The organism is Okeania sp. SIO2C9, assembly GCF_010672455.1.
GTDB lineage: Bacteria > Cyanobacteriota > Cyanobacteriia > Cyanobacteriales > Microcoleaceae > Okeania.
This window is the reverse complement of record NZ_JAAHGO010000003.1, coordinates 119,688-177,358: the sequence shown is the minus strand read 5'-3', so window position 1 is coordinate 177,358 and position 57,671 is coordinate 119,688. Positions and strand designations below refer to the sequence as shown.

33 protein-coding genes and 2 pseudogenes are annotated in these 57,671 nt (G+C 36.8%); 16 read left to right on the top strand and 19 right to left on the bottom strand.

What is annotated here, in order from left to right:
* Nucleotides 1-287: 287 nt before the first annotated feature.
* Entirely contained in the window at nt 288-2,888 is a 2,601-nt protein-coding gene (locus F6K23_RS03080) for a M1 family metallopeptidase (protein WP_293150411.1), read from the bottom strand.
* 179 nt (nt 2,889-3,067) lie between these two features.
* On the opposite strand from F6K23_RS03080, the gene F6K23_RS03075 reads away from it, so the two are divergent.
* A complete protein-coding gene (locus tag F6K23_RS03075) occupies nt 3,068-3,229 on the top strand; it encodes a hypothetical protein (protein WP_293150408.1) in 162 nt (53 codons plus the stop codon).
* Between the two features lie 17 nt (nt 3,230-3,246).
* On the top strand, nt 3,247-3,369 hold the full coding sequence (locus F6K23_RS03070; protein ID WP_293150405.1) for a zinc ribbon domain-containing protein: 123 nt from the start codon (nt 3,247-3,249) through the stop codon (nt 3,367-3,369).
* 294 nt (nt 3,370-3,663) lie between these two features.
* Here the strand turns inward: F6K23_RS03070 and F6K23_RS03065 are convergent, their stop codons facing one another.
* Nucleotides 3,664-3,816: a hypothetical protein gene (locus tag F6K23_RS03065; protein ID WP_293150403.1), complete on the bottom strand. Its 153-nt coding sequence runs from the start codon at nt 3,814-3,816 to the stop codon at nt 3,664-3,666.
* A 283-nt stretch (nt 3,817-4,099) separates the two neighbouring features.
* Between F6K23_RS03065 and F6K23_RS03060 the strand changes: the two genes are divergently transcribed.
* Nucleotides 4,100-4,600, top strand: a complete 501-nt coding sequence (locus F6K23_RS03060; RefSeq protein WP_293150401.1) for a hypothetical protein — start codon at nt 4,100-4,102, stop codon at nt 4,598-4,600.
* 43 nt (nt 4,601-4,643) lie between these two features.
* On the top strand, nt 4,644-5,174 hold the full coding sequence (locus tag F6K23_RS03055) for a hypothetical protein (protein ID WP_293150399.1): 531 nt from the start codon (nt 4,644-4,646) through the stop codon (nt 5,172-5,174).
* A 586-nt stretch (nt 5,175-5,760) separates the two neighbouring features.
* Here F6K23_RS03055 and hpsO read toward each other — a convergent pair.
* From hpsO to glmM, 5 genes are all read right to left on the bottom strand, one after another.
* Nucleotides 5,761-6,927 (bottom strand): hormogonium polysaccharide biosynthesis glycosyltransferase HpsO, encoded by a 1,167-nt coding sequence (gene hpsO / locus F6K23_RS03050; protein ID WP_293150397.1) that lies wholly within the window; start codon nt 6,925-6,927, stop codon nt 5,761-5,763.
* Nucleotides 6,928-7,245: 318 nt separating this feature from the next.
* Nucleotides 7,246-8,175 carry an Rpn family recombination-promoting nuclease/putative transposase gene (locus F6K23_RS03045; protein WP_293150395.1) on the bottom strand — a complete coding sequence of 310 codons (930 nt, stop codon included), beginning with the start codon at nt 8,173-8,175 and terminating at the stop codon, nt 7,246-7,248.
* Nucleotides 8,176-8,244: 69 nt separating this feature from the next.
* Nucleotides 8,245-9,279 carry a hormogonium polysaccharide biosynthesis glycosyltransferase HpsN gene (hpsN, locus tag F6K23_RS03040; protein ID WP_293150393.1) on the bottom strand — a complete coding sequence of 345 codons (1,035 nt, stop codon included), beginning with the start codon at nt 9,277-9,279 and terminating at the stop codon, nt 8,245-8,247.
* Between the two features lie 11 nt (nt 9,280-9,290).
* The gene (gene hpsL / locus F6K23_RS03035; RefSeq protein ID WP_293150391.1) at nt 9,291-10,901 is read right to left on the bottom strand and encodes a hormogonium polysaccharide biosynthesis protein HpsL; all 1,611 of its coding nucleotides are present in this window, start codon (nt 10,899-10,901) and stop codon (nt 9,291-9,293) included.
* A gap of 299 nt (nt 10,902-11,200) precedes the next feature.
* A complete protein-coding gene (glmM, locus tag F6K23_RS03030) occupies nt 11,201-12,658 on the bottom strand; it encodes a phosphoglucosamine mutase (protein WP_293150389.1) in 1,458 nt (485 codons plus the stop codon).
* 647 nt (nt 12,659-13,305) lie between these two features.
* Between glmM and F6K23_RS03025 the strand changes: the two genes are divergently transcribed.
* A complete protein-coding gene (locus F6K23_RS03025) occupies nt 13,306-14,439 on the top strand; it encodes a hypothetical protein (RefSeq protein ID WP_293150387.1) in 1,134 nt (377 codons plus the stop codon).
* A gap of 327 nt (nt 14,440-14,766) precedes the next feature.
* Here F6K23_RS03025 and F6K23_RS03020 read toward each other — a convergent pair whose 3' ends face one another.
* The 4 genes from F6K23_RS03020 to F6K23_RS03005 form a co-directional block, all read right to left on the bottom strand.
* On the bottom strand, nt 14,767-20,544 hold the full coding sequence (locus tag F6K23_RS03020; RefSeq protein WP_293150385.1) for an AAA family ATPase: 5,778 nt from the start codon (nt 20,542-20,544) through the stop codon (nt 14,767-14,769).
* A 284-nt stretch (nt 20,545-20,828) separates the two neighbouring features.
* Nucleotides 20,829-21,896, bottom strand: coding sequence for a hypothetical protein (locus F6K23_RS03015; protein ID WP_293150383.1), 1,068 nt, complete (start codon nt 21,894-21,896; stop codon nt 20,829-20,831).
* A 405-nt stretch (nt 21,897-22,301) separates the two neighbouring features.
* Complete coding sequence (locus F6K23_RS03010) at nt 22,302-22,523, bottom strand: hypothetical protein (RefSeq protein ID WP_293150381.1); 222 nt, start codon at nt 22,521-22,523, stop codon at nt 22,302-22,304.
* A 412-nt stretch (nt 22,524-22,935) separates the two neighbouring features.
* Entirely contained in the window at nt 22,936-24,312 is a 1,377-nt protein-coding gene (locus F6K23_RS03005; protein ID WP_293150379.1) for an AAA-like domain-containing protein, read from the bottom strand.
* A gap of 418 nt (nt 24,313-24,730) precedes the next feature.
* Here F6K23_RS03005 and F6K23_RS03000 point away from each other — a divergent pair, with 418 nt between their 5' ends.
* The gene (locus tag F6K23_RS03000) at nt 24,731-26,329 is read left to right on the top strand and encodes an RNA polymerase sigma factor (protein WP_293150378.1); all 1,599 of its coding nucleotides are present in this window, start codon (nt 24,731-24,733) and stop codon (nt 26,327-26,329) included.
* 159 nt (nt 26,330-26,488) lie between these two features.
* Here the strand turns inward: F6K23_RS03000 and F6K23_RS02995 are convergent, their stop codons facing one another.
* Entirely contained in the window at nt 26,489-26,902 is a 414-nt protein-coding gene (locus tag F6K23_RS02995; RefSeq protein ID WP_293150377.1) for a hypothetical protein, read from the bottom strand.
* Between the two features lie 276 nt (nt 26,903-27,178).
* On the opposite strand from F6K23_RS02995, the gene F6K23_RS02990 reads away from it, so the two are divergent.
* Complete coding sequence (locus F6K23_RS02990) at nt 27,179-27,640, top strand: hypothetical protein (protein ID WP_293150375.1); 462 nt, start codon at nt 27,179-27,181, stop codon at nt 27,638-27,640.
* Nucleotides 27,641-27,786: 146 nt separating this feature from the next.
* Here the strand turns inward: F6K23_RS02990 and F6K23_RS02985 are convergent.
* Nucleotides 27,787-28,140, bottom strand: a pseudogene (locus tag F6K23_RS02985) (glycosyltransferase); the annotation flags it as partial.
* Between the two features lie 296 nt (nt 28,141-28,436).
* Here F6K23_RS02985 and F6K23_RS02980 point away from each other — a divergent pair.
* Complete coding sequence (locus F6K23_RS02980; RefSeq protein WP_293150373.1) at nt 28,437-29,336, top strand: putative Ig domain-containing protein; 900 nt, start codon at nt 28,437-28,439, stop codon at nt 29,334-29,336.
* A 175-nt stretch (nt 29,337-29,511) separates the two neighbouring features.
* Here the strand turns inward: F6K23_RS02980 and F6K23_RS02975 are convergent.
* Nucleotides 29,512-29,823, bottom strand: a pseudogene (locus F6K23_RS02975) (glycosyltransferase); the annotation flags it as partial.
* Nucleotides 29,824-30,006: 183 nt separating this feature from the next.
* Nucleotides 30,007-30,198: a hypothetical protein gene (locus tag F6K23_RS02970; RefSeq protein WP_293150371.1), complete on the bottom strand. Its 192-nt coding sequence runs from the start codon at nt 30,196-30,198 to the stop codon at nt 30,007-30,009.
* A gap of 37 nt (nt 30,199-30,235) precedes the next feature.
* Between F6K23_RS02970 and F6K23_RS02965 the strand changes: the two genes are divergently transcribed.
* Together F6K23_RS02965 and F6K23_RS02960 are read left to right on the top strand one after the other, a co-directional pair.
* Nucleotides 30,236-33,925, top strand: coding sequence for a hypothetical protein (locus F6K23_RS02965; protein WP_293150369.1), 3,690 nt, complete (start codon nt 30,236-30,238; stop codon nt 33,923-33,925).
* Between the two features lie 241 nt (nt 33,926-34,166).
* Nucleotides 34,167-36,653, top strand: a complete 2,487-nt coding sequence (locus F6K23_RS02960) for a LamG-like jellyroll fold domain-containing protein (RefSeq protein ID WP_293150367.1) — start codon at nt 34,167-34,169, stop codon at nt 36,651-36,653.
* A gap of 192 nt (nt 36,654-36,845) precedes the next feature.
* Here F6K23_RS02960 and F6K23_RS02955 read toward each other — a convergent pair whose 3' ends face one another.
* Nucleotides 36,846-37,085 carry a hypothetical protein gene (locus F6K23_RS02955; protein WP_293150365.1) on the bottom strand — a complete coding sequence of 80 codons (240 nt, stop codon included), beginning with the start codon at nt 37,083-37,085 and terminating at the stop codon, nt 36,846-36,848.
* Between the two features lie 595 nt (nt 37,086-37,680).
* Between F6K23_RS02955 and F6K23_RS02950 the strand changes: the two genes are divergently transcribed.
* The 3 genes from F6K23_RS02950 to F6K23_RS02940 all read left to right on the top strand — a co-directional run bounded on the left by F6K23_RS02950 (nt 37,681) and on the right by F6K23_RS02940 (nt 45,859).
* Nucleotides 37,681-39,120 carry a hypothetical protein gene (locus tag F6K23_RS02950; RefSeq protein ID WP_293150363.1) on the top strand — a complete coding sequence of 480 codons (1,440 nt, stop codon included), beginning with the start codon at nt 37,681-37,683 and terminating at the stop codon, nt 39,118-39,120.
* A 199-nt stretch (nt 39,121-39,319) separates the two neighbouring features.
* Nucleotides 39,320-43,006 (top strand): DUF6603 domain-containing protein, encoded by a 3,687-nt coding sequence (locus tag F6K23_RS02945; protein WP_367267609.1) that lies wholly within the window; start codon nt 39,320-39,322, stop codon nt 43,004-43,006.
* Nucleotides 43,007-43,672: 666 nt separating this feature from the next.
* Nucleotides 43,673-45,859 carry a hypothetical protein gene (locus tag F6K23_RS02940; protein ID WP_293150359.1) on the top strand — a complete coding sequence of 729 codons (2,187 nt, stop codon included), beginning with the start codon at nt 43,673-43,675 and terminating at the stop codon, nt 45,857-45,859.
* A gap of 346 nt (nt 45,860-46,205) precedes the next feature.
* Here the strand turns inward: F6K23_RS02940 and F6K23_RS02935 are convergent, their stop codons facing one another.
* From F6K23_RS02935 to F6K23_RS02925, 3 genes are all read right to left on the bottom strand, one after another.
* Nucleotides 46,206-47,288: a glycosyltransferase family 1 protein gene (locus F6K23_RS02935; protein ID WP_293150357.1), complete on the bottom strand. Its 1,083-nt coding sequence runs from the start codon at nt 47,286-47,288 to the stop codon at nt 46,206-46,208.
* A 547-nt stretch (nt 47,289-47,835) separates the two neighbouring features.
* Nucleotides 47,836-48,675, bottom strand: coding sequence for a glycosyltransferase family 2 protein (locus F6K23_RS02930; RefSeq protein ID WP_293151014.1), 840 nt, complete (start codon nt 48,673-48,675; stop codon nt 47,836-47,838).
* Nucleotides 48,676-49,435: 760 nt separating this feature from the next.
* Nucleotides 49,436-50,530, bottom strand: coding sequence for a glucose-1-phosphate thymidylyltransferase (locus F6K23_RS02925; RefSeq protein WP_293150355.1), 1,095 nt, complete (start codon nt 50,528-50,530; stop codon nt 49,436-49,438).
* A gap of 255 nt (nt 50,531-50,785) precedes the next feature.
* Here F6K23_RS02925 and F6K23_RS02920 point away from each other — a divergent pair, with 255 nt between their 5' ends.
* The 3 genes from F6K23_RS02920 (at nt 50,786) to F6K23_RS02910 (ending at nt 57,589) form a co-directional block, all read left to right on the top strand.
* Entirely contained in the window at nt 50,786-51,100 is a 315-nt protein-coding gene (locus F6K23_RS02920) for a hypothetical protein (protein ID WP_293150353.1), read from the top strand.
* Between the two features lie 3,589 nt (nt 51,101-54,689).
* Nucleotides 54,690-54,941, top strand: a complete 252-nt coding sequence (locus F6K23_RS02915; protein WP_293150351.1) for a hypothetical protein — start codon at nt 54,690-54,692, stop codon at nt 54,939-54,941.
* Nucleotides 54,942-55,426: 485 nt separating this feature from the next.
* On the top strand, nt 55,427-57,589 hold the full coding sequence (locus F6K23_RS02910) for a hypothetical protein (protein ID WP_293150349.1): 2,163 nt from the start codon (nt 55,427-55,429) through the stop codon (nt 57,587-57,589).
* Nucleotides 57,590-57,671 lie beyond the last annotated feature (82 nt).

Sequence of the window (57,671 nt, the reverse complement as noted above, 5' to 3'; positions counted from 1 at the left end):
TTGTAGTAGGGCTTTAGCCCTTACAATACTTACTATTAGGGCTAAAGCCCTACTACGAGCCTAATTATAACTGTTCTACCGTTAGCGTAGCTCCCCCGGAGGGGGAACATGATATAATTCTGGGGGGAACAAGAATTTATTAGCTGGTAAAAGTCCCCCAATTTTGGGGGATGCGCGGGGGCGAGTGATGTAGCATAAGGGACTTCTCAGACAACCTCTCTGTTCCCTGTTCCCTGTTCCCTATTCCCTTACTCCAGACTAAATCACTACATCTACAAGACTACCTTTTACTCTTTAGCCTTCGCCTCCAAATTTTCCAAACGACTTTTCAATTCCTGATTTTCTTTTTTAATTTTATCAAATTCCTGACGTAACTGTTTCAAAGCCTTATCAGAACCAATATTTTTCTGCACTCTCTGTACCGCTTCCTCAGCTCGACGACGTACTCGACCATCAGTAGTTTGATCGACTATACTCTGCAAAATTGCAATTGCTTTAGTAGTTTCCATTTGCGACAATGCAGCTACTACAGACATCTGAGTTAAGAAAAATGTTTCCCGTGATAATTCCGTTAGTTGTTGCAAAATACGTTCCAAATTAACAGGAGACTGAGCAGTAGAAATTGCTCCTAGAGAACGAATAGCACTTAAACGTAACGTCTGCGATACACCAGAAACAGTATATTTCAAAATCAGATTGAGAGCAGTTTCAGAAGTCTTCATCTTACTCAACGCTGATATCGCACCAGAACGCACTACCTCATTCCAACCCTGTTTTTCTGCCAATACCCACTTCAACAATTTAATTACCTTTTGCTCAGTTGGCTTTTTATCGGAGTTAGCATTGGCAGCACCAATATCTCCAATTCCAGACACAGCAGCAGCTTCTACATAATAGCTAGCATCGCCATTTTTCACTATAGATTTTAGTTGCTGATAACTCTTATTGGTTTTTATCTGTGTTAGTGCTTCCACCACAGCACGACGCACCCGAGCATCTTCGTCGTTTAAACCTGTAACCAAACTATCAAAAACCTGGTCTAGTTGAATTTTTGCTAGTTGCTTCACCACTTCAAGGCGCACACCCCAAAAAGGTTCCTCTATCAGCGCCTTTGATAATACTTTCACAACTTCTAAACCACCCTTTTTCACCAACGCCTCGGCAGCATAAATACGAGATGTAGGGTCTGGGTCAAATTGTAATTGTGCTTTTAGCTCCGCCATTGGATATGCCAATTTCACTGTTTTGAGATAGTTATTACCAACATCAAAGCTGATAAATTTCGGTTTTTCTGCCAGGGGAAAATAAAAGGTTTGTTCCTGCTCATGTATTCGTACAGTAAATGTTGTCAATTCTGGTTTTTCTTCTTTGAGATAACCGAAAGCAATAGGAATTTTCAAGTCAAATAATTCTTTGCTTGAATCCCCATTTTTATCATTTTTAACTAGGGTTTGTTTGACTGTTACTTTAGCTAATTTACTATCACCATCCCAAGCATAACTAACCTGATAATCAGGATGACCACCCCGAAAAACATATTGGTCAAATAAGAATAGTAAATTCCGTCCTGTAGCCTGTTCAATTGCTCTTAATAAATCGATAGTTTCCACCGTTTTATGAGCATTATTTTTCACAAAAGTATGAATAGCTTTTGTAAATAATTCATCTCCTAACTCGGTTTTAATCATATGATAAACACAAGCACCTTTTTCATAAAGATGACGGTCATAAAGCTCTATCGCTTCCCGATAAATATTAGTAACAATCGGACGACGATAGCGAGATTTATCCTCAGCAATATAACTTCGAGCTTCTTTCAATAGATAATAAGCAGCATCATCTTGACCATATTCATGCTCTGTCCATAATACTTCTGAGTAGGTAGCCATTCCTTCTTTAATCCAGGCATGAGACCAATGTTTAATGACAATTAAATCGCCAAACCATTGATGTGCAAGCTCGTGAGCAACTAAACTTTCAGAATTTCGGTTATCTAAAGCTGCTCTTTCATCTAGTAAACATCTATCTGTTAGTAAAGTTGTAGAGGTATTTTCCATCCCTCCAAAAATAAATTCATTAACGCAAACTTGAGCATATTTAGGATAAGGATATTTATAGCCAAATTCTTGACTAAAAAAATCTATCATTTGGGGAGTTTTTCCCATAGTTCGTCGAGCATCATCTTGACGTTTTTTTTCTACATAATAAGTGACAGGAATACCATTCCATTCATCTTGAATTTCGACAAATTTACCCACTGCTAAGGTCATTAAATATGTAGGATGAACTTGTTTTTGCATCCAATGATAAATTTTGCTATCTTCATTTTCTTCAGTACTTATAAGTTCGCCGTTGGAGATAGCAATAAATTTATGGGGTACTTTGACACGAATTTCTGATGTCGATAGTTGACCAGGGTAGTCGAAACAGGGGAACCAGTAACGAGAGTCTTCGTCTTCACCTTGAGTCCAGACTTGAGTGGGTTTGTTTGGATAATGTTTGTCGGGAGTAATGAAATATATGCCTCTTTGAGGGTTGTTGACAGCGTAGGCGATCGCTACTTTTATTTGTTTACCTGCTTCAGTCGTTGGTTGTAGATAAATCTGTAATTCTTCGCCGTCGTAGTCAAAAGTTTGTTCAGTGTCGTTAACTTTAATAGATTGAATTTCTAATTCAACTGCATCAAGAGTTAATTTATCAATCCCACTCCGTACAGGGTTTAAACTAATGATACAATTGCCATGAAAACTATGATTAGGAATGTCGAGTTCTAGATCGAGGAAAATATGTTCTACTTTGCCTGGACGATCAGGGTTATAATGGGGTTTGGCACCTGGTAACTCAAAAGATTTGGAATTATTTTCAGAATCAAAGTAAATATTGGACATTCGATGTGATTTATGGATATGTATTGGACAAAAATCTAGTATATCTTTTAGTCGTTTTAGCCGTAACCCTAGATAGCAATATTTAGATAATTGTATATTGCTATTTACAATTATCTGATAGTTTTATCCTTAATTAGACTGGCACTTCAAGCTTGCTGATCATCTGTTTTCGGATGTAAGTGTTATTTTCATTACCTGAGTTGCTCTTAGCTAATTTAGTCCGACGTTGCAAGGCCAAGTTAGGCGATAATGGTCAGTTTTTACCCAACGGCCAATCAGCCAAATCAGGATTGAATAAGTCTTTGCAAGATGCAGCTACTATCAATTCCTTGATGTTCTAGAGTATGTAGCCTGGAAGTTGGGTAAACAAGTTATCAAAGTAGATCCAAAGGGTACGTCTCAACATTGTTGGCAATGTTTGAGCAAAGTACCTAAAAGCTTATCAGAGCGCTGGCATTCATGTCCTGAATGTGGACAATAACTAGATAGGGACTATAACTCACCCACCCCTCTAGCTCCCCTCCCGGGAGGGGATGGGGGTGGGTTGGATTGTTATCAACACAGGAGGAGGACATCACTTCTGTTAAAACTGCGGTCAGGGTCTCCCAGACTGAAGAATCCCGCGCTCTCCCGTAGGGGAGCGTCGGGAGTATGTCAATATCGGATAAGTTTTACTCATATCATGTCCGCTGGTATGGTTTGTGTAAAACTAAGGGTGAATATCTACAGGAAATTTACGTTTTTTCAGTTTTTAAGCCTTCTTCCCTCTTCCTTCTTACTTCTTACTTCTTGCTTCTTCCTTCTTCCTTACTTGACTATATATATGGATACTACCGGGCATGATATGACTCCCTAACTGAAAAGCTGCCTTGATAAAAGCTCCACAAACAAATAGAGTATCAGTATTGCATATTGTTAAAATTTTCATAATTAGGGCTTGCTGATTAAATCTAAAAGCATTGACTGATATTGGTTGTAGAATTTTTTTCTCTAAAAAAGTGTCAGTTTTTCGGTGGAAAAAGTTCAAAAAGCTAGTATTTTGGAACGATTATGGCAGAAAAATCAAGGAACTATTTTTCCGACTACCTTCTCTATCATTCCCCTAACTCCTGTCTCCTGTCTGTTGTCTCCTGTCTCCTGTCTCCTGCCCAAGCAAAAAGACTTTATGAGCGCAAACCCTAATTAACTTATCTTTTCAACGAGAATCTAGAATGAGACATATTTTTATTCATGTAGGTTTGCCTAAGACAGCAACAACTTTTTTACAGGATAAAATTTTTCCCAGACTCAATAATACAACTTTGATTAGTAGACCTTATACTCAACAAAATAAGACTTTTAATCAGTTACAGTATGCAGATGATTGTTATTCTGATCCAGAAGAAATAAAAAAAGAAATAGGAAAAATAGCAGCATCCAAAATACTTATTTCTGATGAGATATTTTGTGGGACTAAGTTTACTATTAATAGAACTCTAATTGCTAGACGACTCAAACAAGCATTTCCTCAAGCAGAAATTATTATTTTTCTTAGAGGTCAGCAATCTCTGCTTATGTCTAGCTATAATCAAGCAGTAAAAATGGGTTATACAGGAAATATCAAAGAATATATTTGGTATTCTAAAAAAGAATATACTTATGATGATTATAAAGATGATTTATCCATGAATAAATTTAGGTGGATTCAACAATTAATAATGAATAATGAATAATGAATAATTACCTCTCCTTGAAAAGAAGAGGATTGACAAAGAGATGAAAATTTTTTTTTATTATCCCCTTAAAAGGGGAGGCTTTAAACCACAATTTTTCGGTAAAAATACTCAATCTTACAACTATCTATCACAGAATATCAATTTAATTGATTTATGTTATTACGAATTAATTAAACTTTATAAAGATAACTTTCCCAAAGTTCATATTTTTCTATACGAACAGTTTCGCTCAAATGCCCAAAATATCATTTCTCAGTTAGAAAATATCCTAGAAGATAAAATCGAAAATTTTGACACCAGCTTATTATCTGATAGAGTCAATGAAAAATTTGATGTTAATAAACTTCACAGAACAATAGCGATTAATAAGATTAAATTAATTCTTAAGACAAAGAATAAGTATATTGTAAATGGATTAGGACTACTTTATAGATTAATAGTCAATGATACTCAAAAATCACTTGTTTCTGAAAAAGAATATATTGATAGAATAACTGATGGCTTTTATGTTGAAAATAATCAAAAAATTGTTAGGGAATATCCAGAAATATTGATTCAAGATTATCCATAAAGAATATCAACTAGAATATTGATTTTAAATAAGACGCGCCTCAGCATTCAGCAGTCAGCTATTAGCTATCAGCTATTAATATTAATTTTGGAGAAGGTAAAAGCAACCTTTGAAATTGAGAAAGAATAAAAATTTACTGCCAAAGTCCCATTTCTAAATCTAAGAAGTAATGAATAATTACTAATTGCTGATAGCTGACTGCTAATAGTTGAATGCTTACAGACGCCCTAGTAGACAACCTAGCAGATAGAATACTATGTGGAAGGTAAAAGTTGAATACACAAAATTTAACGGGGTTGCACATTATGGAATGATACTGCAAAAAATTGCTTTAGACTTTGACTAAAAAAACCATTAATTAATCATTCTAGCAATTCTCAAACCCAACATCCTGTTCATCAAAAATCTAAAATCATTCGTCACTGTGCAACGCCAATTTAACGATTATTATGATTCAACTTCTCTGTTGTTGTTTTCTTGAGTCTACAATAGACTTCTCTGACTCCTTGTGTCAAGAATAATTGAGATACTCTTACCCTGATTAAAATCTTGTCTTCCCTTCTTTCTTTATGCTTAAAATTTGAAATTACATCAACTCCTGATAAAAATTAAATAACTGTCTAGCCAAAGCTTGATTTGTATACTGATTCATGGCTTTTTCATAACCCTTTTTCCCTAATTCTTCAGCTAATTCTTTTTGCTCTATCAACTGCATTAAACAACTTCTCAATTCCTCAACATTTCCCTCTGGAAATACCAAACCAGCATCCCCAATTACATAAGGAATTTCTCCAGAATCAGAACCTATTACAGGCACTTGACAAGCCATTGCTTCAATTAAAACATGACCAAATTGTTCCTTCCACCCCACAGAAGTTAAAGTTTTAAACTTATAAGTTGTTTCTGATGGCAATACTAAAGTACTCATCAAATTAATATATTTTTGTACATGGTCGTGAGGCACACTTTCTACTAAAATCAACCTATCTTTAATTCCTAACTCTGCTGCTTTTTCTAATAAAGTCGATTGTAATTCACCCCTTCCTAATAATAACCATTTCCAAGTTTTTTCTCGTAAACCTGCCAAGGCTTCAGTTAATGTGAGTAATCCCTTTTCCTCAACAAAACGACCCACAAAACCCACCACAAAATCATCAGGTTTAATTCCCAAACTATCTTTTAATTCTGTCTGATATTCTGGTTTAAACAAACTTTCATCTACCCCCAATTGAGGCATGACTTTAATCGGACCTTTGTAGCCTCGTTCTCTTAAAATATCTTCTCCATCTTTATTCCCAGCAACAATGCCATCAGTATTTCTGAGGTTATAACCCTCTAGTAAAGAAATAGGAAACTTGAGAGTATAAGGTAAATTCCACCAAGTAAAAAATAGATTTTTAGCTTTGACTCCTAAAAGTTTATTAAAAGTAATAAATTGAGCATAAGTTAAAGCTTTAGAACCCTGTTCTACTTGAATAATATCGGGCTTTAATTTTCTTAGTAAACTAATTAAGTCAGGACCAAAAGTCAGTAAAGCTTGATTATTTTCACTGTAATTAGAAATCGGTACTACTTGAAAAGAACCCTCATCAATAAATTGGGTTTCAACGATTTGACTTTGTACACCTTTAGGATTCCAACGTTTAGGAACAACAACCGTAACTTCAATCCCCGGTTCAAGTTTAGCTAAAGCGCGTAATTTTTCCCGGTTTAAGTCAACAATATAAGTGTGGCTAGCTACTAATATTTTCATGGTTATTATTGGGTGATTTAGTATTTATGAAGGAGTATGTCTTAGAATTTTTAGAAAACAGTTAAAGTAGGGGCGAATGGCATTCGCTCTCCCTAGTATCATGTTAATTTTCTCTTAGTATTACTTAAATCTTGATTTTTTATCAAAAAAATAGTTTCCCGATTTATTACCGAAGAATTAATAATTAAATAATTCAGGTTTAAAGCCTCCCCATATCAAGAGGAAACAATAAAAAATTTTCCTTTTATTCAATCCTATCGGTTTTAGGGAGAGGTAATTATCAATTATCAATTATCAATTATTGAACTATTTGTGTCACTATTCATCTCTGACTTGCTCTAACCAAGCAACTAAATCAGATATATTTTTGAATTCTAACATTACCTGACTTAATTCTTCTAATTCCCTATTTGATAATTGATTAAAACATTCTTTTGTATTGGCATCAATTGTGCCTAATAAACGTTCTATTAAATTTATAATTAATTCTCTTTTACCTTCTTCACGACCTTCCCTTTTACCTTCTTCACGACCTTCGTTACGACTAAAAGCAATTGCTCCTTTCCTATCAAGAATAAATCGCTCTTGGCTTTGCATTCTTTCTAATTCTTCTGGACTTAAATTAGCCTCATTAGCAATACTAAAAGCATGATTAATTTCAGGAACTATTCCCATTGATTCTGGTACTACTTCCAAATTATTAGTATGTTTCAGAAAGTAAAGCCATTTATCTGTAATACTTTCTAAATCTGCCAACTTTTTTTTGAACTTAGGTAACTCCACAAAGAACATTTCTAAGTCGCTATCTGGGTAAAGAAAAGAGTCATCCCATTCTTTAAAGACAAAGCGGTTAATAATTTTTTTAGCTTTCTCAAACATCGTAAAATCGGTAATAGTTAGAGAAATTACAGGTTGTAAATCGGCATAAATTTCCCCTCGTTTGAGTTGATTAACATAAACTTTAGCTGCATAGTAAGGAATCCGTTTATTGAAACCTTCTATATTTAATACCTGCATTTCAATGATGACTATAGAACCATTATCAAGAGTTGCCTTCACATCTAAAAACGAATCTTTGAGAATAGCCATCGCTCCTGCTTCATAAGTATTACTAAATTCCAAGTCATGGATAGTATTTTGACCTTTATAGAGCAGTGCATTCAGAAAGCTAATTAGAATATCTTTGCTCTCAGCAGAGCTAAAGATTTTTTTGAAGGCATAATCTGTTTTAGGATTAATAAATCTCATATCAACAATTTCCTTTAGCTTGTCACTTCTTTTAATTCTTACCTTTGACTTTGAACTTTTGACCTTACTTTAATTCTTGCTTTTGACTTTTGACTTTTGACTTTTGACTTCCCTTGTATAAATTTGCCCATCATCCCAAATAGACTTAATCCTAGTTTGAACAGCACTTAAAAAACCAAGAGTATAGAAACCTCCACGAGTAATTATTTTGATAGGAGAACCACTTTTATAACAAGGGGGGTTGCCCAACACATGACAATCAAATAATTTGGCAAAGAAACGCGCACATTGAGTAGGAGTAAGATTTTTTAATCCCATAAAAAAGTGATTGTGATAAAAAGTAACCTGATACTTGAGCGATCGCGTTGAAATATCATGACAACCTCCACTTTCTTCACCCAAGTGAACTAGAGAAGCTTCAGGATCAAACCAAATTTGATAACCAGTTTGTCGTAACCTCAAACAAAAATCTGACTCTTCCCGTACTGCACTACCCCGAAACCGCTCATCAAAACTCAGACCATACTTAGTAAAAATATCTCGGCGATAAGACATATTACAGCCTCTTGCTGATATCACTCGTTGAGCCTTAACTGTATGTACCAAATCGATATGATACCAAGCAATACCGGGGTCTGATGCTTCAGGGGGCAAATCTTCTATTTCCAACTCTCCACCAGAATCTCCTAATTTCATGCGATCGAATACTCGTCCCGCCACTGCACCTATCTCTGGGCGATCGGCATAGTTACGAGCATGGGCAGCCAAAAATCCTTCTTCCAAACGTACATCATCATCAATAAAAAGAATTATTTCGCCACTACAATGTCTGACCGCATAATTCCTTGCTCCTGGTAAACTCGCCCAAGTCAGATGGAACAATTTAATTTTTCCAGCATTAGCTACTTCCTCTAAATAAGCTTGAGTTTCTGGTTTATGAGTAGCAGTCTGGTCAACTACCAAAACTTCAAAATTAGGATAATCTTGTTTAATAACATCAGCGATCGTATCTACCAGAGCTTCTTCACGATTATAGGTAGGAATAACAACAGAAATAGGAATAGTTAATTGTTGGTTTTCTTCCCTTAGAGATTGTGCGTTCATTTTTCTCCTTCTTATTTACTATTTTCCATTTCTTGTTCCGCTTTGATTCTTGCTTGTTCTTGCTTGTCAATTTCTGGCAACCTGAAAACTACCCCAGCAAAATACCAGTAATAAACCGCAACTGGGTCTACATCAAGAGGATAGTAATAAGTGTTATAGCTAATAATTAGAACAAAAACCCAATAGCTAGCACCATAACTGCGTAGACTCTTGTCTTTAACAGAGCGATAAGCTTTGAAACCAGTAACAGTAATAGTAGTTACTAAGAGTAACATTGCAATTGTGCCTATCTGTCCTATTTCATAAAGTAACTTAGGATAATAAGTTTCAACTAACGCAGTTTTACCAAAAACTCGGGCTGAGTTGGTAGCACGCCCCACCCCTAACCCCAAAAGTCCACCATACCTGGTCTCATGAAATTGTTGGGCAATAAAAGCAGTTGGGGGTGAGGCATTCCAGCGACCAATAAAACTATCTATCCGCTCCTGAACAACTACGGGATTGGATACTATTACTCCTCCGAGGACAACACCGAGTCCAATACCAATGGGTAGAAACCGTTTGAGATTAGCTATCTGACCTGTTAGTACTAAGAGTATTATAGTTACTACCGGAACTAGAGCCAAAGCAATTCTTTGACCACAAATAGCTGCATTGACAAAAACTATTGCCATACCAAATAAACCCCCTATGCGCCAGAGGGGAGAAGGGTCACTAAAAGCAACTGCAAAGGTAAAAGCAGCATTAGAAATCAAAAACCATCCCCATTGCCAAGGTGCAACAAAGGTACCCGGCAAACGAATTACACCCTGACTAGGGCTAAATAGTAAAGCGCCTCCAATTAAACATTTAGCTTCTAAGCTGGCCCTGAATAGTTGATCTCCAGTAAAACCACGAGTACCAGCACACTTACCAGAGGAAAGGTATTGGTACTGCACTAAACCAAGAAAACAGCAAATAATAGCCAAAATTACAGTGAGACGGGCTACAAATAGTAATTCTGTTTTACCTTTGAGTTGATAATAAGCCCCTGTAATTAGAGGTAGGTAGCCGATTAGTACTTTCATTCCCCATATTCCCATCAAAATTGGTTTATCCCCGGGGTTAGGCTCTTTAAGACCATTAACGAATACTAAGGTGACTAGACAACAGCCTATTAAAATAAATAAGGGATTTTTCAGTGCCTTGGGAAGAATGAATCGATTTCCTGTCTTTTTACACCACATACCAATGCCAATCATTGCAGGAATATAGAAGCCATCTTTAGCTACCTGAAATATTGGACTTCCTCCACCGATCCAGTAAGTCACGGTGCCAGCAAAGGGCATATAAATTAGGAATCCCCAAAGCCCCAACATTGGATATTTAAAGGAAAGACCTAAAACTACTATGCCACCACCACCAGCGAGGGCTATTTTTGGTTCCGCTACGAAAAATAACGTTATACCAATAACAAGACCAAGGCCACCATAAGTAACAAGATCGCCAATAACCTTCTGAATTTGTTTAGCTCTTTGGCGCTTTCTGGCAGCTAATTCCTTTTTGCTAATCGGGGGAGTAGCAGATTTGCCTTTCTTTTTTGATTTGCTTTTTGATTTTTTTTTAGACTTTTGTGTCGGCATTCTTATAAATTAAGAATTTAGAATTTAGAATTTAGAATTTAGAGTTTAGAATTAAAAAATGGTCTATATGAATTTAGAATTTAGAATTAAAAAATGGTTAATACAAGTTTTATATGAAGTTGCATAGAATTATGAAATTCATTAAATCGATCTATCTCTATCTACTCCTATCTACGGTCAATTATGCTTGAAATATTACTCTATGCAGCTTCATTTCAATTTGGTATAACTTGTTAATTTCTTAATTTAATAATTCTGGATTCTGCATTCTGCATTCTAAATTCTAAATGTTGGGTAAGTCACACCAGATGTTGCTGGACTGCTAAAACTAAGTTCTCTGTCCAGTAACTTGCGAGTTCAGCATTAATTGCTTCTACCATAACTCTAATTAGTGGCTCTGTGCCAGAGGCTCGCACTAAAACCCGCCCTACATCTGCTAAAGCTGTTTCTGCTTCGTCTATAGCTCTGACTAATGGTTCGCACTTTTGCCAGTTGCCTCGGCGATCGCGGTCTTCAACTCGGACATTTCGGAGCAATTGGGGATATGTATGGAAGCTTTGGTCTACTAATTCTGCTAGGGATACTCCAGAATTTTTGACTAGGGTTGCCAAATGCAAGGCCGTCATTAGGCCATCTCCTGAAATTCCATAGTGAGGACAGAGAATATGTCCTGATTGCTCACCACCTAACATTGACCCTGTCCGCTGCATTTCTGCATGAACATATTGGTCTCCTACTTTTGTCCTCAATATTTGTCCACCCTGTTTGTGCCAAGCACGTTCAAATCCTAAATTGGCCATGACTGTAGTTACTATCAAATTGTTTGGTAGTAACCCTGCTTGACTTAAGCTTTGACCCCAGAAGTAGAGTATATAATCTCCATCAATGGAACGACCTTGAGAATCTACTGCTAATACTCGGTCGGCATCTCCATCAAAGGCAAATCCTATATCGGCATTATTTTCTACTACTGCTTGTTGCAGGGAATGGAGATGAGTAGACCCACAGTTAACATTGATGCGATCGCCGTTTGGTTGGTCATGTAAACAAATGACTTCGGCCCCCATTGCCTGAAAAACTTCTGGGGCGGTATGAACTGCTGCTCCCCAGGCCAAGTCTAGAACTATTTTCATTCCCTGGAAATGTCCTGGTATTAGAGGAGAATGTAGAGATGCTTGGTACTCCTTGACTAATTCTGGTCTATGGTAATGTTGTCCCCAGTTACTATGGATGGCGGGAAAATCTGCCATTCCTCTAATTCCAGATTCTATCTGTTTCTGTAATTCTGAAGAGAGCTTTGTACCATCGGAGCCAAAGAATTTTATTCCATTATCTTCGGGTGGGTTATGACTAGCAGAAATCATTATTCCGCCTATCGCTTCTGAAACACTTGTGAGATAGGCAACACAAGGAGTGGGGCATAAACCTAAATTCCAAACTTCTAAGCCTGCTGCTGTTAAACCTGCGGACAATGCCATAGCTAACATATTGCCGGAGTTTCTGGTATCTTGACCCATGATTACAGGGCCAGGATTTTGAGAATATTGGCGCAATACCTGTCCGGCCCAAAAGCCTATTTGTAGGGCCAGGGGGGCGGTGAGTAGTTCTCCTGCTTTGCCCCGGATGCCATCTGTACCGAATAGGGGTGTTGTGGGTAATGAGTTACTATTCCAAGCCAATGTAGTTTTAGCTGCTGTGGATGATAAGTTAAAGGTTTTTTGTTCGTAAGTTGGTCTGAATGATGGTGTTGCTACCATAATTTTCACTCCTCGTCAAGATTAAGTTATTCTCACTCTCAACAAAGAGAATAGCACTTCCGGATTTAATACATAATTTTGAATTATTTATCTATATTAGGGAAAAGAGAACAGGGAACAGGGAACAGTGGCAAAAGCTTTTCTTTGTCTCAGGTTCATCTAACTTCTAACTTCTGACTTCTAACTTCTGACTTCATGATGATGGTGTTGCTACCATAATTTTCACTCCTCGTCAAGATTAAGTTATTCTCACTCTCAACAAAGAGAATAGCACTTCCGGATTTAATATATAGTTTGGAACTATTTACCTATCATTTTTAGATTTTTGGTTGATAATTATTCGATTTGTGTAGGTATAAAATATAGAAATATTTTATGAGGCTGACAAATGATTTGACTTGTGAAAATACACCACTTTGCGACTCTATGAAGTACAGCCCGAAGCGGGCAAGATGCCCGCACTACAGGATTTTAACTCTTGACCTTGTACATCATTTGCCCGAAATATGCTGTAGCTAATAGCTGATTAATTTTCATAATGATTTAAGTATAACTACGGTAGACAAAAGTAGGAAATACAGTTATTTTTATGTTGGCGGTATTTTATACCGGATTCTACCTTAGTCAGGTATATTCTGGAGGTAAATTTGGATTCATACCAAACTTATTTTCATACTTATGTCGTGACTTGGAAGGAAGTCAAATCTTCTGTTCCTTCAAATGAAATCAAACAAGTTACAGAAGGTCTAGGTTTAAATTTGACTCCGAAACAACGCAAAGAATTAAAAGATCAACTGCAGTCTTTGTTGGGCAAAAACTTAGATATAAAAGATAATTCAGAAGTGAATAGGTTGATTGAAGGGCTAGACAAATCTCAGATGGCAGTTGATATTTTGGATGGTTCTGTCGTAGTTGGACGATTAACTTATGGTGTGGTTACATCTTTGCGATCTTTTTCTATAGCTTCTAAGGTGTTACTTATTGGTAATGTTTTAAGTAAATTAGCTGTGGTTACTGCAGTGCTAAGTGTTGCAATTATCCCTGTGTCGATGATACTAAAAGCTATCATAAATGTTGAGCAAAGAAAGAATTTAGAAGAAAATATCAAAAAAATAGAAGGTCTAAATCAAAGATTAGATAATCATTTAAGCAAAATACAAAAGTCACGAGATAATATAGCAAATACAATCGACTTGATGACAAAATTATTTCCTGCTCAAGGGGGAAAGAGTTGGAAAGATTCCATGTCAGATAAAACTGCTGCGTTGTCTGACATACTGCATGGTTCTAATTATGATGAAGATAAGATAATTAATGAATGTGTATCACATATACGTGTTTTGAATATCAAAAAAGAGGTGATAGAAACAGCAGTAAATGATTATATGGCTAAAACAACAGAATATAATCAAAAATTCTATCAACCTACACTCCGTGAGATAGGAGTGATAAATGGGGAACCAATAGTAGAAGCAGAAAAAATTGAGACAATTAAAGAATCTGTGAGAAAAAGGTCAATTAGAAAGCTCAAAGGTTTAATTGATCAAAAAATAGAAGTTGAAGAAAATAATTCATTTTCTTTTTTGGAAAGGAGATACCCCAAGCGTTCTAGACTGAAAACTAGAGCAAATTTCGATCAGTATGTTGCAAACAAGGTTAGTACAGAAAAAAGTAGCAATAGTTTTAGTGCAGATGTGCGATCATTTAAACGTGACACTAATAAGATGAATATTTTAGTCAAACAGCTTTTTTCTCAAGAAATAACTACAAGTCTCGACTAAATTTGATGATAAAGGTTGAGAATTTAAAACTGAAAACTGTGAATGGTAAATAGAAAAGAGGGAGTAGGGGGGAAAGGATTGATTATTTCTATGTGATGTTTGATGGTGTATGATCGCACTATCTGAATTGAGAAAATTGATTTATGCTTTTGACAGGAGTATATTTGCTCCTGTTTTTTCTGCTGGTTATTGGAACTTACAGCGCTTTCCGTGTTCATTTGATCAATTGATAATTAAATTATATTAGTTGTTTTTGGGAAAACTTTTTGTGATTTCAAAAATTTTCATAACAGTCTTTCTCTGTCTCCCCACCCTTCCCACACTCTGTTACTCCAGGTTGCACTCGATCCAACCCCGATTAAAAATTAATTCATAAATGCGGTTATGAATTTTTAGCAACCCATTTTGCTTTATTGCTAGTCCTGACAAACATAATTCTTTTTCTTCTGGAATATCTACGCTTGCTATCTCTTTTTCCTCCCATAATTGTTGATAAATTTTGAGAAGTTGGGTTTTGTTTGGACTGTAAAGAATGCGATCGCGTATAGTTCTTAAATGTTCTGGTTCATCTTGAGTTTCCCAATTTGTCAGAATTTTTTCTTGTACTAGGTTCTCTATCCATTCTGTTTCACCATTAACAGGAATGGGTATTTTTGAATCACGAATCAACCGACATAGTTTTTGAGTTAAAAAAGGTTGTCCTCCGGTCCAGTTTAATATTTCTTGCAGCATAGTTTGAGGATTACTAACTTTTTCAGTTATTCCAAGTAATAAAGGTTGTGCTTCATGTCGTTTAAAGCTTTCTAATTCAACTGCTTGACCGATATTAAAAGGAGTTCTCCTAATATCAGTCATTAATTCAGAAGGAGTTGCTACTCCAAACAAGGCAAAGGTGAGATGCTGATATCTAGATTTTGGATCGATCATTCGTTGATTGTAGCAAGACCGAATCAGGGCAAAAAAGCTATCCACCGGAATTTTTAAGCCTAAAATACTATCAATTTCATCAATAAAAATGAAGACTTTTTTGGGAGTTTGACTTTCATTATTATTCAGTTCAACTAATAAAATATCTTGCAGAAATCTATCGAATCTTTGTAACGGAGAAATATCTAATCGGTCATTCCACCAAGCTTTTAAATTAACTGTGGTTAGTAAATCAAAACTGTACAATAGATCGACGGCTAATCCTTTATACCATTGTTCTATCGTCACATTTTCATCAGCAATGCGGGTTAAATCTATAGCAGCACAATGATATCCTTCATGGTTAAAATGGTGCATCATCTTCACCATGAGACTAGATTTACCCATTTGTCGGGAATTCAAAATATAACAAAACTCACCTTTTTTTAAGGCTTGATAGAGAGTGCGGTCTGCTTGTCGGACTACATAAGTAGGAGCATCCATGGGCAAACTTCCTCCTACTTGATAATCAAAACTAGAGCTAGGTTCGGCAGTTTTTAGTAAGTCATTTTCAAAGATAAGTTCTGCTTGAGTTTCTTTGAGAATTTCTAAGGTTTGAGACAGTTCTTTTGTACGTTCTTCGACTCTTTGTTCTAGGGTTTGATACAGTCTGGAATTGTCGATGGAAATTGCTGCTTGAGCGGATAATATTTTTAAGAGTTCGACTCTTTTTGCGGTGAATGTATCTGTAGTTAAATTATTTTCTAAATAAACAATTCCTCTTAATTGATTTTGATTAATTAATGGAATACAGAGAATAGATTTAGTTTTTGTGGCAATAATATAAGGGTCATTAATAAATAGTCCTTCGTTGGCTGCATCTTTGAGAACGATATTTTCTTGACTGCGGGCTACAAAATTGATAATTGTGGTTGGTAAAATCGGAATTGATGTTTCTGGGTCTACAAATTCTATAGGAATTGATTGTAAAATTATCACTTCATCGCTATCTATTTTTCCTTGAGCTTCAATAACCCAATTATCTTCGCGATCGAGAATTAAAAAGCCTGTTTGCGCCCCGGCATTTTCGATGGCAATTTTCATTAAATTGTGTAGAAGTTTTTCCAGATTAATTTCACCAGAAATTGCTTGAGATGCTTTAATAACTGTTGCTAAATCGAGAATTTCTCCATCAGAACCAGAAGTAGAAATGATTGTACTAATACCTTTTGATTTATTTTGATTTGCTACTCCTAATAAATAATTGGGATATTCCTCTTCTAACTGTTTAACTTTAGCTTTAGCACCCCAACGGATGTAACAATGATGGGCATTTTTTAAGTAAAATTGACCAATTTTCTGTCTGCCAAGGGCAAGATAAAACTCTGCTGCTCGTTCGTAAGCTAAAGCTTCTTCATGGATAAATTCATATTTTTCTGCTCCTTCAATGGCGCGATCGTATAGTTCTTGTGCTTGCCAATTTTGTCCTAAAACTCTTGCTTTTTCTGCTTCTACTAAATCGTATTTGTGCTGGAAATTTTCTCGGCAATGTCCAGCCCATATTTTCATATCCTCTTGATTTTTTTCTACTTGTTCTAGTAATTTTTTCTGTTTAGTTTGGTCTGAATTATGATAATTAGCTAGGAAAGTCAGAGATGAATAAAAATTATGTTGAGGTGCAGACAAAAATTTAGCACAAGTATTAATATTTTTTTGACCTTTAATTGAATAATCAATAGCCTGATCGTATTGCTTGAAAAAGTAAAGTAGAAATACTTTAGCAAAATAAGTGAGAAACAACAACCACTCAATATTATTTTCACTCCAATAATCTAAATAAAATGCTTCAGCTGATAAGGAATCACCAATGAGAATAAAATCCTTTTGCTCGTCAATTAAATTGTTTACTATTTGGTTGCATACATATTGGTAATTAGTACAGTATTCTATTTGAAATTTAGCAATCAACGACAAATATTCTTCACCTTTTGGCCTGACATTTTCTAAACTATATCCTCCAAATAAATTGAGTAAATAATAACTCATAAAACAGTAAGAAGCAAATTGGTAATCCCCGACATTTTTGCCTTTATGAAAGCTATTAATATGTTGTTCTTGTACCTCTATGTTTCTTAAATATTGTTTCCAATGCCATGCAAAATCATAATACTGATGGATGACTAGAGCATCTAGTGAGGGGATATAATATTTCTCTAGCAACTTCAGAGATAGTTGTCCAAACTGATATGACAAGTTAATATCAGTAGTTTGAATACAAAAACTATAGCTAGCAACTGCTCTGGGTGGATTACCATACTCAATGCAGAGATTAACTTGCTTAAATACACACCAATCTCGTAAAGGCGAATTGATAGCATTAAGAGAAATAAACATCTGTTCTAAGATTAGAATAGCTGAAATTTTATAAGGATCGCTTAGTCGTGGAAGATCGACTAAATCCTGAATCTCTTTATCTTTTAAAAGCAATTCTAAACGCTTATATTCTTGATTGGTTCTTTTTTTGATTTCATCTTCATCTTGAGGGACATCTATCTCTATTTTGGGTAAAGCCAAAGCTTGACAAAAATTTTCTATTGCTTTTTGTTGCTTTAGTTCAGCAAAATAAGATAAGCTTTTGATTCTATATATATTTACTTTCTCAAGAATATCGTAATTTTTACTTAGCAAAACCTCAGAGTAATCTTGAACCCTTAGATAATTAGCCGTTAAATAAAGAGCTTCTAAGAATTCTAGATGAATTTCAAATATTAATGAACCCTGGTAATTCCATTGGTTAAAATCTAAAAATTTTATCCCAGTTTCTAAATACTTTAATGCTGTTTGATAAGCTGTTGATGCTTTAGCTTTTTTTCCTGCTTGAAGATTTAATTTAGCTAACTCATCTTTTTCTAATTGCTCATAAATTAAGTCCAAACATTTGTTGAAGTGTTCAACAATATCAAAAATATTATTCTGTAGTTTATCCTCTGACTCCTGAGTATCTTTAATATTTTTCAGTAGCAAACGACCTACTTGTAAATGAACTTGCTTTTTTTCTGTTTCTGGGATTAAAGAATAAGCAGCTTGTTGTACTCGATCATGTAAAAATTTGTAGGGAATATATGTAGAATACTGAGGCGAAATACCAGAGCTATTTTTTAATAATTCTTCTGAATTCCAAAGCAGAGGAATTTTATAATTATTATCTAGAGGAATAACTAAACCTTCATCTAGAGCAGACTGTATTTCTTGAGCCGTAACTATTTGAGATTTATTATTAATGATGCTCAAAATTTCTAAATTAAATTTGTTGCCAATACAAGCAGCTAATTTCAGAACTTGTTGAGTTTTCTCATCTAACTTTTCAATTTTCCTCACCATCAAATTGACTACATTATCGGTTATGGAAACTCTTTCAATTTCCTCTATATTCCATTGCCAATAAGTAGGAGATTTTTCTGGATTAAATACTATTAAATTTTCTTGATGTAAAGAATAGAGAAGTTGAGTTAGGAAAAATGGATTGCCTTCTGTTTTTTGGGCAACTAATTCAGCTAAAGGTTGTGAAACTTCTGTTGAACAATTTAAGGTATCAGCAATTAATTGATTAACATGATTAAATTGTAAGGGAGAAAGAGTAATTTCATTAACTGTTACTTGTGCTTGCTTGATTTTTTCTAAAGTGCCCATGAGAGGATGAGTAGGACTAACTTCATTGTCTCTATATGCTCCGATTGTGAGAAAATACTTGTTGTCAGAATCTAATATTAGTTGCTCTAGTAAGTTCAAAGATGGTAAATCTACCCACTGTAAATCATCAATAAAAATTACTAAAGGATGTTCTTTTTGACAAAAAACATTTAAAAACCTTTGAAAAAATAAATTAAAGCGGTTCTGGCTTTCAGTCGCTCCTAATTCTTCGACTGGAGGTTGTTGCCCGATAATTTTTTCCAATTCGGGAATCACATCAATAATAATTTGACCATTATTTCCAAGTGCTTCTAAAATTTTATTTTTCCACGTTTGTAGGGTTATTTCCGGTTCGCTTAACAATTTATGGATTAACTCTTGAAAAGCTTGAGAAATAGCTGAATAAGGAATATCTCTATTCAATTGGTCAAATTTGCCACTAACAAATCTTCCTCTTTTTTTTGTAATAGGTTTGTGTATTTCATTAACTAAAGCTGATTTGCCAATTCCTGAATAACCAGAAATCAGAATCATCCCAGTTTTTCCTTGACTAACTTCCTCGAATGCTGTTAAAAGTTCCTCGACTTCTTGTTCTCTACCATAGAGTTTTTGGGGAATTTGAAACTTCTCAGAAATATCCCGACTTATTAAAGAAAACTCATAAATTTCTCCGAAAGTTTTTAATTGATGTTGACAGGTTTCTAGATCAGCTTTAATTCCCCAAGCACTTTGATATCTTTCCTCTGGAGTTTTAGCTAATAATTTACTGACTATATTAGACACAGCTAAAGGAATATCGAGAATTAGTTCATGTACTGGTAATGGTTGTTGTGCGATATGACAATGAACTAACTCCATAGGATCGGTTGTTTCAAAAGGAAGTTTATTGGTTAAAAGTTCATAAAAAGTCACACCAAGGGAATAAAAATCGCTCCGATAATCTATTCCTCGGTTCATTCTCCCTGTTTGTTCCGGGGCAATATAAGCTAAAGTTCCTTCTAGTTGACGAGGGGGAAGAACTGTCAGAAATTCTTGGGATAAGCGGGTAGAAATGCCAAAGTCGATGATTTTTAATTCTTCTGTTTGAGAATTATAGACAACATTGCTAGGATTAATATCTTTGTGGATAATATTAGCTTGATGAATTGCACTTAAACTTTCTGTTATTTTAATCGCAATATTCAGAAAGTTTTTTAAGCTTAATTGCCTTTGGGATAGTAATAGTTTTAGAGATTGACCACCAAAGTCTTCTAAAAGCATTACTAAACTATTATCATATCTTTGTAAGTCGTAAGCTTTAATAATACTATCTACATTCAAGGAATGAGTAATTTCATATTCCTGTTTATAACGGGTTAATTCTGAAGATGTAGGATAATTTTCTTTGAGAATTTTTAGAATAATAGATTCATTATTTAGCTTGATAATACCTCGATAAACTAAAGAATTAAAACTTTCATAGATTTTTTCGATAATCTGGTAATCTTTATCATTATTGATATATTTCATGGTTAATTTGCATTATTCTGAAAGAGATTGAGCGCTTTTATAAACTTAAAACTTCACTTATAAAAGTAATCTATCTTAATCAGTTTAATTGATAATTCTCCCCTTCCTAAGTCCGAATGTTTAGTGGGAGAATATATCAATTTATATAATTAGACTTAAACAAAATAGAGGCATGAAAAAAGCTCAAATATAGACTAGAAAGGCTTGTAATTCAAAACAGTATAAATTGTAAATTGCCCCAATATCTAAGTTCCATTAATTCAAGTTAATTCAAGTTTAAATAATTAAGTAGTGCTAAGAATAATATAAGGATCAGGAGGAAATACATTCATTACTTCTTTATTCCTCCACGCGGCCGTTTGTTCTTTGGGGTAAAATGGTAAATCATCAGGATTTTCTGATTGTTCTTTTGCATAAACCCATTTTTTTATTTGCTCATCTTTTAGTAAATTTCTGTCTGGTCTCGCTGGAAGACCTAGGGTTAATTGAGCAATTGGTCGATGTTTAATCTTTCGATATCCTGGACGAGCAATATCTCGCCTTGTAGCATAATATGAATCCCAATTTAAGTCCAGCTCATACTCCCAAATTAGTTCATAGGTACTTAAGACAGGCTCATGAAGCCTTTGCAAGGTTTTTTCTTTTTCATCTTCAATGATTGCTTGCCCACTGAAAAAAAGTGCTAAAATTAACGCATTTTGATTCCGAATAAAGTAGCTGTAGTCTAAATTATCATCATCTTTTGAAGGTTCAGATGCTTCAGGTGTACATTCTACATTTGTACCATTTTCAGGATCATTTAACAGAAGGGAACTAAGGTTATCAAGCTGAGATGTCTGTTTCTTCTTAACCAAACCTGTCTTCTCGTTTCTTGATAAAACATAATAATTTTCCGGCTGATAATTAAATAAATCAAATATTCTTTTCATATATTTTATCATGGGCTTATCCTTAATGTCATCATCTTCAACATGATACAACCATGTCTTCGTCATCATCTGAGATAACCTGCGACATTGTAACAAAAAGCGCACAGTGGAAAATTCTGCATATTTCAAATCGTTCTTGTCTTCGCTGGCGTATTGTATAAACCTTTCATTAACCTCTACTCCAGGTGAAGGTAAATAATTGTTAAAAAAATCAAAATTTGTATTCAATAAAACAGATTTATTTGTATCTGGATCGACTATTTTATAGTCTTTATAGTGTTCTCTAAAATCTTCCAATTTTCCTATCACTATATCTATCCCTTCATCTTTATTTTTTTCTATAAGCTTCTCATTAACTGTGAGTATTTGAAATACATGATTATCATAATTATCAGACTGGCTCGTCTTTGTCTCATTAGACATTTAATAATTTCCTCCTATTAGTGGGTAAACAACTTCAACTTAAAATCACAGGTACGCACAAAAAAGCTGAGTTATATTAAGTTTTGTAAACCAAATCCCAGCTCTTCCATACAGTCGATGTAGTGTAAATATGCACTTGATTCATGGCGACAAATTTTAACGCCTATCTACTTAGGGCTTGCTGGCCATTCGCCCTTACTTTGGTTTACCGTGTAGGAAAACCAAAGTAAGTTATAAGTTATAAAAACCTCTAGGGTTATCCCAAACGATTTTTTTGACTATCTCTTGAGATAAGTTTCTATCAAGTTCTACAACATTTTTCACTACATCTATCTAGACGATCCATGTGTGGATAATCTGAGCAAAAAATTAAATTGTCAGAACCGATAAAATCAATTATCTGAGTCAGATAAGGTTCAGATTGGCTAACCGCAATATAACATTGACGGCGAAAATACTCTGATGGGATAACATATTACCATATCTTTCGACTTCCCAATGTAAATTTTTGTATTCTTCATCCAACCGCCATAACCAATAGGAAAGCCAAGCACAACCAGATTCCAAAAATCCTACCCGCAGTTGGGGATGATCCTCCAATACTCCTCCCTCAATGAAGCCAAACATAGCCATCATCTGTTCCATGGGGTGTTAACGAAGTCAGAAGTCAGAAGTAGGGGCTTGCTGGCCATTCGCCCGTACAGAAGTTAACCCACCTCTAACCCCTCCCAGGAGGGGAAGTAGGGGATTAGAGCAACGCTCCAAAAATATTTCGCCGATCTTGGCGGGGTTTTAGACCCAATTATTTTGATAACAAGCATGGAGGACAACGACTATTAAATCTATCTGCTCCCGTAGTGGGTAAGTGGCCGTGAGTTGCCTCGTGAATACCCACAACTATATCTAATTCTGCGCAAGCAGTTCAACAGGGTTCGTATTTTGAATTGCTTAAAATTCTGCCTTTGACGGGTTTAGGGCGTCAAAAAACCGCTTTCGAGCCAAAATTTAAAACTCAACTCTTACCAACCCCATGAGGTTGTTATTGACTTCTAAAATACTGCCGATACAAATCACAAGTTAATGTAGCCTTATTTCCATCGAACTTAATTAATCCCATACTACTTAACTTATAAGCAATAATATGCTCTAATAATATGGGTTCATTAGTCTTGACAAGATTTTGTAGAGCGATCGCTAATTCTGGGTCTTCTTCCAACTTCACTTGATGACGTCGCAAATGACTGCCATAAATTCCGGTAGATGTGGCTGCAGTTTCTAATAATTGCTTCATTGTCACATCTTCTTGACTCAGATGATAAATAGCCAGATGCACCAGTGCTGGATGTCCCCCAATGAGAGCCATCAGAAGATTTGCTTCTTCCCCATCACTCCAGTCGAGTCCGTAAGATTGGGCTAATTCTAAAACTGCTTCTAAGCTAAAACTACCTAACAGAATTGGTAACCCCACATTAAAAGGTGACTGTTTCAGTTGCAAAGGTACGTAAATTTCAGTGGAGTGAACTACCACTAAACGTAAGTTTTGCCAGACTGGGAGTCTTTTTGCTTCCTCAAACCACGAGCGCAATAGAGGAAAAAAGTCTTTTGCTATTTCTGGGTACTCAAAAATCTGGTTGACTTCATCTAAAGCTAGAAGTACAGGAGAATTACTTGACTTTAATAAATAGTTGCGGAAGTATAGACTAGAACTAATTTTGCTTCCAATATCTTCATCCCAATAGCCATCTAAGTTTGGCTCTTGGTTTAGTTGATAAGCAATATTAGCACAAAACCAACGTAAAAATTTGTTGATGCCACCGCTCAAAATGTCTTGACCTACCTGTTGTAAGTCTAAGTTCACGGTGCGATAGTCCAAACTTTTTGCATAGTTGATAACCCTCAAAAGAAGGGAAGTTTTGCCCATCTCTTGCGGAGCTTTGATTCTCACCAATGCTCCTGGTTTCTCAATTTCTGCATAAACTTGCTTCTCAATATCGGCTTGTTCTATGTAAAATGGTGAATCTAGAGAAATAGATCCACTCGGAAATCTTGGTGACATAAGTTGTGTTACACTAGGAGAAAATTTTCCGGAATCTTGAGGTCGGAAAGTTTTTTTTGAGGTAGCTTGTGGGATGAGATATGTTTGAAGTTGCATCCGACAGTTTTTCTTTGTCACCCTTTGACCAATAATATCAGAAATTCGTCTAAATAACTCAGGAGCAACGACATTACTTAGATAACTTAAGCTGTAACTTGCCTCTTCAGCAACTATATTATAGGTCTTATGATCCCAAATACCTTGGAGAATAATAATTTCTGTGGTACTTAAAGGATGATTGTTGGTTTCTAGTAGCTTACGGTTGATCACCTCTAAAACAAAATCTAGCTTGATAGAATCTGTAGTTTGTTTTGTCTGCATCTGCAATTATTTAAAAAATATTAGGACTTACAGCACTTTTCAGATTGATGAACCACATCGTCATAACCAAAACCCTGTAGGGGTAGTTTTGCTGTCGCATAACTCCGTTAACGCTCCGCGACATGTAAAGCGGAGAGCTTCTACGTTAGCAAATGGCCATTCACCGGTGGTCTACGGAAATGAAAATTGCATTATGAAGGACACGATAACATGACTTACGCAAAGAAACTTATTTGTTGAATAAATATTCATACAGAATTGATGAGATTGACAAATGATTAGACTTATGCAGGTAGCTAATAACGGTTGATTTTCACTATCGAAGAAAAGCCTAATTATATGAAGTTTGATAGCTCATACCAGTAAATTCCTTACGTCTTTAGTTATGTAGATAGTCAGCAGACGGAAGAGGAATATAATGGACTTTGCTTTAACCGAAAGGGGCAATTCCGATCTAGTTTGTCAGTTTTGGCAGCAATGGAATGGACATAGAGAACTACTGTATAGGTGCTGTCTCAGGTTAATGAATTCTAACCAAACAGATGCGGAGGATGCTCTGAGTCGGGCGGCGCTAAAAGCTTGGGAAAAGGTGCAAAAGTTTGAGGGGAAAATTACTAATTTTAGGGCCTGGTCGATCAAGCTGACTCGCAATCTCTGTATTGATATAATTCGAGAACGTTCTCGAGGCGCTACAGGTGTTGAAAGTATTGAATTGGTGGGAGATACTCAGGATATGGGTATGGCCTCTTCGGTGAAGTCGCCAGAAAGTTGTCTAGAGAGAGAGGAGAGGTCTATTGAGATTCGACGGGCGATCGCTGATTTACCGGAAACGTTGCGGGGGACTTTTATTTTACATTTTTATGAGGAGCTTTCCCATACAGAAATTGCGAAACGGCAAGGGATATCCTACAACAATGTATGCAGGCGGATATATGTGGCTAAGAAAAAGCTAAAACAGAAGTTGAGCGACTATTTTCTAGGGACTGGGGAGAAAGTAAGTGTTACGGCCGGGAAGGGCCATAAGTTGTCTACCTCAAGGAAGCATGGGGAAAAGCAGCAGAGAATTGAGTCGGAAGAAAAGAAAGGGTTAGAAAAAGGGACGAAACAATTGCCAGGCGATCGCGCTACATTTGATGGCCATTCTATTTCTCCATCACCTCACCACCCCATCACCCTATCACCCCATCACCCCATCACCCCATCACCCCATCACCCCATCACCCCATCACAAGAAGAGGTGGTAGAAATAGAAAAGTCTGAGTCTGTGGATACTTCTGTGGAGCAAGGGGATAATGTAGGTCAGACTATTCAGGAAGTGGCCAGAGTATTGGAAGAAGTAGAGAGCGATCGCTTCGTTGAGGGAGAAAAACAAGAGTGCGTGAAGAGCGCTGTCGAGTCAAGGGAGCAAGTCTATCGGGAGATTCAGGAGACTGCTACAGAATTAACTGAAGTAGAGTGTGTCGAGGTATTTGAAGTAGAACAAGATGGGTGTGTCGAAAGTTCGGTAGAGTCATATCAAATCCGGAGAATTACTATATCTAAGTCATTGCAACTGAAACGGAGTGGAAGAAAGCAATCTCAGGGGTTTAGGAGATTGCTTCCTATGGTGGCAATGACAACTGTTCAACAGGATTTTGTATCAAAGGATAATAGACATATTCAGAAAATCAATAATTTTATTCAACCATTTCTGGGAACTGGAAGAAATAGTTACCAGAAAAATCTTTTTTTGTACCACCCACTCTCTGAAAAAATCTCTTCCTTTTTGTGTGTTGCCTGTTGCCTATCAACTGTCAGCAAAAGTTACCAGAAAAAATCTCTTGCCTGTTGTTTATCAAGGGAGCGATCGCGATGGTTGAGACCGTATGTTATGTGGCGGGGTTTGACAGGGGATTATACTAAATCTGGGTTAATATCTCGGTTAATGGGAGAGATGAAACTTTTCCCGAGTGTTTGGAGTTCATTGAAGGGTGTTCTGTATAGTTGTTATAGGTCGTTGATGGATACAGGGGGGTAATGTTTCTGGCGTGGTGTAGTTTTGTTGCCTCTTTACCAAAATTGCGTGAGAGGTTGATTTGGTGTGGCGATCAAAAGTTAAAATTAATTGGGCATCATCAGAAAATTCCCTGCTAAGAATCATCATTATAAGATGAAACTTTTCCCTAGTGTTTGGAGTTCATTGAAGGGTGTTCTGTATAGTTGTTACAGGTCGTTGATGGATACAGGGGGGTAATGTTTCTGGCGTGGTGTAGTTTTGTTGCCTCTTTACCAAAATTGCGTGAGAGGTTGATTTGGTGTGGCGATCAAAAGTTAAAATTAATTGGGCATCATCAGAAAATTCCCTGCTAAGAATCATCATTATAATGGGAAACCAGAACAATGGGAAACTCAAAGAAAATAATGTTAAAAATCTCTGAATATGACGACGACGACTTTCATATTTAATGGGTAAAGGAAAACAAGCAGCCAACCTTTCTATTTTTACAGTTTTTTGGACAGTTAGCAACCAGACTAAAATTTTTAAAGTTTGGACTTGAGTCTCACTCAAGGATTGTTTAAAATATGACTCATACAATGATAAAAATTGCATTTTTGTAGGTCTATTGGTGGCAGTATGGTGTGAGCAACATCTTTATTATTGTCTTCCGACTTTGGTCTTTCCTTTTTCCTTCGAGCTTAAGGTATATAAATTATTAAATTATCTAGGAAAAAAGTTTCTAGCTGAAAAAAAATCATAAATTGTCTATTGGAATCGTCTTAACTTACAGAGGTTGAAACAATAATTGCTGATGAAATATCAAAAAAATACTTTTTCAGCAAATCAATCAACAATTCCCTAGATTATTATTTGAAGGAGTCTTCTATTATGACCGAGATAATAAGGTTAAGAGTTACTGCAGAAAAAGCAGTTTTTTATAAGTCTGACGATGAAGGTCCTAACAACGATGCTGACATGCAGTATATGTGGGTCTATGTCAGAGGTTGGAATAGTAAAAAGGGTAATATTATTGCCCTGCCAGGTAATCCTTATAAAACTTATGAATGGGGTGCTGGCGAAAAGACAATTGTGGTTGGTTATACCTGGAATTACAATGCGTCTACAGAATTAGACTTTTATAATGGAGGCAGTTACGATATCAATCAAGCCCAACTCAAGCTTTCTGTTTATGGCGAAGAGACAGACAACATAGGTGAGGACGAAAAAGCCTGGGGACACCTGAAGCTAGTTGGGAAGAATAATATGCTTGGTTCTCATGTGGTTAAGTGTGAGAGTGACGACTTCGGCTTTAAAGCCCACTTTACTGTTGAAGAAATACCCTTTGAATAATTGAAGTGCATACTTAGAAATAAGGCTTGCATTAGCAGTTTTGGTCTTATCTAAACCGTTTTGAATTATAGTGGTATTGAAGTTCTACCATACTTAGCAACGGCGATCGCTTTCCCCAATTAAAAGGAGCGATCGCTCCTTTTTATTTAAACCTTAATCAGATAATTCTGAATTACCTCTCTAGTAGCTAAACCAGTTTTTTCCCTACTAAATTCTTTAGCTCTAGCCAAACTTAAGGTTGAGAGTCGCGATCGCTCTCCCCCATCTTGAGCAATAATATTCATCGCATCTGTTATTTCTCCCACATTTTTCGGGTTAACCAAAATAGCTGCATCTCCAGCAACTTCTGGTAGGGATGAAATATTAGAAGTAATAACTGGAGTACCACAACCCATTGCTTCTAATACCGGAAAACCAAATCCTTCCCACAGACTAGGAAAAACCAGAGCGATCGCCTGATTTATTATTTTGGGTAATTCTGAATAAGGAACATGGTGCAGAATGTAGGTTGAGATGATTTTAATTTTTTGTCAGGGAAGTCCCGCGCTTTCCCGCAGGGGAGCGTCGGGATGAAAGCCAAGGCAAATAGTCGGATACCTCCACAAATAAAACCTTCCTATATCCTTGACAAGCTAGAAGGTATGCATGTTATCATCAAGGTTAATACAGGGGGAGGACATCACCTCACACGAAACAGCGGTCATTTTTTTCATAATGTAAGAATCCCGCGTTGTCGCGCTATGCGCAACGTCGGGAGTATGTCAAAACCAATGTAGTGTAATTTGTGAGATAAATTATGAAGAAACTTCTGAGTATCTTAATGACGATCGCTGTGTTGATGTTTGTGACGCTCACTCAATCCCCAATGAGCGCTAATGCAGATGAATTAATCAAAAATGGTGGTTTTGAACAGGGCACTCCCACTAACGTTAGTTGTGACGATAGCCAAGATAAAATCAATGATTGGGTACAAATAGAAAATAGTAATTATAAGCCTAATCGGCAAATCATGCGCTACGGTAGTAACTATTCTGCAGCAACAAATACAGGGGATTTTCTCCTTAGCTTTAATAGTTGTGTAACTAACAAAGGAGGAATTTTAGAGCAATCATTCAATACTGTTCCAGGAGCTGAATATACTTTAACTTTTTATGCTCGTGAGCATGGCATGGTCAATCAAGAAACAGGTATTGCTGAAGTAATTGTTACAGGCAAGACAAAACTACTTGATGAAACAGCTCAACCAGTCGGTTCAAGTTGGAAGAAATATACATATACTTTTGTTGCCAATAGTATAACAACAAGACTTCAATTTATCGATCAAAGCTCAGGAGATATAGGTTCCGCAGACTTATTGTTAGACGATGTATCAGTTACCGGACCAGTAAACTCTCCTCCCATAGTAACAACCCCTACACTCACAACATGCTGCAACATGAATTCTCCATATAGCTATAGCATCCCTAACAGCACCTTTAGCGATCCAGATGGAGACAGTTTGACCCTAAGTGCAACCCTTGCCAATGGCGAACCTTTACCCAACTGGTTCAGTTTCGACTCAGATACAAACACTTTTAGCGGTACTCCTCCCACATCTGAGGCAGGTAAAGTTCTTAAAATTCAAGTCACTGCTAATGATAGCAAAGGTGGTACTGCTTCTAGCAAACTTTATATTTATGTATTTGAAGTGAGTTGATGGGATAACAACAATTTCATCACTAACTTCGCAAATGGTAATCAGCTAATGCTTCCATGCCATAGCAGTTTTGGTCTTATCTAAACCGTTTTGAATTATAGCGGTATTGAAGTTCTACCATACTTAGGAACGGCGATCGCTTTTCCAAATAAAATGGAGCGATCGCTCCTTTCATTTAAACCTTAATCAGATAATTCTGAATTACCTCTCTAGTAGCTAAACCAGTTTTTTCCCTACTAAATTCTTTAGCTCTAGCCAAACTTAAGGTTGAGAGTCGCGATCGCTCTCCCCCATCTTGAGCAATAATATTCATCGCATCTGTTATTTCTCCCACATTTTTCGGGTTAACCAAAATAGCTGCATCTCCAGCAACTTCTGGTAGGGATGAAATATTAGAAGTAATAACTGGAGTACCACAACCCATTGCTTCTAATACCGGAAAACCAAATCCTTCCCACAGACTAGGAAAAACCAGAGCGATCGCTCTGGGTTGAGACCATATGTTATGTGGTGGAGTTTGCAGGGGATAATACTAAATCTCGGTTAATCGGAGAGATGAAACTTTTCCTTAATGTTCAGAGTTCATTGAAGGATATTCAGTGAATGTGGGATAGGTCGTTGATGGATACAGGGGGGTAATGTTCTTGGTGTGGTGTAGTCTTATATCAAATCAGTTTAATTCGGTATAAAAAAATGTTCCATATTCAACCATTACCAAATATTTCTCGATATCCCCATCTCCCCATCCCTCCATCTCCCCATCCTTCCATCTAATTACACCGATGCTACCGGATTTGATATTAAGGAACAGGCAAGATGCCCATTCCACAAAACTGTTAAAATCCCAAGCGCATTTATGCAACGCCGTAGTTTCAGATAGACCAACGGAGATTTCTATAGTGAAAAATGTTTTAATGGTTCCCGTTCACTTAGATGCTTTACATCTAGAAATAGACCGCCTTGTAGTAGAAGCAATGGCAGATTTTAGCCACCTTCCTTATTTTGATGGTCAACGGGATGTAAATCCTAATATTGCTAATATTAGTGAAGAGATCGTTTCTCAGCCTTTTCAAAATCAAAACTTGTATCTGAAAGCTGGAATTCACTTACATTGGGCTTTGCCAGATGCTTTGACTAAAGGAATTCAAGTTAGTGAGAACAATGTAACTAGGACGGTTTTTCCACCTGTCCCTAATCGTTGGTTAGTGACCCGCAGTAACAAGGACAACGAGATTGAAAAGCAATGGGTGGTAGAGAGTGATTATCTCTATCCTGAAGGGACAGGAAGTGAGGTGGGTAGTATTGCTTATCCCATTCAGGTAGAGGAGGGTAAACATCAACCGTTTTCCTACCTGGGGCGCAAAGTGCCTTTAGCTGCTTGGCTAGAAAATGACCCCAATGCTGAATACTTACCGTCACTGATGGCTGTAGGTTATGGAGAACCTACTTTTGCAGCTTTTTATCCCAATTGTCATAGTGTTTTTGGCTTTTATGACGATGATTATGCTGCTGAGATTCCTGATAGCTTAAAATATGATGTGATTGGTTGGTACAGTCAGGGACAAAAGAATCATTTGAACAGTTTTGTTGAAACACTGAGAAAAACTATTCCACAGGACGAAGGGACTCCTCCCACCAATCAAGAATTAATAGAAGAAGAATTTAAGTGGAAAGTTAATCTTGAGACTGGTCAAAAATTTCCAGAATCACTTGACTTTATCTGCTATGCTCGCTTGACATTTGCCCCTGAGAAGACTGTCAACTCAGATCGGCAAGCTCCTGTAGAAGTGAGTGTGGGTAATACCGGTACAGAGGCATTGTCTGCCTACTTGGGTCAAAAGATTGATGGCAATTACAAATCTATCATCGAAGACCAGTTGGAAGCCCTACACTTATCTCCTGGTCTGGAACATCGGCAGTTGGACATAACTCCCAAGTTTAAAGAAGCCCGACATGAGAAAGGTTTTAATGCCATTGCTGCGGGGACGATGTGGACTATTCGTTTAGAAAGCAAAGATTCGACGAAAGCTAATGCTGAAAATGCCCATAATCAAGCACAGGTTACTTTACCTGATGAGATGGCTCACTTGCTCAATAAGCTTAACCTTCTTCAACAAGAATATGATTGTGCTTGCCATGAGATAGAGTCAATGCGTCGGCAACTCTTTGCTGATTGGTATAAGTATATGTTGAGTGCCTATCCCCCGGAAGGTAGCAAGGATGAGTACCCTGATATTGATCAGGTCAAGCATTACATTAGGGCGAATGGGATTGCACCTTTAAAGCTAAAATTGATGATGACTGGAAATCTGACGGTTTCAGGGGATGAGTCTGGTAAGATTACCACTGCTTCTGCTGGGGAATCTTTCTCTGGCTCTATTGCTTCTCAATTAGCTGGAGCCATTAATCAGTTACTGGCAAAAATAACCGAGCTTAATAATCAAGAAACTGTCCAGAAAACTCAAGCAACTTACACCCTGAAACAAATTTCCAGTCCCCGTTACTGGCAACCTAAAGAACCTGTGTTACTAATGACAGGTGAAGGGGTGGAACCTACGAACCGACATGGACAAGATGGACGGTTGAGGGATGATGGATTGCTGGAGTGTGAAATATTAAAAGATGTTACTTTCCCGATTAGTAAAAGTAGCTTTGGTACTATTCGCAATAAAATTAATCAATTAGAACAACAAAACAAAACGGGAGAACATATTGCCTTTAGCAGTTGGACACAATCCCCTTGGCATCCTTTTTTACTGGAGTGGGAGGTAGAAGTTTTCCCCATCCGAGATGGCTGTAATCACCGAACTTACAACAGTAACTATGATGATGAGTTTATTACCAGTAATTATGTATTGAGGGAAAATGAGGCTGACCTTTCTTTACAGTCAGGAAAAGGGGCTATTCTCAAAGCTGCTAATGTTTATAGTGGCCGTAGTATTTTAACGCCCCATGCGGGGATTAAGCTGAAAGTAGAGCTAGAGGTTTATTTACAGAAACAAGTCCTGCCAGATTATTACGAGGCACAAAAAATTCCGAAGGAGCAACAAAGTGATGACTATCTTAGTGATAATATTCAAGAAATTCTGACATGGTATGAAACAAAACCAGACACAGAAAAAAAAGCTGAAAAACCTATTTATACAGCAATTCGAGCTTATCAGAAACTGCTGACCCTCAAGAGTCTCTCTCAATCTTTGGGTGGTTTTAACGAAGGGTTGTTAATGCACAAGCAAACCTTGCAGTTACCAGTTGCTGACCCCTTGGGATTTGCAGATTATCAGCCCTTTACAGAAGTTGTCCGCGATGCTATACTACAGAGTACCCGCAGTGCACCAGAACCTTTAAATGATTTTAACCCCATTCGGTCTGGGGCAATGAAGATTTTGCGGTTGCGGTTGGTGGATACTTTTGGACAGGTGAAGGAGTTGGATGTTAGCAATATCATCACTACTCAACAGATGACTACTCCCGGAAGTTCCTATCTGGTATCCTTACCACCCCGTTTGGTGCAAGCTGCTCGTCTCAATTTCCGGTGGCTTTCGGCGAGTCAGGGCGAACAGGAAATGAATAGTCATCCAGCGACGACTCCTATTTGTGGTTGGATATTGCCTAATAATTTGGATAATAGTCTGGCGATCTATGATAATCTTGGTAAAGCTTTGGGTTCAATTAATCAGCTTGCTAAATGGGAGTCCGCACCGGGGAGCGATCGCCTAATTTCTGTTGATGATATTCCCAATCCCTATTTGAAAAGGGTAGTCAACTATATTGTAAATCAGGGGCAAAGTTTTCTAAGTAATTTTATTTCCGCTCTAGATAGTGGCTTAGAGAACATCGATCCAGAAAATTTTGCCCAACATCAAGGTTTAGCACTGTTGATGGGACGACCTATTGCTGTAGTGCGAGCTTCTCTGAATCTAGAATTACAGGGACTTCCCTCTATTAACCAAGATTGGAATGTATTTTGGCAAGATTTAAGGCGTGATTCTAGGGATACTGATGAGTTTGATCGGGTTAAGTTTCCTATCCGTTTAGGGGAATATCAGCAATTCAATGATGGTTTAGTGGGATACTGGTTGGAAAAGGAAGATGCTCTGAGTGAAGAGTTTTATGCTCCTCAAAGCGATTTAGAGCAAGATACCTCTAAGATAAAAGTCCATCACCCTGAGAAAGCTTGGCATATCGATTTCAATTTGGAAGATCAGCCTAAACTGTTAACCATGCTGATCGATCCCCGTGGTAAAGTCCATGCTACCTGCGGAATTTTGCCAACAAAAGCGATTGATATTCCACCGGATCAATATCAGGAGGCATTAGAGAAGATTGAGATTACTTTCTTATCAACTCCTATTCTGACTGATTTGAAGGATATGAGGGATTCAAGTTTGGATAAGAAGATTAATTTACCTTTACCAGGGGAACCTGGTTATGAATGGTCATGGTTAGAGAAGGAACAAGGGGAATGGTTAGAGGTTCCCCATGACACTATTGCTCAGGCTAATCCGAATGCGGTTTTCTCTGGCCAGCAGGCAATTCGGGAGGGTTGGCTGAAGTTGAGTCTGAGCGGCGATAAATATAAAAAATAGGGAGGCAGGGCCCAGAAGTCCTTCAAGCACGCGCTTGTCCGACGGGGTACCGGGACTGCGAAACGAGAAGCCCAAACTATAGCGTCAGCAAGCGTGTGGGAGTATGTCACTAAATTCTAGGTTTCATGCATAATACTCCCAGCTCCCTAGTTGACCTTTTATCCAAGTATCACTACTTTGTACACCACTACCCAACTAATCAAAATTAAAACAATCAAGTAATCACTGAGGAATAATGATTATGAGTAATTCAAAGGAAAATTTAGTTCTGCACTTAAAATTAGATAAAATAGTCGAGGACGGAGATACCAAAAAGGTAATTGATGTTTCTGATGGAAACCATGATTGTGAGGTGAAAGGGGAGGTTCAAGTTGTTCAAGATGAAACATTTGGCAGTTGTTTGAGTTTTGACGGCAATAAGGATAATTATATAGAAGTTCCGGGTACTACTGATGACCTAAAAATATCTGGCGATCTAACTGTAGAAGCGTGGGTTTATATTACTGAAACTTCGAGTGATTGGGTGGGAATAGTTGGTAAGGGAACTGGCAATGGTATAAATTACGGGTTATGGTATGATAGCGATAGTGATTTATTTCAGCAATATACTTCTCCAGGGAACTCCATCTGGAATGTACAAAAAGCAAGGTCATTGAAATTAAATAAGTGGTATCACCTGACAGGAGTCTCAGATCAAAGCAAAAATCAAACTTTCTTATATATGGATGGGAAAGAAATTGCTCGTAGATCAGAAGCTAAAACTTCTGTCGAGAGCGATCAGCCTTTATGGATTGGGTATGCTACCAATTATGGTAGTGCTCACAAAGGTAGAATCGCCCATGTCCGGGTCTACAATACGGCTTTATCTCCAGAAGAAATTCAGCAGGATATCAACGAGGATTTAACTGCGATCGCATCTTTTAAGAAAACCCATCCCCTTGATTTTAATCTGTATGAGGGGGAGGATAAAGAACCTGTTATCTTTATTGAAAATGGTACAAAGGGACAGGAGTTAATCCTGGAAATCGTCAATGACTCAGAACAACCGATTACTTTGCCCCCTAAGACTAGTTCGGTGAGTTCAACTAATTACCATTTTGAGTTGAGGTTTAGACCAGATACCTTATCTCCTGATTCTTTGCCAGAATTGGCTTTGGCCGAAAAACAAAATTGGAGTATGAGTTCTGCTGTGACTCAGGATGATGGGAAGGTTTCTCTGTATTTTCTAACTAACGATCTAACTTTGGGAGCTAAGGAAACTATACCTTTGACGCTTCAAAATATTAATGGGGCAGCAGCAGGAGGGGCGCGAACAACCAGGGTAGAGTTGAAGTGTCCCCAATTTACCCATGAGGGAGAAACCTTCAGTAACTATTATCGAGAAAAAACTCTAAATATCCTTAGCCATCGAGGTAAAAAGAATATTCCTCTTCATGTGGGGTTTGTGGGGTCTAACCGAATTTTGAATGATAATAGTTCACAAAATCAGTTAATCTTGCGAATTACTAATGTGTTAAAGGATAAATCTATTCGTCTAAATAAGGCTTCTAAGTTGATTATTTCCTTTGATGTTCAGGCTCAAGGAGAAAGAAAAGAATGGGCTTTGCTAGAAGCAGGTCAGGTAGCAGGTGTGAATGTTGAATATGAAGGAAAGGAAATAATCAATTCAGGAAAAGAAAGTCAATCTCCTGAGTGGATTATTACCTTTGGTTCGGAAACTGTTATAGAAGCAGGTCAACATCATCAAGTTCAACTATCAGGTATAATTTCTTCTCTTCCTTCTGGTCAGGCGAATCTATGTTTACGTTATGAAAATATTCCTGGTTATTGGGATGGAACTTTTGTTTGCACCATAGAAAAATCACCCATTTTGTATAAGGATGGAAATGTTGGAATTGGTGTTACGAACCCTGGTCAGAAATTAGTGGTGAGCAGTAAGAGGCACTCAGAAGAAGAGACAAAACAAACCGGGAGTAAGATGACTATGGGAGGCAGTTTAGCCATCATTAGTGATGCTCCCCAAATTGACTTTATTGACACCGGTCACAATGATTGGTCAATCTGCGTCGATGGAAACAAAATGTACTTCATTCAAGAACCATGGGACTTTCAAGTAGTACTAGATGGCAGGGGTAATGTAGGCATCGGCACAGATGTACCGGGCGCAAAACTAGATGTTAAGGGTCGAATAAAGGACAAAACAGGCTTTGTAATACCGGTAGGCACTGTGGTCGCCTATGCTGGAACCACAGCTCCAGAAGGATGGTTGTTGTGCAATGGGCAACAAGTGAATGATTCAAAGTATTTCGAACTGGCCACAGTACTTGGGGAGAGTAGAGTTCCCTTTAATGTGCCCGACTACAGGGAAAAATTCCTGGTTGGTGCGAATTTGACTGAAAAATACAAACTCGGCAAGACAGGTGGCAAGTCATCTGTGAAGCTCAGTGTGGGTGAGATGCCAGAGCATAGCCATTCGGGAAAAACTAATAATGATGGAACACATGCACATACCCAGCAGCAAACCGCCAAAGCGGATAACGATGATAACGATGATGTTACACAAAATCTCTGTACTCAGGAGACGAACTATAATCGGCGATACGATGGTATCATTTCTGCTTGGGGGAGCATGCATAGTCATCAATTTAATACCAATAGTGTTGGTGGTGGGAGGTCTCATGAGAACCTACCTCCCTTCGTTGCACTGAACTACATCATCAAATACTGATCGGAGTCCGCAAGATTCACAAATCGCAAAGATTAACAAAAAGTGAAAGGCGATCGCGCCCATCCTAGCTCCAATACTAGAGGCGCTCGGTAATAAAAACAGAAAAGCGATCGCCTCCCATTTCAACTCCAATTCTAGAGGCCATCGGTAATGAAAACAGAAAAGCGATCGCCTCCCATTTCAACTCCAATTCTAGAGGCGCTCGGTAACAAAAACAGAAAAGCGATCGCCTCCCATTTCAACTCCAATTCTAGAGGCGCTCGGTAACAAAAACAGAAAGGCGATCGCCTCCCATTTCAACTCCAATTCTAGAGGCGCTCGGTAATAAAAACAGAAAGGCGATCGCCTCCAAAACCTCTCAATATTTGAGGTAATGAGTGATGAAAACTGAAAAGCGATCGCCACTATTCTAGGTCGAATTCTAGAGGCCATCGGTAATAAAAAGTGAAAGGCGATCGCCTCCAAAAACTCTCAATATTTATCGTAAGGGGACAATTTGGAACGGCATAGAGGGGATGAATTTATGTTTATTAAAATTAGGACTTACGCAGTAGAACGTATTTTCGTCACTGCGACTGACAGGGAAGCAATCTCAAATCCTAGTTTTTCGTACCTCATGCGTAAGTCCTGAAAATGTTGACTAAAGGTGTTACCCACTATGATTTATCTAATATTTGTTCCCTGCTGCTACCTCGCAGGAATCAGTTATATCAGGACTTATGCAAAACAACGTATTTCCGTCATTGCGAACGACAGTGTTTGCGGAGCATTCCGTCAGGAAAGCAATCTCAAACGTCCAAATTGCCTTCCCCATGCGTAAGTCCTATATATGATGTCTTGAGTATTCTTAAGCAAATTGTCAAAATTATGGGGGCAAATATTGGGGGAATGAGTGATGGAAATTGAAGAGCGATCGCCCCCAAAACAGCTCGATCTTTAATCTCGTAGGGTGCGTTTGAACAAAGCACAAATACTCAATCCCCTCAAGAAGGAAAAATTAACACAATATATTTATGGAGAATTCATCATGCCGGTAGTAGATATTAACAATGTAGTCAGAGATCAACCACAGAATATTTTTAGAATTTTCAGGGACAATGGAGTAGCTTGGGAGTTGGCTCTTAACCCTGATGAGGAAGTGCAAAAAGTTGGTCAAAAATTTCAAGATGAAAGCAGTTTTCAAAGATATTGGTCACAGAGAGAAACGAGTGAAAAATATAAGCTCATACTTCTATACAATTTACAGATAACGCTTACAGAATGGTTTCCAAGACATTACCTTCAGATGATAGGAGAACTCACCGTAACGCCAGAATTTGAGTTTACGAATAATGATATTTGGGGCCAAGATGTAAATAATATGGGACAGCAAGCAAATGAATTATTAATAAATATAGAGCAAATATTTACTACTCCAAACAACAGCCAATCTTGGCGATTAACTACTAAAAGAGATCGAAAAGCCAAGGGAGGACAGGCAGAGATCAATATGTTAGATATCGTATGTCTAGAACCCCAGACTAAAGTCTCTTATAGTGGATTGCAATTTCAGTATGATTCGATTTGGCCTGGCATAAAAGAAAATAATGTTATCTTAGAATTTGATTTAGATGAAGCAGTGATTGAAGTCAGGCATCGACGAGTACGCTTGAAAAGTATACTTGACGAAACAGTGGGTACAAGGGAAAATATTAGTACTTTGTGCGAGTTGATGATCTTTCAACCTTGTTCTAAGAACGATTTATTTTGTGATGTCACAGATCATCAAAGAGAATGGAAAGGTGCACTCCAATGTCACATGAATGTGGGGAGAGAAAGAGAAAATAAAGATAATTTCTGGGACCCTTTTACATTGCTTGAATTTTATACCAGAACAATGAAAGAAGGTCCCGTACAAATCAAAGACGTGAATGTTGAAGTTAATGAAAATTTAAAACTAACTGCGGAAAAAAACTCTCGAACTTTACTTGAATGTAAAAATTCACAAAAACTAATGAATGACCTAAATCAAGTGTATAAAGATTGTTTAAAATATTTCTTTGCTGCTAATAATTACGACGTTTTCGCTAACTTAAATACAATAGGCTCTAAGGCGCAACCTAATGAGCAAGTACTGAAAACATTTCAAAGTGAGACAGAACAGAAAACATTTACAGCAAACAATATGCATTATACAGCCTGTAATCTCGAACACTGGGACGCGAGGGACAATTCTGAGCGACGAATTGAATGGCGACGTCCTATTATGCCTGCTGACGCGGATGAATATCGAAAAATTGGCCAAGAACTTTTTGAGTTGATTAGAACATCGAAACAACAAGCTCAGACAAAACTAAAACAACTGATTACTGATATCTGTAGGCTTGATTTTGCTACTTTTACTCCAACAAATGGTCAAGAACTTCGTAATCTATACGATTTTCTCAGAGAAAATGGTATCACATACACAATAGACCCCAGGGAATAACACAATGACATTTAACGAATTAAAAACTAAATTGCAGGGCGTCACTCTAGGGCCACTCTCAATTACGGAGGTCACGGAGGATACCTCGTTACCTAATACACAAGATATCACTTCGGTGAATTGTTCCATCAAATTAGGGGGAACGTCATTTTCATTTACCTCCATATTTGAAGCCTCCGAAAAATGGCTCTTGCTATCAATGGGAGCTAATGATACTTTTTCTTTGACTCATCTAACCGCCCTTTTAGGAAATGATTTTAATCAATCGTTACCAGACGAGTTAAAGAATTTATTGGATATCAAACTCTCAAAGTTTGAAGTGCTGACTCAATTGGATAACGGACCATCCTTAGAGCATGTAAATATTGAGTTAGGGACCTCTAACCCTTGGCAAATCATCGGAGATAAATTAGCAGTTGAGAAAATTTCTTTAGGAATCACTTGGTTTCCTAAGCTTTCCTATACTAGCTTTGATATCTCTGGGGAACTAGAATTAGCTGGTAGCAGATTTAGTATGTACGCGATCGCTCCTCATTTCAATGTATGGGGTAGACTGAATGAGGGCGAAACCATCCAAATAGGAGGCTTTTTTGAGCATTTAGGTTATGATTCTGTCGATATAAACGACGAATTTACAATTACCAATCTTGATTTTGCCTTAAACCAACGAGGGCCAGCGTACCGATTTGGCATTTCGATATCAGAACATCTAACCATTGTTCCTGAAAAAAAGTTTATTTTAGAAGACCTTTATCTTAAGATCAATAAATCCTATAAATTCTCTGTTGAGTTATCGGCTTCCTTTGAATTGTATAATACCACTATTATAGTCTCTGCCCTTTCCTCATCCTCAGAGGGATGGCAGTTTGAGGGAAGTACCGGAACTGGACAGGATATCCCTATTGGTAAACTTATAGAAGATTTAGCTGGTAAATTTGATGTAGCACAAGAGTTCCCATCAGCACTGGAAGGACTGGTGATTGAGAACCTGAAAACCTCCTTCAACACTAAAACCAAAAACTTTACTTTTACCTGCGAGTCTAAATTCCCCATTGAAGGGAAAGAAGTTGATATTACAGTCAATATTAATATCATCCAACAACAAGACGGTTCTTATGATAAGCATTTTGACGGTCATATTACTATTGGCGACTTACAATTTGCTCTCATCTTTGATACAGATAAAACCTCCAAAACATTCCTCGCTGCTTATCACGACGAACATCCTGAGGTAAGTATTAAACAACTCATCAGCTATATTGATTCAGATTTAGCAAACTCCATTCCAGCAGGTCTAAAAATCAGCCTGAAAGATGCCCTATTTGCCTACTCTCAAAAGGTAGCAGCGTCATCGAAAACAACAAACTTCCTCTTTGGTTTAAATATTGGTGGTGGAATTAACCTCTCTAACCTCCCCTTAGTCGGCAAAAAATTCACACCCAATCAAACCATTAAATTATCATTTCAAATCTTAGTCGCTAAGGCAATCTTTACCTCAGATGAAATTGGCAATCTTAAGAAACTTTACACCGAAGGCGGAATTAGCTTACCCGAAGACAAAATTGCCAAAGGATTAGACGTTGCTACTTCAATGCAATTAGGCAGCGAAATTAAGCAATTAAGCCTACCTGTTCAAGTCAATCCAAATGCTACCAATCAAGATAATGTCCTAACGGAAAAACAACCTGAATCTGATAGTTCATCTCCCCCATCTCCTGCTTCCCCTAATGAAATAACCAGTCCTGATGGCACAAAATGGTACAAACTACAAAAAGCCTTTGGTCCCGTCCACTTTGAAAGGATAGGCTTAAACTACAAAGACTCAAAAATCTGGTTTTTGCTAGATGCTGAACTCTCTCTTGCCGGACTCAGCATTTCTCTAGATGGACTCTCCGTCAACTCCCCCCTGACAAGAATTGACCCCCAATTTGACCTCAAAGGAATAGGCATCGACTACAAAAGCGGGAGTGCTTTAGAAATTGGTGCCGCATTCTTACGAACAACAGGCACAACTCCAGATGGCGAAACTTACGATGAATACGATGGTACCGCAGTCATTAAGGCAGAAACCTTTAGCCTCTCGGCCATTGGTTCCTATGCCCAATACGAAGGGCATCCCTCTTTATTTATTTATGCCGTTTTAGACTATCCCCTCGGCGGCCCCTCTTTCTTCTTTGTCACCGGAGTAGCTGCAGGTTTCGGCTATAACCGCGCCCTGAAAATGCCCACTATAGACAAAGTTGCTACCTTCCCTCTGGTAGAGGAAGCGGTTAACCCAAATCAATCTACCGGTAGTCAAGACAACGCAGAGAAACTCACCCAGGAACTCAACAAGATTCACGAATATATTCCTCCTGAAACCGGAGAAATATTTCTTGCTGTGGGAGTCAAATTTACTTCCTTCAAAATCATCGACTCCTTTGCCCTATTAAGTATTGCTTTTGGGAAACGCTTTGAACTGAATCTCTTGGGTTTATCTACCCTGATTGCACCTCCAGAAGCAGGTAAAACTCCCCTCGCTGAAATCCAACTTGCTATTAAAGCTAGTTTCCTTCCCGCAGTAGGGTTTCTAGGAATCCGTGCCCAACTCACCCCCAACTCCTACATCCTCTCGAAAAAATGTCACCTCACTGGAGGATTTGCCTTCTATACCTGGTTTAGCCCTAGCGAACATGAAGGAGATTTTGTTCTGACTCTAGGAGGTTACCACCCCAAATTCAAAGTACCAGCTCATTATCCCAAAGTCCCACGGCTGGGATTTAACTGGCAAGTTAACAGCGAAATTAACATCAAAGCTGATGCCTATTTTGCTCTTACTGCTTCAGCTCTGATGGCAGGAGGACACCTGGAAGCTACTTGGCATAGTGGTAGTCTGAGGGCTTGGTTTAAGCTTGGGGCAGACTTTATTATTTCCTGGAAACCTTATTATTATGATGCTTCTATCTCTGTGGATATGGGAGTCTCCTATACTTTCCACTTCTTTGGAACTCACCATATTAGCGTAGATGTAGGGGCAGATTTACATATTTGGGGACCGGAATTTACAGGTAAAGCTCATGTTCATCTTTGGATTGTTTCTTTTACTGTTAGCTTTGGTGCTAATGCTTCTCAAGCTCCAAATCCCATTGACTGGAATACTTTCAAAAGTTCTTTCCTTCCTGCTGATGATGCTATTTGTAGTGTAGCTGTCAAAGATGGTTTAGTTAGAAAAGTTAATCAAGACGACAAGTCCGACTTGGGTGTCATCAACCCTAAGCACTTCTGTTTGGTTACTAATTCAGTGATTCCCATAAAAAATGCTGTTTATCGTAGAGTGAATAATTCGACTCCTAGAAATATTGACATCGGTAACGCTAATACAAAATTTGGCATTGGTTCAATGGAGGTTGAATCTGGTCAATTAACCTCAACTCAGATAGTTACAATTAGCAGAGATGGGACACCTCTTACAGAAGATGAATTCCAGGCAGAATTTGAATGTAACCCCATTTTGAAAAAAGCCCCCACTGGACTCTGGGGCGAATCCATAACCCCTGATTTGAATGGCGAACAGTTTATTGAAAATACCTTATCTGGCTTTGAAATTAAACCTAAGAAACAGCACGAACCTGGAGAAACTCATGCTGTTAATCGCCAAAATTTACTATTTACCACTGAGCTTGTGAGTAATGCTTATGAATGGGAAACGATTAAGGTATTTAATGAAGAGGGAGGAAAAAATATTCGTGATACCATTACAGAAAGCTCAGTCAAAACAGCCAGAGAAAATTTGTTAAGGGCGATGAACTTAGACTTAGATATTAGAGAAATTGATTTAAGTGAAAATATTGCCGATAATTTCTTACTCTCACCGAAAATTGGAGCCTTAGAAGAAGTAGCCGTTTAATTTAGATGTAGATGTAGGTTGGGTTAAGCGACAGCGCAACCCAACGAGGTAAAATGTTTTCTAGGTTGTTCCTCAACCCAGCCTACTGGACTGTTTCAGCTCAAACTGTGCATTACAGAGCTTTTCAGTTGAGTAGACCACAAAACTGTTGTAGGAGTCAGGAGTCAGTCCTCAGGAGTCAGGAGGTAGGAGTTAGCACTCAGGAGGTAGGAGTCAGGAGTCAGGAGGTAGGGACGTTGCTTGAGCATTAATGCGTTTCATGTCGCGCAAGCGTTTTCCTGACGGAATGCTCCGCAAACATGTCCGCTCTTAGCGGAAAACGTCCGTACGGAGTCAAAGGCTAGTTAATTATGAATACAAATCTTCCCGGACTGCCCCCCGATGATTACAACTGTGGTCTATCCTGCATGAAAACTGCTATAGGGAGTAGGAGAGTTGGGGAGTAGGGAACCCACCCCTGACCCCTCGCAGGAGAGGAAAATTGTTGTTGGGTTTCGTCCCTCAACCCAACCTACGAAAAAAAAGGCGTTGCTGAATACTGGGATGATTCAAGCTGACACGGAGACACGGAGACGCGGAGACGCCGGGATTATGCTCAATCCTCTCGGATCAAATCATCCCGCAATTATGCAATGCCAAAAAAAAAGATAATTATTACAGATAAAAATGTCAGAAACTACTACCACTAAACCCACAAAAATCGAATTCATTCAGTACCATCAACCTGGCTTAAAAGATGGTGACTATGAGATTAATATTAAACAGGAAGTTACAGGAGAAAAAATTCAAGCAAATAACTCCTTCACTGTTACTAGAACTTTTGCTGTTTCAGGAGAACGCTTTGATTTAAAACCCAAAGATATTCATGCTGTATTCCCTCCAAGTGGTAGCTTAGGGGAACATTCCAATGTTCTACCCCATGTTGTGTTAAACCGCAGTACGTTACCTTGGGAACGTCTGGTTGATACTAATAGCAATAATTTACCTTGGTTAGCAGTCCTATTATTTGAAGAAGGGGAGAAACCAGAACCGAAAATTATCACTCTTCAGCAATTAAAGAATCCTCAAACAGGTGCCAGTAAATTCCCTAAAATTGTCAGCAAAGATGAAACTCCACCTACAAATGAAGTCTTTTTGTACTTAGAAAGCGGACAACATGAAGACGACAAAGTAACTGTAATTGATGTCACAAAACAGTTATTAGATAAAAGATTACCGACTAAAGAAGATTTACAATATCTTGCTCATGTGCGCCAAGGAACAGATGATGAAAACAACTTAGTCGGAGATGAACTAGCAATCATTATTGGCAACAGATTACCAAAAAAAGGCAGTATGAGCACCGTCCATCTTGTTTCTATAGAAGGGCGTTATGACGACACAGGTTTTAACTTTCAAGATGCAGGAGATAATGATTCTATTCGTTTAGTTAGTCTCAAAAGTTGGAGTTTTTCTTGCGTTGATGAAAAGCAAAGCTTTAAAAGATTACTGACTCATATCAACCGAGGTGAATTCCTTTTTAGTATTAACAATTTAGGACTTATACCAGATTTAAACTCTAGCAAAACTGATAATATAACAGCCGAGTTTGTAAAAAAAAGTATTGCCCTATCTAATCCAACAATACAAGTTGATGAGGAAGGAATACTATGGCGAATTATCAATGAAAATAATGAACAATTCTCAATTGAAAAATTAGGCGATCGCCTAGATATTTATCGTCGGGAATCTAGTATCCTCAGATTACCCAAGGTTGATAATGCTGAAGCAGAAAAATACTTGTCAATGGGCTATATTTCTCTACCTCACTTTTTACGACAGGGAGGTAAAACATTCTCCTGGTATCATAGCCCCTTAATCACTGGAAATAATCCTACTGATAACATCACGTTACCCATCCGTGCTGCTGATGAGCTAGTACGCTACAATCCCAATAATGGTATGTTCGATATTTCCTATGCTGCTGCTTGGGAATTAGGGCGATTGTTAGCTTTACAGAGTAAAAATTTCTCCATTAGTCTCTACCACTGGAAACGCAACCATAGACATGGACAGATAATTCAAAATACCGAAAGTCATTTACCTTTCTACAATCAGTCTAATACTGAACTTCCTGATGAAATATCATCCTGGTTTAAAGATTTAAGTCTTCTCAAAGGTGTACCCTTTAATTATTTAGTATCCGACGAACGGATGTTACCCAGAGAATCAATTCGTTTCTTTTGTATCGATCCATTATGGATAGAATGCTTATTAGATGGAGCATTTAGTATTGGGCGAGTCACGACATCAGATCATAAACAAGATCAAGCAAATAACAACATTCCCACAACCAATCTTCACAAAAAAGTAACTGGCTTTTTACTACGCTCTGATGTGGTTGCAGGTTGGCCTGGTTTACTCGTTGATGGCTATAGCAAGCTAGTTAATAGTGATAATGCTATTCCTGACGAAGATAAACTTAAATTGCTACGAATGGATCGTCTTTCAGCTAATGTCTTGATTTGTTTATTTGATGGGGAAGTGAAAACAGTTGATATTCACCAAAAACCAGAAACCCTTCATTTTGGATTGGACTCAGATGATGGGGGGAACACCTTTTACAAAAAATTGAAAGACAGGGATGGAAGACCAGTAGAACAAGGCGATAAAAATAGGTTAGAGATGCCCAATGATGAAAACCCTCTAACATCAAAATGGAAGGACAGGAGCAAGAATATACTCAACATTGTCAATCTGGCTGAAGCCATTAAAAACAAGGTAAACTTTAATTCATTTACCTCTGCACAATTTGCTTTAGAAATGATTGAAGGAGTAGAAAAAGTTAGATTTACGATTGGCACAAAAAATTAGTCTATTTCCTGGCTAGAACTTTAGCCCAAAGATAGATATTTCAATTGCTCAATCCTTACTACAAACAAAAACTTTTGGCGTTTCTGATTTTGGGTATAATTTGTATTTTTTGGCAGTTGCTAAACTATTGAATAACAAGTATTTGAAATTATTCAGTTAAAATCAATCTGGACGATCACATTGCTAATATTAATGGCACTTTGATGTACGAGTAATTGTAATTAATTTCAATAGTTAACAAGTATTATATAGCCATTGCTTGAACTTCAAGAACTGGGGTTTCAATGTTAGGAATTCACAGTTAATTTAAGTTGCCAAATCAAAAAGGAGCGATCGCTTCAATTATTTAAACCTTAATCAGATAATTCTGAATCACTTCCCTAGTAGCTAAACCAGTTTTTTCCCAACTAAATTCTTTAGCTCTAGCTAAACTTAAGGTTGATAGTCGCGATCGCTCTTCCACATCTTTAGCAATAATATTCATGGCATCTGTTATTTCTCCTACATTTTTCGGGTTAACTAAAATAGCTGCATCTCCAGCAACTTCTGGCAGGGATGAAATATTAGAAGTAATAACTGGGGTACCACAACCCATTGCTTCTAATACCGGAAAACCAAACCCTTCCCACAGACTAGGAAAAACTAAAGCGATCGCCTGATTTATTATTTTGGGTAATTCTGAATCAGGAACATAGTCAAGAAATTTGACTAATTTTGTTAATCCTAGTTCTCTAATTTGAGTTTTTAATGTAGGTGTATAAGTATTATCTGTAGGTCCGGCAAACCATAATTCATACTCGGAAAAATTAGGCAATTTAGCAAATGCTTCTATCAACCGATGCAGATTTTTATAATGGTCGTGGCGACCGAGATAAAGAAAGTAATTTTTCGTGGGTAAGTCTAAAAATTGGAATCTTTGAGAGTCATAACCTAAAGGAATAGGTGTAATTTTTTGAGGTGGTATTTGGAAAAAATCAGTAATATCTTTTGCGGTTGCTTGAGAATTACAAATAATATGTTCTGCCTGATTTAATACTTGGGGAATATAATATTTGAAATAAGCAGTTAAGCGAGAACCAGGTTTAGGAAAACGTAAAGGAATTAAATCATGAGCCATTACTATATAACGACATTGAGAATATAAGGGTGCTTCTGGTAAGGGAGAAAATAGTAGATTTGCTTGTAATTTTTTATAGATATTTGATAATTGAAATTGAGTCCAAAATAATCGTCGTAAATGACCTTTAGTTCCCTGAGCGGGTGTCATGTTGTTAGGGATTAAATGGCAGTTAAAATTGGGAATTTTATTGGCAACTAACAGGGTAGGATTAAGTTGTTGAAGTTGTGGGAGGATGTTATTTGCGTAGATGGATATTCCTGTTGGTTGTGGGATTAATACTGATAGATTGATTAGAAGTTTGTTAGACATTTGCGCTTACACGGATTATGGCACGGATATACGGATTAAGAGTCGAGCAATAAGTTTGGGTTGGATTTAAGACAAAAATTGCTCCTATCAAATCATGTTTTGTTGGGTTTCCCTCCGGGAAGCTCCGCTAACACTTCGTTCTACCCAACCTACCAAAATTTTAAATACTGTAGGTTGGGTTGAGGAACGTTTGCGGAGCATTTCCAACGGAAAAACTCAACATTTTCACTCAACCAGATTCAAATAAGACAAAAATTCCTCCTATTAAATGATAGTTTTTTGGGTTTCCCTCCGGGAAGCTCCGCTAACACTTCGTTCTAGCAAACCTACAAAAATTTTAAATAGTGTAGGTTGGGTTGAGGAACCGTTTGCGGAGCATTTCCAACGGAAAAACCCAACATTTTCAGTTCTCAAATAAGACAAAAATTCCTTTAATCAAATGATACTTTGTTGGGTTTCACTGATTGTTCTACCCAACCTACATTTTTCCATGTGTCACTTTTAATTTTTGACTTTTGACTTTTGACTTAAAAGGCTTTGTTAAGTTTCACTTCGTACGATTATGTCTGATAAATTTGCCGATCGCTCTAATTTTAACACGAGCTATTTTATAATTTATGGATGTGCTAATTAAGGCTGCTATAGTAATTCTAATTAACCTATATATTAAAACTAATCTAGTTGTATGTTTTTCTAAACTTAGTAGATAACTATAGATGCTATACTCAAGTTTTAATTCTGGATTTTTATTGGTAATGGAAGATGGTTGATGAGCTACAGATATTGTTTGAGTTATGGCAATTTTATGACCTTGTTTTGCATAGCGTCTACAGAAGTCAAAATCTTCATAATATAAAAAATAATCTTCATCAAACTGAGGGCATTTTTCAAAGTTTTTGAAGTTAATTAACATACTGCATCCTGTTACCCAATCTGTGGTTGATTTTTCTGTCTTGGAAATAAATTCATTTGGAATTATTTTGCCAGTTTCAGGAATAAATTTTCCGCCACCAAACCAAACTTTTCCTGTGGGTTCGTAGACTGTTGTTCCTAATATGGAAAATTCTGGATTTTTGGCTAAAAATTGGTGTGCTTTTTCCAGGGAGTTTGGGAATAAATAAGCATCGGGATTAATTAACCAAATTATGGCTTGAGGGTTTTGGTTATAAATCCAGTTTAATCCTAAATTACAAGCTTTTCCATATCCTAAATTAGTTTCTGAATTGATAATAATTGTGGTGTTGTTTTGAAGTTGATAAATAGAACTATCATCGGTCGAGTTATTAATAATAACTATTTGCTGAAATAGCTTGGGAGTTAATTTGATTGAATTGATTAATTTTTGAATTAATTGAGTGGAATAGTAATTAACTGTGAGGAAGTATATAGAGTTAGTATTTATATTAGTTTCTCCTAATCTACATTCTCGATCATTTTGCTGTATTTATTTGGAATATAATTAAAGGAAGCTTTCAACAATTAATAATTAGGGTTTGCTGAAAAAGTCTTATGGGTGAGGTTAGGAGACAACCAACCCCTCGCCCCTCCCCCGACCGTGGAGGGGAGAAATGGGAATAAGCTAGGAGGTAGGAGTAAGAATTGTCAATTTGGGATTTTTCTGCCCAACTCTTGCCCAAAATCCTAACTTTTTGGTAGCTAAAGCTGAAAAAGTTGCACTTTTTTTCAGTATAAAAAGGCTGAAGCTTTTATCTGTAAATGCTTTGATAATTAATCAGCAAGCCCTAATTACCTCTCCTTTAAAAGAAGAGGATTGACTAATCATGAAAATTTTTCTTTTTATCCCCTTAAAAGAGGAGGCTTTAACACAATTTTTCGGTAAAAGTAGGCGATCGCTACTTAAGAACCTATCCCAGTAATAAAATTTTTGCTAAAAACCCTAAATATTTTGAGAGTTAAAAACAAAAAATTAAGCTTTTCAAAGACATTTTACTTAAATAAATAAGCCTATTAAAAATAGTGGTATAGGTTCAAATTAAAGCGATCACCTAAATTTACAGGTGCTATATATGATATTTTTGGGTAATATAATGTCAGAATAATTAGTGACAAAAAAACTTTCTCCCTTTGAACCAATATTCCCTTCTGCCTTCTGCCTTCTGCCTTCTGCCTTCTGCCTTCTGCCTTCTTCAAGTTAGTTCTATTTGACTATCATCACCAATCAGAAATCGTAATGCTTTAGGACGTTGTGGAGCATTAATTAGTTGGGCACGACGACCAAGTAAACTATCAACAATACGTTGATGAATTTCAATAATTTTTGCTCCTTGTAATATCACGCTATGCTCAATATCAACATCAATTAAAGTTACATTATCGGCAATACTACTATAAGGACCGATAAAACAATTTTCTAGGTGACAATTATCTCCTATAATCACCGGACCTCGAATACTACAATTAATTAGTTTAGTATTTTCACCAATTTTTACTCGCCCAATAATTTGACTTTGAGAATCTATTTCTCCATTTATAGAATTAGTTAAACGAGTATCTAAAATAATTTGATTGGCACTGAGCAAATCATCTTTTTTCCCTGTGTCTAACCACCAACCTTCTAAGGTACGTGCTTCAACAGAAATTTCTTTATCTGCACCGGATGTTTGTTGGTCAATTAAATATTGAATAGCATCAGTAATTTCTAATTCTCCTCTAGCTGAAGGTTTGATATTAGCAATAGCATTATGTATTTTATTTGAGAAGAAATATATTCCCACCAGTGCCAAATCAGATGGAGGAACTTTTGGTTTTTCTACTAACCCTAAAACTTTTCCCTTTTCATCTACTTTTGCCACACCAAATGCTGTAGGGTTAGGAACTTTTCGCAGCAGAATTAAAGCATCTAATTGTTCTTTTTTGAAAGTCTCTAAAAATTGTTCTAGCTGACTCTCAATAATATTATCTCCTAGATACATGATGAAAGGAGAATCTGCCAAAAATGGTTGGGCAATTTTCACCGCATGAGCTAAACCAGCAGGTTGCTCTTGCAGAATATAGGTAATATTAGCTCCAAATTGTTCGCCGTTTCCTGTTAATTCTTGTACTTCTTTTCCCGTTTCTGGACTAATAACAATGCCAATGTCGGTAATACCTGCTGCGATAATACCCTCAATTCCATACCACAAAATAGGTTTATTCGCAACTGGTACTAATTGCTTTGCTCCTGTATAAGTAAGAGGACGTAACCTTGTACCTTTTCCACCAGAGAGAATTAATGCTTTCATATCAATATTTCCAATTGCGGATTTTTGTTGTAGTTTTTTTCTTAGGGCTGAATTTTTTCTCACTTTAGCATAAGTAAGGAAGAAGGAAGAGGGAAGAGGGAAGAAGCAACAAGTAAGAAGAAAAAACTATTAGTCAATTAATTGTGACTATTAAGGAAGAAGGAAGAGGGAAGAAGAAAAAACTATTAATCAATTAATTGTGACTATTTTCAGAACATGACAAACAGGGTCAGAGATTTTTTCAGGGGAAATTCTATGAAATTTTGCCAAAAAGCTCCACTACTGAAGAGGGGAAAAAATTTCTCGGTCATTAAGGAAAATCTGCCATTAATTCATTCTCCCTATTTTCAGAACATGACAAATATGGTCAGAGATTTTTTCTGGGGAAAATCTGCCATTAATTCATTCTCACTATTTTCAGAACATGACAAATATGGTCAGAGATTTTCTGTGGGAAAATTATCGGAAATTTTGGCAAAAAGCTCCACTACTGAAGAGGAGACTAATTTCTCCCTCATCAGGGAAAATTATCCATCAATTAATTCTCGCTATTTTGAGAAAGTGACATAGGGGATAAGAGATGTTTATGCGGGAAAATTATCGGAAATTTTGGCAAAAAGCTCCACTACTGAAGAGGAGACTAATTTCTCCCTCATCAGGGAAAATTATCCATCAATTAATTCTGACTATTTTTGTCAAGTGAAAAATAGGATAATAAATTTTTTATGCGGGAAAATTCTGTGGCATTTTGCCCAAAAACTCCACTACTGAAGGGAAAAAATTTCTGCTTCATCAAGGAAAATTACCCATTAATTAATTCTTGCTATTTTCAGAACATAACAAATAGGATAAGAGATTTTTTCAGGGGAAAATTCTGTGGCATTTTGCCCAAAAACTCCACTACTGAAGGGAAAAACATTTCTCGGTCATTGAGGAAAATTACCCATTAATTAATTCTTGCTATTTTGGTCAACTGACAAATAGAATAAGAGATTTTTTCAGGGGGCAATTCTGTGCAATTTTGCCAAAAACCTCCAGTACTGAAGAGGGGAAAAAATTTCTCGGTCATTGAGGAAAATCTGCCATTAATTAATTCTCGCTATTTTGGTCAACTGACAAATAGAATAAGAGATTTTTTCAGGGGGAAATTCTGTGGCATTTTGCCCAAAAACTCCACTACTGAAGGAAAAAACATTTCTCGGTCATTAGGGAAAATTATCCATCAATTAATTCTCGCTATTTTCAGAACATGATCAATAGGATAAGAGATTTTTTCAGGGGAAATTCTGTGCGATTTTATCAAAAACCTCCAGTACTGAAGAGGGAAAAAAATTTCTCGGTCATTGAGGAAAATCTGCCATTAATTAATTCTTGCTATTTTCAGAACATAACAAATAGGATAAGAGATTTTTTCAGGGGAAAATTCTGTGGCATTTTGCCCAAAAACTCCACTACTGAAGAGGGGAAAAAATTTCTCGGTCATTGAGGAAAATCTGTCATTAATTAATTCTTGCTATTTTGGTCAACTGACAAATAGAATAAGAGATTTTTTCAGGGGGAAATTCTGTGGCATTTTGCCCAAAAACTCCACTACTGAAGGGAAAAACATTTCTGCTTCATCAAGGAAAATTACCCATTAATTAATTCTTGCTATTTTCAGAACATAACAAATAGGATAAGAGATTTTTTCAGGGGGAAATTCTGTGGCATTTTGCCCAAAAACTCCACTACTGAAGGGAAAAACATTTCTGCCTCATCAAGGAAAATTATCCATTAATTAATTCTTGCTATTTTCAGAACATAACAAATAGGATAAGAGATTTTTTCAGGGGGAAATTCTGTGAAATTTTGCCAAAAACCTCCACTATTGAAGAGGGGAAAACATTTCTCGGTCATTGAGAAAAATCTGCCATTAATTAATTCTGGCTATTTTGGTCAACTGACAAATAGGATAAGAGATTTTTTCAGGGGAAAATTCTGTGACATTTTGCCCAAAAACTCCACTACTGAAGGGAAAAACATTTCTCGGTCATTTAAGAGATTTTTTCAGGGGATAAATTCTGTAAATTTTTATCAAAAACCTCCAGTACTGAAGGGAAAAACATTTCTCGGTCATTGAGGAAAATTATCCATCAATTAATTCTGGCTATTTTCAGAACATGACAAATAGGATAAAAGATTTTTTCAGGGGGAAATTCTGTGAAATTTTATCAAAAACCTCCACTATTGAAGAGGGGAAAAAATTTCTCGGTCATTGAGGAAAATCTGCCATTAATTAATTCTGGCTATTTTGGTCAACTGATAAATAGAATAAGAGATTTTTTCAGGGGGAAATTCTGTGAAATTTTATCAAAAACCTCCACTATTGAAGAGGGGAAAAAATTTCTCGGTCATTGAGGAAAATTATCCATTAATTAATTCTGGCTATTTTCAGAACATGACAAATAGGATAAAAGATTTTTTCAGGGGGAAATTCTGTGAAATTTTATCAAAAACCTCCAGTACTGAAGAGGGGAAAAAATTTCTCGGTCATTGAGGAAAATCTGCCATTAATTAATTCTGGCTATTTTGGTCAACTGATAAATAGAATAAGAGATTTTTTCAGGGGGAAATTCTGTGAAATTTTGTCAAAAACCTCCACTACTGAAGGGAAAAACATTTCTCGGTCATTGAGGAAAATCTGCCATTAATTAATTCTGGCTATTTTGGTCAACTGACAAATAGGATAAGAGATTTTTTCAGGGGGAAATTCTGTGAAATTTTGTCAAAAACCTCCACTACTGAAGGGAAAAACATTTCTCGGTCATTAGGGAAAATCTGCCATTAATTAATTCTGGCTATTTTCAGAACATAACAAATAGGATAAGAGATTTTTTCAGGGGGCAATTCTGTGAAATTTTGTCAAAAACCTCCACTACTGAAGGGAAAAACATTTCTCGGTCATTTAAGAGATTTTTTCAGGGAGAAATTCTGTGGCATTTTGTCCAAAAACTCCACTATTGAAGAGGGGAAAACATTTCTCGGTCATTGAGGAAAATTATCCATTAATTAATTCTGGCTATTTTGGTCAACTGACAAATAGGATAAGAGATTTTTTCAGGGGGAAATTCTGTGACATTTTATCAAAAACCTCCAGTACTGAAGAGGGGAAAAATTTCTCGGTCATTGAGGAAAATCTGCCATTAATTAATTCTGGCTATTTTGGTCAACTGACAAATAGGATAAGAGATTTTTTCAGGGGGAAATTCTGTGACATTTTATCAAAAACCTCCACTACTGAAGAGGGGAAAAATTTCTCGGTCATTGAGGAAAATCTGCCATTAATTAATTCTGGCTATTTTGGTCAACTGACAAATAGGATAAGAGATTTTTTCAGGGGGAAATTCTGTGGCATTTTGCCCAAAAACTCCACTACTGAAGAGGGGAAAAAATTTCTCGGTCATTGAGGAAAATCTGTCATTAATTAATTCTTGCTATTTTGGTCAACTGACAAATAGGATAAGAGATTTTTTCAGGGGGAAATTCTGTGACATTTTATCAAAAACCTCCAGTACTGAAGAGGGGAAAAAATTTCTCGGTCATTGAGGAAAATCTGCCATTAATTAATTCTGGCTATTTTGGTCAACTGACAAATAGAATAAGAGGTTTTTTCAGGGGGAAATTCTGTGAAATTTTGTCAAAAACCTCCACTACTGAAGGGAAAAACATTTCTCGGTCATTAGGGAAAATCTGCCATTAATTAATTCTGGCTATTTTCAGGACATAACAAATAGAATAAGAGGTTTTTTCAGGGGGAAATTCTGTGAAATTTTGTCAAAAACCTCCACTACTGAAGGGAAAAACATTTCTCGGTCATTAGGGAAAATCTGCCATTAATTAATTCTGGCTATTTTCAGGACATAACAAATAGGATAAGAGATTTTTTCAGGGGGCAATTCTGTGAAATTTTGTCAAAAACCTCCACTACTGAAGGGAAAAACATTTCTCGGTCATTTAAGAGATTTTTTCAGGGGATAAATTCTGTAAATTTTTATCAAAAACCTCCACTACTGAAGGGAAAAACATTTCTCGGTCATTGAGGAAAATTATCCATCAATTAATTCTGGCTATTTTCAGAACATGACAAATAGGATAAAAGATTTTTTCAGGGGGAAATTCTGTGAAATTTTATCAAAAACCTCCACTATTGAAGAGGGGAAAACATTTCTCGGTCATTGAGGAAAATCTGTCATTAATTAATTCTGGCTATTTTGGTCAACTGACAAATAGAATAAGAGATTTTTTCAGGGGGAAATTCTGTGGCATTTTGCCCAAAAACTCCACTACTGAAGGGAAAAAAATTTCTCGGTCATCAGGGAAAATTTTAAATCAATTAATTGTGACTATCTTGGGAAAATGGCAAAAAGAATAAGAAATTGTTTCTGTGGGAAAATTATCTGACATTTTTTCAAATAACTCCTCTTCAGTGGTGGAGATAAATTTTCGGTCATCAGGGAAAATTTTGAATTAATTAGAGGTACAGTTGTTTTTCTTATTTTATATTCCCTTTTTATATTCCCTATTCTCTGCTCGCTACCCCCGCGCAACAAAGGAATTTTTTACCTCACGCTTCTTGGGAATTGCTATAAATAGTATTTTCAAGGATAAAATAAGAGCTTCATTAATGGATAATGGATAATGGATAGTGAATAATTGATAATTACCTCTGGTTAAAACCGCTACGGAATTGAATATAAGGAAATATCGTAGCACTTTTTTTCCCTTTAGAAGGGGAGGATTCAAAGCGCGAATTATTTAATTATTAATTATTAATTATTCGGTAAAATCAAGAAAAGTTTGATATTAGCTCAATAAAATTATATGGCAAGACCACAGCTTTCTAATTTCGGGATAAATATGAAAAATAACTCTTGTTTCAAATTATTAAATACTAAACTTAATTCACAGTCTAGCTTTCAGATTAATAGCATTATTTTTTTAATTGTAGTTTTGATAATTATTTCCATAACATCAATATATATATCCCATGAACATACAATTTATTGGTGGGACTTTGTGGGATATCAGAACGCAGCAAATAATTTAACAAATTTATTTCGAGCATCACCTCAAAGAGCTATTGATGATATTTTAGGTTCTTTATCTCAACAGAAAAATTATTTAGTCGTGCTGCCATTAATTCCATTTCTTTATCTGTTTGGTAATCAAAGAATTGTTTATATTCTTAGTATTAATCTGGTCTATTTATTACCATTTAGTTTGCTGCTCGGTTCTATCGCTACAAAATTAATCCCAGTTCCTTCTCGGTGGGTATTTTGGTCAACAGTAGCGATCGCTCTAATAATACCCATGACCTGGAGTCCTAGTTTAAGAGGATATCCCGATATTGGAGCGACTTTATTTATTTTACTGGCGATTTTAATTTACTTACAAAATATTAGATTAACTGCTTGGTGGCAAATTCCTGTCATTGGATTATGTTTGGGAATATCTATTGTTTTCAGAAGACATTTTGCTTATAGCGCGATAGCTTTTCTTGCTGCTGTTAGTTGTCAAACTATGATTAACTTTTTGACTACTTTCAATTCTGTCAATAATTCCTGGAAAAGACTTTTAGAAAGTGCCATAAAAATTAGTCTGATTTCTCTCAGCAGTTTCCTGACTATATCAATTTTTGCTTGGGGTTTTATCCAAAGTTCTTTGACAGAAAATTATCGAACTCTCTATGCTGCTTGGAGTTTATCAATACCTGACATATTCTGGCGTTATGCCTGTTTTTATGGATTAATAACTTTACTGTTAGTAGCCATCGGATTTTCTGTGGGTATTCTGACAAAATATTTAATTCCATCTACTACTATTTTTCTTTTATTCTTCGGATTTTTTTCTTTAGCTGAATGGTTGATTTTACTCCGTTATGGCAATATTCATTACTCTCTACATTTCACGCCAATAATAGTTTTAGGATTAGCTTCATTTATCTGGACTACTATTAATACTTTCCGAGACAAAACTAGATTAATCATTTTAAGTCTCACCGGAATATTGTTACTTGGAAATTTTATCTTTGGCATAACTACAATTGGCAAATTTCATAATTCTCTACGACCATTATTTGCCACTAATTTTTCTCCATTAATTCGTTCCGACTATGATGAAGTTTTACGCTTGAGCAATTATCTAAGTAAATTAGCCAAAAATCGAGAATTAGTATATGTAGCTGCTTCCTCAAATCTTTTTAATGCCAATATTATTAGAAATGCTAATCGGATAATTAATCCTGAAAGTTGGCCTAATTTAAGAGCAATAAGTAAACCACATATTGACACCCGCGACACCTACCCGTTGCCAGAATTATTAGAAGCACAATATATAGTTATTGCTCACCCATTTCAGAAAGTATTATTAACTGATGAACAAGTTTTAAAACCAGGGCAACAAGATTTAGTTAAGTTTGTCTATGACGCTTTTACTCAAAATTTTCCCATTGCTCAAGATTTCCGAAAATTGCCAGAAGAATTTATCTTAGATGGTGGAATTACTGTTAGTTTTTATCAAAGATTTCGCCCTACTTCCGTAGCGACTGCTGTACAAACTTTATCAGCAGTACAAAAACAAATTCCTCAACGTCCAGGTAGACAGTTAGACTGGATGAGTTTAAATCAATCTCCTTATATTACTTATAATTATTCGGCAGTTACTCAAGTTTCTGATGATGGTTATAATTTAATGACAGACCCCTCAGATACAACTAAACAAACCTCTAAATATTTTCTCTATTTAGGGCAAGTATCGGAGTCAGTAAAAATTACTGGTCAACTAAATTTTCTGAATCAAGAATGTGATGGTTTGTCTCTTGCATTTTCTTCTTTAGATGAGCAAGGAAATTTAATTGATACAACCGCCCATAATTTTTTTCCGGGAGATTTGTCTGACTTGAATTTTTCACTCCCTGGTAAAAATTCGGTTTATTTACTTTTGGAAAATATGACTGTTGATAGGGATGAATTAACTGATAAATGTGGATGGGTAATTCATGATTTGGTTGTTGATGACTAGAGAAAGTTTTCTGGAGATAAATACTGATAATTATTTGCCTGGGTTTGGTGATAGTTTGACTTTTGATCTTCAGGGTAAAAGT

Excerpts from the sequence above, each read along its gene's own strand:
- F6K23_RS03080 (WP_293150411.1), bottom strand. The coding sequence starts at position 2,888 with ATGTCCAATATTTACTTTGATTCTGAAAATAATTCCAAATCTTTTGAG.
- F6K23_RS03065 (WP_293150403.1), bottom strand. The coding sequence starts at position 3,816 with ATGAAAATTTTAACAATATGCAATACTGATACTCTATTTGTTTGTGGA.
- F6K23_RS03060 (WP_293150401.1), top strand. The coding sequence starts at position 4,100 with ATGAGACATATTTTTATTCATGTAGGTTTGCCTAAGACAGCAACAACT.
- F6K23_RS03055 (WP_293150399.1), top strand. The coding sequence starts at position 4,644 with ATGAAAATTTTTTTTTATTATCCCCTTAAAAGGGGAGGCTTTAAACCA.
- hpsO (WP_293150397.1), bottom strand. The coding sequence starts at position 6,927 with ATGAAAATATTAGTAGCTAGCCACACTTATATTGTTGACTTAAACCGG.
- F6K23_RS03045 (WP_293150395.1), bottom strand. The coding sequence starts at position 8,175 with ATGAGATTTATTAATCCTAAAACAGATTATGCCTTCAAAAAAATCTTT.
- hpsN (WP_293150393.1), bottom strand. The coding sequence starts at position 9,279 with ATGAACGCACAATCTCTAAGGGAAGAAAACCAACAATTAACTATTCCT.
- hpsL (WP_293150391.1), bottom strand. The coding sequence starts at position 10,901 with ATGCCGACACAAAAGTCTAAAAAAAAATCAAAAAGCAAATCAAAAAAG.
- glmM (WP_293150389.1), bottom strand. The coding sequence starts at position 12,658 with ATGGTAGCAACACCATCATTCAGACCAACTTACGAACAAAAAACCTTT.
- F6K23_RS03020 (WP_293150385.1), bottom strand. The coding sequence starts at position 20,544 with ATGAAATATATCAATAATGATAAAGATTACCAGATTATCGAAAAAATC.
- F6K23_RS03015 (WP_293150383.1), bottom strand. The coding sequence starts at position 21,896 with ATGTCTAATGAGACAAAGACGAGCCAGTCTGATAATTATGATAATCAT.
- F6K23_RS03010 (WP_293150381.1), bottom strand. The coding sequence starts at position 22,523 with ATGTTTGGCTTCATTGAGGGAGGAGTATTGGAGGATCATCCCCAACTG.
- F6K23_RS03005 (WP_293150379.1), bottom strand. The coding sequence starts at position 24,312 with ATGCAGACAAAACAAACTACAGATTCTATCAAGCTAGATTTTGTTTTA.
- F6K23_RS03000 (WP_293150378.1), top strand. The coding sequence starts at position 24,731 with ATGGACTTTGCTTTAACCGAAAGGGGCAATTCCGATCTAGTTTGTCAG.
- F6K23_RS02995 (WP_293150377.1), bottom strand. The coding sequence starts at position 26,902 with ATGCAATTTTTATCATTGTATGAGTCATATTTTAAACAATCCTTGAGT.
- F6K23_RS02990 (WP_293150375.1), top strand. The coding sequence starts at position 27,179 with ATGACCGAGATAATAAGGTTAAGAGTTACTGCAGAAAAAGCAGTTTTT.
- F6K23_RS02980 (WP_293150373.1), top strand. The coding sequence starts at position 28,437 with ATGAAGAAACTTCTGAGTATCTTAATGACGATCGCTGTGTTGATGTTT.
- F6K23_RS02960 (WP_293150367.1), top strand. The coding sequence starts at position 34,167 with ATGAGTAATTCAAAGGAAAATTTAGTTCTGCACTTAAAATTAGATAAA.
- F6K23_RS02955 (WP_293150365.1), bottom strand. The coding sequence starts at position 37,085 with ATGGCCTCTAGAATTCGACCTAGAATAGTGGCGATCGCTTTTCAGTTT.
- F6K23_RS02950 (WP_293150363.1), top strand. The coding sequence starts at position 37,681 with ATGCCGGTAGTAGATATTAACAATGTAGTCAGAGATCAACCACAGAAT.
- F6K23_RS02945 (WP_367267609.1), top strand. The coding sequence starts at position 39,320 with ATGGGAGCTAATGATACTTTTTCTTTGACTCATCTAACCGCCCTTTTA.
- F6K23_RS02940 (WP_293150359.1), top strand. The coding sequence starts at position 43,673 with ATGTCAGAAACTACTACCACTAAACCCACAAAAATCGAATTCATTCAG.
- F6K23_RS02935 (WP_293150357.1), bottom strand. The coding sequence starts at position 47,288 with ATGTCTAACAAACTTCTAATCAATCTATCAGTATTAATCCCACAACCA.
- F6K23_RS02925 (WP_293150355.1), bottom strand. The coding sequence starts at position 50,530 with ATGAAAGCATTAATTCTCTCTGGTGGAAAAGGTACAAGGTTACGTCCT.
- F6K23_RS02920 (WP_293150353.1), top strand. The coding sequence starts at position 50,786 with ATGAAATTTTGCCAAAAAGCTCCACTACTGAAGAGGGGAAAAAATTTC.
- F6K23_RS02910 (WP_293150349.1), top strand. The coding sequence starts at position 55,427 with ATGAAAAATAACTCTTGTTTCAAATTATTAAATACTAAACTTAATTCA.